General features: G+C 43.8%; 53 protein-coding genes and 1 pseudogene (2 of these 54 only partly in view). 24 read left to right on the top strand and 30 right to left on the bottom strand.

Annotated features, from left to right (window positions below):
- The 7 genes from PBAL39_RS06280 to PBAL39_RS06250 form a co-directional block, all read right to left on the bottom strand.
- Positions 1-790, bottom strand: the start of a protein-coding gene (locus tag PBAL39_RS06280) for a SusD/RagB family nutrient-binding outer membrane lipoprotein (protein ID WP_008239482.1). 845 nt of this gene lie to the left of the window's left edge; 790 of the gene's 1,635 nt are visible here — the first part of the coding sequence; the start codon lies at positions 788-790; its stop codon lies off the left edge, out of view.
- A gap of 15 nt (positions 791-805) precedes the next feature.
- Positions 806-4,279 (bottom strand): SusC/RagA family TonB-linked outer membrane protein, encoded by a 3,474-nt coding sequence (locus PBAL39_RS06275; RefSeq protein WP_083801713.1) that lies wholly within the window; start codon positions 4,277-4,279, stop codon positions 806-808.
- A 223-nt stretch (positions 4,280-4,502) separates the two neighbouring features.
- Entirely contained in the window at positions 4,503-5,693 is a 1,191-nt protein-coding gene (locus PBAL39_RS06270) for a FecR family protein (protein WP_157273917.1), read from the bottom strand.
- Positions 5,694-5,760: 67 nt separating this feature from the next.
- Positions 5,761-6,366, bottom strand: coding sequence for an RNA polymerase sigma factor (locus tag PBAL39_RS06265; protein ID WP_008239476.1), 606 nt, complete (start codon positions 6,364-6,366; stop codon positions 5,761-5,763).
- Positions 6,367-6,525: 159 nt separating this feature from the next.
- A complete protein-coding gene (locus tag PBAL39_RS06260) occupies positions 6,526-7,365 on the bottom strand; it encodes a DUF6266 family protein (protein WP_008239474.1) in 840 nt (279 codons plus the stop codon).
- A gap of 379 nt (positions 7,366-7,744) precedes the next feature.
- On the bottom strand, positions 7,745-8,491 hold the full coding sequence (locus tag PBAL39_RS06255; protein WP_008239472.1) for an SDR family NAD(P)-dependent oxidoreductase: 747 nt from the start codon (positions 8,489-8,491) through the stop codon (positions 7,745-7,747).
- Between the two features lie 18 nt (positions 8,492-8,509).
- Positions 8,510-9,262 (bottom strand): SDR family NAD(P)-dependent oxidoreductase, encoded by a 753-nt coding sequence (locus PBAL39_RS06250; protein WP_008239470.1) that lies wholly within the window; start codon positions 9,260-9,262, stop codon positions 8,510-8,512.
- A gap of 133 nt (positions 9,263-9,395) precedes the next feature.
- Here PBAL39_RS06250 and PBAL39_RS06245 point away from each other — a divergent pair, with 133 nt between their 5' ends.
- Entirely contained in the window at positions 9,396-9,758 is a 363-nt protein-coding gene (locus tag PBAL39_RS06245; protein ID WP_039866197.1) for a helix-turn-helix domain-containing protein, read from the top strand.
- Positions 9,759-9,863: 105 nt separating this feature from the next.
- Here PBAL39_RS06245 and PBAL39_RS06240 read toward each other — a convergent pair whose 3' ends face one another.
- The 4 genes from PBAL39_RS06240 to PBAL39_RS06225 form a co-directional block, all read right to left on the bottom strand.
- Positions 9,864-10,349: a MarR family winged helix-turn-helix transcriptional regulator gene (locus PBAL39_RS06240; protein WP_008239466.1), complete on the bottom strand. Its 486-nt coding sequence runs from the start codon at positions 10,347-10,349 to the stop codon at positions 9,864-9,866.
- Between the two features lie 10 nt (positions 10,350-10,359).
- Positions 10,360-10,860: a GNAT family N-acetyltransferase gene (locus PBAL39_RS06235; protein ID WP_008239464.1), complete on the bottom strand. Its 501-nt coding sequence runs from the start codon at positions 10,858-10,860 to the stop codon at positions 10,360-10,362.
- Positions 10,861-10,963: 103 nt separating this feature from the next.
- Positions 10,964-11,872: an AraC family transcriptional regulator gene (locus PBAL39_RS06230; protein WP_039866122.1), complete on the bottom strand. Its 909-nt coding sequence runs from the start codon at positions 11,870-11,872 to the stop codon at positions 10,964-10,966.
- A gap of 31 nt (positions 11,873-11,903) precedes the next feature.
- Entirely contained in the window at positions 11,904-12,719 is an 816-nt protein-coding gene (locus PBAL39_RS06225; RefSeq protein WP_008239461.1) for an SDR family oxidoreductase, read from the bottom strand.
- 214 nt (positions 12,720-12,933) lie between these two features.
- Between PBAL39_RS06225 and PBAL39_RS06220 the strand changes: the two genes are divergently transcribed.
- Entirely contained in the window at positions 12,934-13,866 is a 933-nt protein-coding gene (locus tag PBAL39_RS06220) for an AraC family transcriptional regulator (protein WP_008239459.1), read from the top strand.
- Positions 13,867-13,954: 88 nt separating this feature from the next.
- Entirely contained in the window at positions 13,955-14,797 is an 843-nt protein-coding gene (locus PBAL39_RS06215) for an oxidoreductase (protein WP_008239456.1), read from the top strand.
- A gap of 141 nt (positions 14,798-14,938) precedes the next feature.
- Here the strand turns inward: PBAL39_RS06215 and PBAL39_RS25270 are convergent.
- Positions 14,939-15,081, bottom strand: a pseudogene (locus PBAL39_RS25270) (helix-turn-helix domain-containing protein); the annotation flags it as partial.
- A 78-nt stretch (positions 15,082-15,159) separates the two neighbouring features.
- Here PBAL39_RS25270 and PBAL39_RS06210 point away from each other — a divergent pair.
- Together PBAL39_RS06210 and PBAL39_RS06205 are read left to right on the top strand one after the other, a co-directional pair.
- A complete protein-coding gene (locus tag PBAL39_RS06210; protein WP_008239454.1) occupies positions 15,160-15,717 on the top strand; it encodes an NADPH-dependent FMN reductase in 558 nt (185 codons plus the stop codon).
- 149 nt (positions 15,718-15,866) lie between these two features.
- Complete coding sequence (locus PBAL39_RS06205) at positions 15,867-16,505, top strand: PAS domain-containing protein (protein ID WP_157273916.1); 639 nt, start codon at positions 15,867-15,869, stop codon at positions 16,503-16,505.
- A 35-nt stretch (positions 16,506-16,540) separates the two neighbouring features.
- Here PBAL39_RS06205 and PBAL39_RS06200 read toward each other — a convergent pair whose 3' ends face one another.
- From PBAL39_RS06200 to PBAL39_RS06185, 5 genes are all read right to left on the bottom strand, one after another.
- A complete protein-coding gene (locus tag PBAL39_RS06200; RefSeq protein ID WP_008239450.1) occupies positions 16,541-17,275 on the bottom strand; it encodes an SRPBCC family protein in 735 nt (244 codons plus the stop codon).
- 495 nt (positions 17,276-17,770) lie between these two features.
- Complete coding sequence (locus tag PBAL39_RS06195) at positions 17,771-18,703, bottom strand: AraC family transcriptional regulator (RefSeq protein ID WP_008239446.1); 933 nt, start codon at positions 18,701-18,703, stop codon at positions 17,771-17,773.
- 74 nt (positions 18,704-18,777) lie between these two features.
- On the bottom strand, positions 18,778-19,584 hold the full coding sequence (locus PBAL39_RS06190) for an SDR family oxidoreductase (RefSeq protein WP_008239444.1): 807 nt from the start codon (positions 19,582-19,584) through the stop codon (positions 18,778-18,780).
- 37 nt (positions 19,585-19,621) lie between these two features.
- Positions 19,622-19,870, bottom strand: a complete 249-nt coding sequence (locus PBAL39_RS25905) for a hypothetical protein (protein WP_369750717.1) — start codon at positions 19,868-19,870, stop codon at positions 19,622-19,624.
- A 140-nt stretch (positions 19,871-20,010) separates the two neighbouring features.
- A complete protein-coding gene (locus PBAL39_RS06185) occupies positions 20,011-21,624 on the bottom strand; it encodes an ATP-binding protein (RefSeq protein ID WP_008239439.1) in 1,614 nt (537 codons plus the stop codon).
- A gap of 315 nt (positions 21,625-21,939) precedes the next feature.
- Between PBAL39_RS06185 and nhaA the strand changes: the two genes are divergently transcribed.
- The gene (gene nhaA / locus PBAL39_RS06180) at positions 21,940-23,244 is read left to right on the top strand and encodes a Na+/H+ antiporter NhaA (RefSeq protein WP_008239437.1); all 1,305 of its coding nucleotides are present in this window, start codon (positions 21,940-21,942) and stop codon (positions 23,242-23,244) included.
- A gap of 16 nt (positions 23,245-23,260) precedes the next feature.
- On the opposite strand, the gene PBAL39_RS06175 is transcribed toward nhaA, so the two are convergent.
- Positions 23,261-24,109 (bottom strand): hypothetical protein, encoded by an 849-nt coding sequence (locus PBAL39_RS06175; protein ID WP_008239435.1) that lies wholly within the window; start codon positions 24,107-24,109, stop codon positions 23,261-23,263.
- Between the two features lie 120 nt (positions 24,110-24,229).
- Between PBAL39_RS06175 and PBAL39_RS06170 the strand changes: the two genes are divergently transcribed.
- Together PBAL39_RS06170 and PBAL39_RS06165 are read left to right on the top strand one after the other, a co-directional pair.
- Entirely contained in the window at positions 24,230-26,710 is a 2,481-nt protein-coding gene (locus PBAL39_RS06170; protein ID WP_083801712.1) for a mechanosensitive ion channel family protein, read from the top strand.
- A gap of 181 nt (positions 26,711-26,891) precedes the next feature.
- Complete coding sequence (locus tag PBAL39_RS06165; RefSeq protein ID WP_008239431.1) at positions 26,892-28,685, top strand: mechanosensitive ion channel family protein; 1,794 nt, start codon at positions 26,892-26,894, stop codon at positions 28,683-28,685.
- Here the strand turns inward: PBAL39_RS06165 and PBAL39_RS06160 are convergent.
- Positions 28,682-31,123, bottom strand: a complete 2,442-nt coding sequence (locus PBAL39_RS06160) for a PAS domain S-box protein (RefSeq protein ID WP_008239429.1) — start codon at positions 31,121-31,123, stop codon at positions 28,682-28,684. The genes PBAL39_RS06165 and PBAL39_RS06160 overlap by 4 nt on opposite strands.
- 193 nt (positions 31,124-31,316) lie before the next feature.
- Here PBAL39_RS06160 and PBAL39_RS24555 point away from each other — a divergent pair, with 193 nt between their 5' ends.
- The 8 genes from PBAL39_RS24555 (at position 31,317) to PBAL39_RS06120 (ending at position 42,425) form a co-directional block, all read left to right on the top strand.
- Positions 31,317-31,865 carry a hypothetical protein gene (locus tag PBAL39_RS24555; RefSeq protein ID WP_008239427.1) on the top strand — a complete coding sequence of 183 codons (549 nt, stop codon included), beginning with the start codon at positions 31,317-31,319 and terminating at the stop codon, positions 31,863-31,865.
- A gap of 107 nt (positions 31,866-31,972) precedes the next feature.
- A complete protein-coding gene (locus PBAL39_RS06150; RefSeq protein WP_008239424.1) occupies positions 31,973-32,581 on the top strand; it encodes an RNA polymerase sigma factor in 609 nt (202 codons plus the stop codon).
- Between the two features lie 95 nt (positions 32,582-32,676).
- The gene (locus tag PBAL39_RS06145) at positions 32,677-33,858 is read left to right on the top strand and encodes a FecR family protein (RefSeq protein WP_008239423.1); all 1,182 of its coding nucleotides are present in this window, start codon (positions 32,677-32,679) and stop codon (positions 33,856-33,858) included.
- A 379-nt stretch (positions 33,859-34,237) separates the two neighbouring features.
- Positions 34,238-37,774 carry a SusC/RagA family TonB-linked outer membrane protein gene (locus PBAL39_RS06140; RefSeq protein ID WP_232282904.1) on the top strand — a complete coding sequence of 1,179 codons (3,537 nt, stop codon included), beginning with the start codon at positions 34,238-34,240 and terminating at the stop codon, positions 37,772-37,774.
- Between the two features lie 11 nt (positions 37,775-37,785).
- The gene (locus tag PBAL39_RS06135) at positions 37,786-39,156 is read left to right on the top strand and encodes a RagB/SusD family nutrient uptake outer membrane protein (RefSeq protein WP_008239419.1); all 1,371 of its coding nucleotides are present in this window, start codon (positions 37,786-37,788) and stop codon (positions 39,154-39,156) included.
- A gap of 53 nt (positions 39,157-39,209) precedes the next feature.
- Positions 39,210-40,112 (top strand): discoidin domain-containing protein, encoded by a 903-nt coding sequence (locus PBAL39_RS06130; RefSeq protein WP_008239416.1) that lies wholly within the window; start codon positions 39,210-39,212, stop codon positions 40,110-40,112.
- A 31-nt stretch (positions 40,113-40,143) separates the two neighbouring features.
- The gene (locus tag PBAL39_RS06125; protein ID WP_008239415.1) at positions 40,144-41,280 is read left to right on the top strand and encodes a TlpA disulfide reductase family protein; all 1,137 of its coding nucleotides are present in this window, start codon (positions 40,144-40,146) and stop codon (positions 41,278-41,280) included.
- Between the two features lie 35 nt (positions 41,281-41,315).
- Positions 41,316-42,425 carry a TlpA disulfide reductase family protein gene (locus tag PBAL39_RS06120; protein WP_008239413.1) on the top strand — a complete coding sequence of 370 codons (1,110 nt, stop codon included), beginning with the start codon at positions 41,316-41,318 and terminating at the stop codon, positions 42,423-42,425.
- A gap of 37 nt (positions 42,426-42,462) precedes the next feature.
- Here PBAL39_RS06120 and PBAL39_RS06115 read toward each other — a convergent pair whose 3' ends face one another.
- The 3 genes from PBAL39_RS06115 to PBAL39_RS06105 form a co-directional block, all read right to left on the bottom strand.
- Positions 42,463-42,864, bottom strand: a complete 402-nt coding sequence (locus tag PBAL39_RS06115) for a cupin domain-containing protein (protein WP_008239410.1) — start codon at positions 42,862-42,864, stop codon at positions 42,463-42,465.
- Between the two features lie 79 nt (positions 42,865-42,943).
- A complete protein-coding gene (locus PBAL39_RS25880; RefSeq protein ID WP_008239407.1) occupies positions 42,944-43,516 on the bottom strand; it encodes a DapH/DapD/GlmU-related protein in 573 nt (190 codons plus the stop codon).
- 63 nt (positions 43,517-43,579) lie between these two features.
- Entirely contained in the window at positions 43,580-44,458 is an 879-nt protein-coding gene (locus PBAL39_RS06105; RefSeq protein ID WP_008239406.1) for an AraC family transcriptional regulator, read from the bottom strand.
- Between the two features lie 254 nt (positions 44,459-44,712).
- Between PBAL39_RS06105 and PBAL39_RS06100 the strand changes: the two genes are divergently transcribed.
- The 3 genes from PBAL39_RS06100 (at position 44,713) to PBAL39_RS06090 (ending at position 47,309) form a co-directional block, all read left to right on the top strand.
- On the top strand, positions 44,713-45,324 hold the full coding sequence (locus PBAL39_RS06100) for a cupin domain-containing protein (protein WP_008239404.1): 612 nt from the start codon (positions 44,713-44,715) through the stop codon (positions 45,322-45,324).
- A gap of 278 nt (positions 45,325-45,602) precedes the next feature.
- Positions 45,603-46,304: a peroxiredoxin family protein gene (locus tag PBAL39_RS06095; RefSeq protein WP_008239402.1), complete on the top strand. Its 702-nt coding sequence runs from the start codon at positions 45,603-45,605 to the stop codon at positions 46,302-46,304.
- A 153-nt stretch (positions 46,305-46,457) separates the two neighbouring features.
- Positions 46,458-47,309 (top strand): helix-turn-helix domain-containing protein, encoded by an 852-nt coding sequence (locus PBAL39_RS06090; protein WP_039866193.1) that lies wholly within the window; start codon positions 46,458-46,460, stop codon positions 47,307-47,309.
- Positions 47,310-47,379: 70 nt separating this feature from the next.
- On the opposite strand, the gene PBAL39_RS06085 is transcribed toward PBAL39_RS06090, so the two are convergent.
- Both PBAL39_RS06085 and PBAL39_RS25790 read right to left on the bottom strand, forming a co-directional pair.
- Entirely contained in the window at positions 47,380-48,126 is a 747-nt protein-coding gene (locus PBAL39_RS06085; protein ID WP_008239399.1) for an SDR family oxidoreductase, read from the bottom strand.
- Between the two features lie 23 nt (positions 48,127-48,149).
- A complete protein-coding gene (locus PBAL39_RS25790; RefSeq protein WP_255348732.1) occupies positions 48,150-48,284 on the bottom strand; it encodes a hypothetical protein in 135 nt (44 codons plus the stop codon).
- A 64-nt stretch (positions 48,285-48,348) separates the two neighbouring features.
- Here PBAL39_RS25790 and PBAL39_RS06080 point away from each other — a divergent pair, with 64 nt between their 5' ends.
- Both PBAL39_RS06080 and PBAL39_RS06075 read left to right on the top strand, forming a co-directional pair.
- Positions 48,349-49,830, top strand: coding sequence for a PLP-dependent aminotransferase family protein (locus PBAL39_RS06080; protein WP_008239395.1), 1,482 nt, complete (start codon positions 48,349-48,351; stop codon positions 49,828-49,830).
- 34 nt (positions 49,831-49,864) lie between these two features.
- Positions 49,865-50,290 (top strand): hypothetical protein, encoded by a 426-nt coding sequence (locus PBAL39_RS06075; protein WP_008239393.1) that lies wholly within the window; start codon positions 49,865-49,867, stop codon positions 50,288-50,290.
- Between the two features lie 10 nt (positions 50,291-50,300).
- On the opposite strand, the gene PBAL39_RS25265 is transcribed toward PBAL39_RS06075, so the two are convergent.
- The 3 genes from PBAL39_RS25265 to PBAL39_RS25260 form a co-directional block, all read right to left on the bottom strand.
- A complete protein-coding gene (locus tag PBAL39_RS25265) occupies positions 50,301-50,792 on the bottom strand; it encodes a hypothetical protein (RefSeq protein ID WP_008239391.1) in 492 nt (163 codons plus the stop codon).
- A gap of 111 nt (positions 50,793-50,903) precedes the next feature.
- Complete coding sequence (locus tag PBAL39_RS06065) at positions 50,904-51,650, bottom strand: GAF domain-containing protein (RefSeq protein ID WP_008239389.1); 747 nt, start codon at positions 51,648-51,650, stop codon at positions 50,904-50,906.
- Positions 51,651-51,685: 35 nt separating this feature from the next.
- Positions 51,686-51,847, bottom strand: a complete 162-nt coding sequence (locus PBAL39_RS25260) for a hypothetical protein (protein ID WP_008239387.1) — start codon at positions 51,845-51,847, stop codon at positions 51,686-51,688.
- A 26-nt stretch (positions 51,848-51,873) separates the two neighbouring features.
- On the opposite strand from PBAL39_RS25260, the gene PBAL39_RS06060 reads away from it, so the two are divergent.
- Together PBAL39_RS06060 and PBAL39_RS06055 are read left to right on the top strand one after the other, a co-directional pair.
- A complete protein-coding gene (locus PBAL39_RS06060; protein WP_008239385.1) occupies positions 51,874-52,623 on the top strand; it encodes an MBL fold metallo-hydrolase in 750 nt (249 codons plus the stop codon).
- Positions 52,624-52,810: 187 nt separating this feature from the next.
- Positions 52,811-54,040, top strand: coding sequence for a glycoside hydrolase family 76 protein (locus PBAL39_RS06055; protein WP_008239383.1), 1,230 nt, complete (start codon positions 52,811-52,813; stop codon positions 54,038-54,040).
- Between the two features lie 39 nt (positions 54,041-54,079).
- On the opposite strand, the gene PBAL39_RS06050 is transcribed toward PBAL39_RS06055, so the two are convergent.
- Both PBAL39_RS06050 and PBAL39_RS06045 read right to left on the bottom strand, forming a co-directional pair.
- Positions 54,080-55,534 carry a hypothetical protein gene (locus PBAL39_RS06050; protein WP_008239380.1) on the bottom strand — a complete coding sequence of 485 codons (1,455 nt, stop codon included), beginning with the start codon at positions 55,532-55,534 and terminating at the stop codon, positions 54,080-54,082.
- A 327-nt stretch (positions 55,535-55,861) separates the two neighbouring features.
- Positions 55,862-56,287: a DUF2846 domain-containing protein gene (locus PBAL39_RS06045; protein WP_008239379.1), complete on the bottom strand. Its 426-nt coding sequence runs from the start codon at positions 56,285-56,287 to the stop codon at positions 55,862-55,864.
- 330 nt (positions 56,288-56,617) lie between these two features.
- Between PBAL39_RS06045 and PBAL39_RS06040 the strand changes: the two genes are divergently transcribed.
- Complete coding sequence (locus PBAL39_RS06040; protein WP_008239375.1) at positions 56,618-57,106, top strand: DUF4385 domain-containing protein; 489 nt, start codon at positions 56,618-56,620, stop codon at positions 57,104-57,106.
- A gap of 35 nt (positions 57,107-57,141) precedes the next feature.
- Here PBAL39_RS06040 and PBAL39_RS06035 read toward each other — a convergent pair whose 3' ends face one another.
- On the bottom strand, positions 57,142-57,671 hold the 3' portion of the coding sequence (locus PBAL39_RS06035; RefSeq protein WP_008239374.1) for an MFS transporter. 649 nt of this gene lie beyond the right edge of the window; the window shows 530 of its 1,179 coding nt (coding positions 650-1,179); its start codon lies beyond the right edge, outside the window — the gene reads right to left on this strand; its stop codon occupies positions 57,142-57,144.

Below are 57,671 nucleotides of genomic sequence, written 5' to 3'. Positions count from 1 at the left end.
AGTACTTACTCAGGCTCTTACCCAATACATATCCAGGGTTGACTGATGCATTTTCTCCGCTTTCCAGGAAGCCGGAACCTTCGGCAATGATCTTACTCATCTGAGTACTGATGTATGCGGAGCGGTCAGTTCTGTTGGCCTGGTGTACCAGTAACCTCAGTTTTAGGGTATTGATAAATTTCAGCCATTTCAGCTTATTTCCATGAAACATAATGTCTGAAAGGCTGAGTTTCGTATTTTTACCAACATCTGCATTTTTGATCAATCCGGAAGCAAGGTCCAGTTGTACCATCAGGTCTTCATAGATTAACATGCCGCTATCGTATTTGGGCTGCCGAATGTTGATATCGTAAGCCTCAGAATAGGGCATATTATTGATGAGGTCTACAGCTCTACTCCACTGGATGGCCCGGATCACTTTAGCTATACCTTCGTAAAAATCCTGGCCCATATCATGTGCTCTTTGTTCAAGGTAGAAAATTTCCTGACGCGGCTCTGAATACGTCCCATTGCCAGTTGCCTGGATTCGAAAATAGGTGACTTCATAAAAGCCGGGAGGGTTTTGATAGTAAGACCAGTAGCCCATCCATTGCTGTAAGTACTTATTGGTATTGTTGTTGGCAATGCAGCTTTCCAGTAAGGAAGGAAGCACCAGATCTGGAGTTGCTTTCAGGTCGGTCAGCTCAAGCGGGTTGTAATTGACATCCAGCCAATCTTTCTTACAGCTGTTCATCGTTAGCGACAACATGGCTAGTAAAAGGAGGATTTGTTTATTGATATGTTTTTTCATGATTGAACGCGTTGATTAAAACTTAAAGGAAAGTGTGAAACCATACAATACGGTTCCGGGCAACTGCCCGTCAGAACTGCCACCATCCAGGTTGCTGTTTATAGGCGTAAATTCCCTGGTACCGACACCCTTAGTAAGTCCGGGATCGCCGATGATGTTAGACTTTGGATAGAAGTTAAAAAGATCTCTCGCATAGATGCTTGCCATAATGTCTTTTACCGGCCCGGCGTTGTAGGGCAGTCTGTATTGCAAGCTCACTTCCCTAACCTTTAAAAAAGAGGCATCAACAAGTCCATGAGCACTTACTCCTGCAAAATAAGAATACAAACCCTGTCCGGCATTGGCCACTACTACGTCTGTATTGGCTACATAGTTCCCTGTTCCATCATCATAGGAGGAATTTGGAAATACAAAGCGTTCCCTGTTGTTGAGATTGGTAAGGGGGTGCGCGCCACTATTAAAATCCGAGCCTGTCACAAACATGTGGTCGTTTCCGGTAGATGCATCCATCAGTAACGTTGCTGTAAACCCCTTCCATGATAAATTAAAACCTAATGACGCTGTATATTTAGGCAGAGTTTTCCCGTAAATCTGGTAGTCACCATATTCTGCATTGGTCGGCATTCCAGTGGTTTTATCTACAATCACCCTTCCTTCAGGATCCCTTTTCCAGTCGGTCACCGCAAACTCGTAGGCACTTCTTCCTGTTCTGGCATAATATGCCGCGAAGTTACCGTCATCACCCCTGAATACACCTTTATAAACTTCCGACAGTTTGAGTACCTTATTGTTGTTGATCGAAAAGCGGCCGTCAACCACCAGGGCCATACCGTTTGGCAAACTAAAAAGCGGATTTAATTTCAGGTCCAGTTCAAAACCACTATTCTGAAAAGCACCAGCATTGTCTGTAGTTGGAGCTCCGCTGAGAGCGGCATTTTTTACATTCAGGATGACCGAATTGTTCTTCTGATAGTAGTATGTCATGTCTACGGTAAACCTGTTATCCAGGAACCCGAGGTTTAATCCATACTCCTGGGAGAATACATTTTCAGGTTTGAGCAGAGGATTAGGGTTCTCCTGGCCAAATCCATAACTGATCAGTTCTCCGTAAGGATAATCTCCCTGCAGATATAAACGGCGCTCAAATTGAAACGGTGCAATGTTCATATTCGCAGACAGCGCAAAAGATGCACGCATGCGGGCGGTAGAAAGCCATTTAAGTTGCCCCAAATATGGAGAAATGTCTTTTAGTACCAGCGAGGTATTGGCACCGAAATAAAGATCTTTGCCCCTCGCTACTTTAGCGCGTTTGGAATCCCATTCATTACGGGCCGTAAACTCCAGAAAGGCACGGTCCTTATAACCAATCAGCGTATTGCCGAATACGGATATGGTTCTGGACAGCAACTCCAGATCTGAAACAGCTGCAGGGAACCTGGCAAAAGCCACATTATATACCGGAATGCTGAGCACTGCGCCGGATCTGAGGTCTTTTGAAAAATTCTGCCGTATAGAGTTACCAATATTGGTTTTAAGCTGGAAATCACTAACCTGATGAATGGTAGAAATAATCAGGTCATTGTTCAAGGAGGTATTTGAACTGGTAAAGTCGCCTACTGCAGGCTGAAGATCGTAAGTTTTTTCTGGCAGGGTGTGCGCGTAATCGGAAAAGTAAACTGGTTTGGTCGTTGTTTTACCGTACTCGCCACTATAGGTGATGCCCGGACGGTCCAACAGGTTCAGCCAGGGTACCGGCTTATATTCCAGGCTCAGGTTTCCCGATAGCGAGGTGTTGGTAGTTTTGGTACGCTTGTTATCCAGCATCTGGTATGGGCTAATGCCACGGTAGTAGCGGTCAGGCACCGACCAGTAGCCGTTTACATAATCCTTGTAGCTGAGGATGGGGATGAAGGTAGGCAGGTTTCTGATCTCGCGTATCAGATCGGGACCTCTGTCGTCATTTCTGCGGGCAAAATTAAAATTCACCTGAGTGGTGAGTTTACCCATCTTCCGGGAACTGTTCAGTAACACCGTGATCTGGTTCTGCTTATCGCCAGGCAATAAACCTGTTTGATCGGTATGCCCCAATCCTAAATAAGAGGACGACCGATCATCACCCTGGGAAATCGACAAGTTGGTCCGGTTAATCCTGGCAGTATTGAAAAACTCCCGCGCCTGTTTGTTGTCCTCATATTTTACCATTTGATAATTCCCGTTTTCATCCGGACTACCAATAGGCACCATACTTCCATCATAGACGGGTCCCCAGGAGTAAGCAGCGGTAGGATCAAAAAGTCCGCTACCGAACTCGTTAAGATTTCCCGCGCCCAGACCAAATTTCCGCTGACGGTAATCGTTCCGGTAATCTACAACCTGAAAAGACATGTTGTGCCTGAAATTTATCGCGGGGTCACCTTTCACACCTTTCTTGGTCGTAATGATGATAACGCCATTCACTCCTTCCGGCCCATACATTGCTGTACCATTCGCCCCTTTCAGGATGGTTACATCTTCAACATCTGCAGGGTTGATGTTATTTATAAAACTGAGTACCTGCTGCTGTGCATCCTGGTCTGAACCAAAAGATAGCGGCGAGCCGTTAAGAATGAACAGTGGCTGGTTATTACTGCTTTGGCCGAAAGAGCGGATCCCGCGCAACAGGATGCGCATCTGGGGGTTCATATCAGAGCTTTGCGCAGTAATGTTCATTCCTGATACTTTTCCGATCAGGCCTTGAAGAATATTGCCTGTATTGGCCCTGCTGATTTCTTCGCCGGTGATTTTCGCGACAGAATAACCCAGTTCTTTGGTTCGTTTTTCAATTCCGTAAGCCGTGGTTACGCTTACCTCCTGTAACTTGCCAACGGACAGCTCCATTTTTATTGCAGCATTGTTAATTGAAGTAGCGTTTATTTCTTTGACCTCATAACCAAGGAAAGAGATGAGGAGTACGGCCTCCTCGTTGACATTACGTAGCATAAAGTATCCGTCATTATTTGATATCACAGCCTGACTGGTGCCTTTAACCTTGATCGTGGCCCCAACTAAAGGCTTGCCTTTCTCATCCATCACCCTCCCCTTGACATCAATCGCACGAAACTGATCGATCAGTTTCTCAAAAAAACCCGTTTCCCTACGTTTAACGACGATTGTGTAACCTTCTAACTGGTAAGTTATGGGTTGTTCGCTGAAGATTTCTTTCAGCACTTCGTCCAGGTCTGCGTGGCTGACTTTAATGGTTACCGGTTTAGTGTTTTTGAGCAGGTTGTCGGTGTACAGGAAGTTGTAGCCTGTCTGGTTTTTGATTTCCCTGAAAATGGTTTTCAGGGCTGTATTTTTGCGTTCCATACTGATCTTTTGTGCAAGAGTGCCTGCACTAACCTGCATGAGGGACGCTATGAGTATGACGGTAGTTAGGCGCATGGTCAGCAGTATTTTGTGGTGTAGCCGCGGAGGGATACCAAGTTTCCTTGTATATTTTTTATACATTCGTGTAAGGTTTGGTTTAGCAGTTGGCCTTAGTTTCGACGCGAGGGCTTTCTGCGGTTAGTTGACGTTTAGTTGATTTGTTCCAAACTGTGCCAGGTCCCGATTGCTGTCGGGACTTGGTTGTTTTTCTTTCTGGTCTTAGCTTTTCTGTCGTAGATCTTTCTTCATATTTGATTTTGGGTTTATGCTTTTGTTGATTGTATATGTTGGTTGTATAGCTATTCTATTTGTTGATATTGTTCATGACATATATCTTCCGTTTTTCGATTTTGAATTTGACTGCTCCCGTTTTTTCCAGTAACTCAAGGACTTCAGAAACCTTGTCGAATCTGGATACCCCACCACCGAACTTCTCTGTAGTTATTTCTCCCTGATAGATTATTTCGACGTTATACCAGCGTTCGACCATTTTCATGACGTTTTGGATAGATTCGCTTTCAAACATAAATTCGTTGTTTTTCCAGGCGAGGTCCAGAACCTGGTCCGCTTGCCCGATTTCAAATCTCCCGGCCTGCGTCAGGACTGCCTGCTGTCCGGGTTTTAAGGTTTCAGTGCTATGGTTATTTTTCACCTGTACACTTCCTTCTACAAGTGTGGTTTTTATCGTTGGTTCATCGCTGTAAGCCTTGACGTTAAAATGGGTCCCCAGCACCTGGATTTCTTGCCTTTGAGTTTCTACGATGAAGGGACGGGTTTTGTCTTTGGTAATTTGAAAGTAGGCTTCTCCCTGTAATTTTACCCTCCTCTCCTTCCCGCTGGTCAGGTTTGCTGCGTAGGTAAGTGTGGATGCGGCGTTCAACCATACTTGTGATTTATCGGGCAGGGTTAGGATGTACGTCTCCCCTTTGGCGGTACTCAGGGTATTGGTCTGGTTGTTTCCTGTTGTGCGCTCTTTGATCTCATAGATCAGCTGTCCATCAGTCGTCTTGATGACTTTAATACCTGCTTCTTTGGCAATCTCTCCATTTGCGGCGGATGAGATTCTGATCTGCCGGCCACTGGCGAGCGTCAGCGTCGCGCCTTGTGTACCTGGAGCAATGTCTTGTGCGAAATGGGTAGCATTGCTGTTTTGACCGGACTTGTTATAATTAAAAAAATAGACTCCCAATACCATGATGACGATTGCTGCAGCGACCGCGGCCATCCTTGGCCATAGTTTGGTGATCTGTTGTTTTTGGTTTTCCCGGTTGATGGTCTGGATCAGTCTAGCTTCTACCTCATCTACCGCAGCCTGATGCGCTTTCTTGGTCGTGATGAATTGATCGTTATCAAAGTAGTCGCCAATGGTGGTTTTTAGCTGCGTTTCATTATTGCTGATCTGAAACAGATCAAGCAACTCTCTTATTTCTGCAACAGTACACTCGTTGTTCAGATACTTGCGGAAGAGTTGTTCTTTATGTTGAGGTGTGTCCAAGCCGGTTCTTTTCTACTGTTACGCTGTAGAAAGAATTTAGGTCTGCTCACTTTTGATAAAAAATGAATTATCTTAAAAAAGTGGTTGCAATGAAAGAATATACAATGAGGTCTGGGTTTTTCAGGAGGTAATCCCTGACGATCTTATTGCCTTTGACAATGTGATCCCTTACCGTGGATGGGGAGATGGACAGTTGATTGGCAACCTGTTCATAACTTTTGCCGTCGATCTTGCACATCAGGAAGATTTGCCGGCGTTGCGGTGGCAGCTGGTCTATGGCCTGCCGGATGAGCTGGAGGCTTTCCTTGCTATGCATCTCTTCTTCTGTATGGCTATAGTAATCCACTGCGGTTTGCAGGATGCTTCGTGCGTACTTCTTGTCCTTGGCTAGTTTCCTGAAATGGTCATAAACTAAATTGACGGCTATGGTAAACAAAAAAGACTTGATGGATTTCGTTGGGTCAAGTTTTTCTCTTTGTGACCAAAGTTTCATGAACACGTCCTGCAGGAGTTCTTTGGCGATTTCGTCATCATTGACCAGGTGGTTGATTTTAGCGAAGAGTCTGCTGCTATAGTTGCGGTAGAGGGTGGTGAAGGCATGCTGATCTCCTGATGCCAGATGTCCCAGCAGCTTGCTCTCTTTGGCGAGGCCATGTTCATCAAGCTGGTGCATGATTTCTTTTCTGATACCGTAAATGAAAGGGATAGTCCAATTTATGGATTATTTCGCAATGATACAGAAAATCCAGTTGTTTGGAAGAACATGACATCTAAATTAATAAGATAAAAGATAACTATGATGTATCCCTTTGACGCCCAATGAATCGCTGTCTTAAGAGGGTGACTTTCCTGGTGTATTTTTCAGTTGCTCCTTCAGCACCTGATACTCTCTGGTTAAATGCTTAAAAGGCTTATTGTTGATGATCATGCCGTTGCTGAGAACCAGCTTTTTCTTCAGGATTGCCTCTACTACCTCAAAACGAGCTTTTGTTTCCATGTAACGTTTATTGTTTTCTATATCTTTATCCGTTTCATAATCAGCGTTTAATGATCCTGCGTATACCGAATCAGACACCGCCTTTCCGTCACTCTGTCTAAAACTGATGTAAGCTTCAATGTGCCTGTTTTGATAAGATTTGGGCAGCTCATAGAAACAGGATCCGTCTTTCCGTTTTCCGGCATGGAATGTCATCATAGAATGGTTCGCTTCAGGAAAATGAAGCAGCACCATCACGCCGTCTTCCAGTCTGCGGACCGGTCCAGGCAAGGCTTCACCCCATTTGATCAATACCCCTTGATCCGCTTTGCTAATACTTACCCCCTCTGGTGCAGGCACGGTGCCACTGCTCAGTATTACCCTGCTGTAATCAATACTTAAATTGGGATATTCGCCCTTTATTGCTTGTTTTTTAACCGCAGCGGTAGCGAGGTTAAAGGCATTTTTATCCGTTCCCATTGCCTCCAGCCCGAAGCCAGCATCAACGAAAGGTTTCAGGGAGCACAGGAATTTCATGGTTACCTTCATGGACATCAGGTTGGCCAGTTGTTTATCACTGCGCTTTTTTTTAGATTTGCCAATAGTACGCATGACGTACTTCCCATTAAGCAGATAAGAAACAGTGTTGCCAACTTTCCCGATAAACAGGCCGTTGTTGTGATTTGCGATTGCCATAATTAAATTAATTTATTTTGTAATTGACCTTCATTTAATTAGGCACCAAATTAATCCTCATTTGTTTAAAATAAAATGACACTCCTCATTTATTTCTTCTATAACCCGCATTTTCTGCTTTGTTGCCCTGTTTTCGTTCGGTATTCATGCTGTTTTAACTGCTGGATAAGGGCAGTTTGCCAGTAGCTTCATGGGACTATTGGTACATGGAAGGTACTATCAACCCGGAAACAAGGTTAGCTGAACATACCGCCAATAGGAAACGAGGTGCAAATGAGTATACAGTAGCGTTATGCCATCGCAGACAAGCAAACCATAACACACGGGGCATCATTTCGCAGATGCCCCGTGTGTTGAATCCTTTGTAAAAACAAACGCTTTATAATAAGCCGCCTGCAACAGTGATTCTCTCACCGGTAACCCAGCTGGCATCATCAGAAGCCAGGAAGACTGCAACTTTTGCAATGTCTAAAGGCAGGCCAATTCTTCCCAGCGGTGTGCGATCCAGAAAAAGTTTTTCCATAGCACTTCCGGGACGCCCATCAGCGGTCGATCCTTCCGATTCCGTCATTCCGGGAGCAATGGTGTTCACCCTGATCTTTCTTGGCCCAAGCTCTTTAGCCAGCGTTTTCGCCAGGCTATCTACTCCCGACTTAACAGCAGTGTAAATCAACGTACCGGGAATGGGGTTCAGGCTAACGGTAGAACTTAAGTTGATGATGCTTCCACCTTCTTCACCGAACATTGCTGCGGCCTGTTGTGCGCAGAAAATATGCGCCATCAGTCCTGTAGTGACCTGTAACTGGAAAGTTTCTTCACTAACCTCTTCCAACATTTCATACCGCCATACACTGGCATTGTTCACCAAAATATCCAGCTTTCCAAATGCACTTTTCACCTCTTGAAAAAGCCTTTTGATGTCCGCAATCTTCGAAATATTTGCCTGCACCGCGATGGCTGTTCCTCCATTTCTGGTGATCTCATTGACTACACGATCTGCATAATCTTTACTTGATGAATAGTTTACCACTACTTTAGCGCCTTCCCGAGCATATTCTTTAGCGATTCCTGCTCCGATACCTTTTGACGATCCGGTAATGAGCGCCACTTTGTCTTTTAATTTCATCTCTGTGATTTTGATTGTTTATAATTGTCCACCTGCAACCTGAATTCTTTCACCAGTCACCCATCCGGCATCATCTGACGCTAAAAAAACTGCAACTTTAGCGATGTCAGCAGGCTGCCCTATCCGGCCCATGGGAATTTGTGCCAACAGCTGCGATTCCCATTCGCCACCCATTAAACCCTGCGCATGAGCCCCTTCCGTTTCGGTTATACCTGGTGAGATCGTATTGACCCTTATCTTTTTTTGTCCCAGCTCCTTCGCCAGCACCTTAGTCACATTGTCAATCGCTGCTTTTGTCGCAGCATAGATGAGCGTACCTGGCATAGGGTTGGTACTTACAGTAGAGCTGATGTTAATGATACTTCCCCCGTCTGCTCCCATCAGCTCCGCAGCTTTCTGAGCACAAAGAATAGCGCCAATTAAATTGGTGTTTAGGTTAGCTTGTAAAACCTCCAGGGTGATTGCCTCCAGCATCACCAAATCATAGATACCAGCGTTGTTGACCAGGACATCAACCTTTCCGAATGTTTTTATTGCTGTATGAAATAACCGTCCAACATCTGCGGGTTTTGATACATCTGCCTGAACGACAATAGCTTTACCGCCAAGCGCGACAATATCATCGACGATCTTTGTTGCGCTTGTCTCATCTTTTGCGTAGTTTACAATTACGCTCGCTCCGGCCAAACCGTATGCCCTGGCGATGCCCGCACCGATTCCTTTTGATGCCCCCGTTACGATGGCCACCTTATCTTTTAATTTCAATGTCATTTGATTAAACTTTAGTTGCCTACAAAAGTATCTTGTACATATATTTGGGGAAAGTACCTACTTTTTGGTAGCCTAGTTACCAAAAAGTAAGTAAATTGATTATCAACACCTTAATATTTAATAAATGGCAAAAATGACAAGAAAATGTTCCGACTCACCGTCATGTTCGGTGGATTACGCATTCAGAAGAATTGGCGGAAAATATAAAGGAAGGATTTTATGGTCTTTAAATGAGTATAAGGTGATACGCTTCGGAGAGTTGGGCAGAGTTTTGGCAGATGTCACTACCAAGATGCTCACGCAAACCCTTAGGGAGTTGGAGAAAGACGACTTGATTGTCAGAAAGGTGTATCATCAGGTGCCACCCATGGTGGAATATTCGTTATCAGAAACCGGCATGGAACTAATCCCTTTTATCACCCATTTAAAAGAGTGGGGTGATCAGAAGATGGCGAAAGCCAAAAGTAAAAAAAAGGAAAGTACTTTACTTTCCTGATTGTAAGAGCAAATTTATCTTTGCTTAACTTGTCAGACAGGAAATTCTGAAGGGCGATAAAAACTGTGCCTTACGCAGACAAATGTAAAAGCGAAACTAGAAAGCCTATTCATTTTTCATCTGCATGATCGCCTTCGCCCTTTCAAAAAAGCTCTTTTGCTGTAACTGCTGTTCCACTTCAACAATAGCTTTCATGAGGTTATTTTGAGTGTCAGTCAGTTCAGTAATTGCCGCTATAATGATGCCCCAGACCGGCTGCATTTCCTCCACCAGTTTTTTGCCTTTCTCTGATAGTTGCAGCAGACGTTTGCGCTCATCATGTTTATCCTTCTTTGACCGGATGAGTTTTTTCTTCTCGAGTTCTTTTAACAACGTAATGGTGGAAGGATGAGTGTAGCCTATTTCAGTTGCCAGTTCAACCACACTTAATACAGGTTTGAGGTGTAAGGTATAGATTACCGGGAACCACTTCGGCTCAAAGTTAATCCCATTGGCCTTATAAACCATGAAGCCGTCTTTCCTGATTTGTTCACTCAGGCGTTGCAGTCTGGTCGAAATTGCAAGTATCCCCGATTCATCAATTACATTCATTGCTTTTCGTCTAAAGATCTAAATGTAAGTGATAAAATTTATTGTCGGCCATCATTCTTGGAAAGTACGAAGGGAGATCCGTAACCTCTATGAGATTAAAATCATTTTTCTCATAAAAACGGTGGGCGGCTTTTAGCATATCCACAGTGCCAAGGTAAATCTCAGTTATATTATTTTCACGACAGTAAGCCACCAGGGTTTCCAGTAATTTCTGCGCAATACTGTATTCCTTACCCCTGAATTCCTTTTTCACAAACATCTTACGAAGGGCGCATGCGTTGTGCCCGGTATTCAACAGCGCAATGGTGCCCACCAGTTCGCCGTCGACCTTTGCAGCCCAGAAATTTCCGCCAGTCTGGTGATAATTGGACTCGATGTCCAGCAGGTCGGGCTGCCCTTCAATCGTGATGGGTACGTTAAATTCAATCTGCTGAATAGGTAATATCAGGTCGATCACCTCTTTACAGTCGTCGTTAAATATTTGGGTAATGGTTAAGTTGATGGTACTCATAAATGCTCGTTTTCTATTTATGTTCAAAAGTACGTAGTTAAATACATAAATAAAAATTTATGGTAAGATTTGGCCCCGGATTGCTCAGGTAATTTGCACCAACTTAATTTATACTTCTGAATTCTATAGGAGTTTTACCAGTTTTTTGCTTAAAAAGCTTACTGAAATACTGCGGATACTCAAACCCCAGCTTATAGGCGATTTCGGTAACTGATTTACTTGTACTTAAGAGCATGTTTTTACCTTCCTGAATCAGATAAAAGTGGATGTGGTCCTGTGCATTTTTGCCAGTTTCCTTTTTTAGTAAATCGCTGAGGTAGCTGGGAGACAGATTCACTTTTTCTGCCAGGTATTTTACCGTTAGCAGTCCTTTATCCTCATGATTTTCATGATAATAGCGGGTCATGATCTTTTCGATCTGACCCACCACCGCATGGTTTAAACTTTTTCTGGTGATAAACTGACGCCCGTAATACCTGCTGCAGTAATTCAGCAATAATTCAATGGAAGACACCATAATAGTCTGACTATAGACATCGATATTTTCCTGCAGTTCAGTTTCAATCTTCAGTACGCATTCATATAAAACCTGCCGTTCCTTTTCAGAGAGGTGCAATGCTTCCGACGTCTCGTAGTTGAAAAAAGTATATTCTTTCATTCTATCATTCAATGAAAAAGCACTGATCAGATCAGGGTGAAAAAAAAGGCCCCATCCAGTGATGTTATCAGAGGCTTCCGTATCCACATCCATTCCAAGAACCTGATTGGGTGCCATACAAATCAAACTGCCGCCCTGAAAATCGATAGTCTTTCGACCATATTTTACGTTATTATTTCTGGTGTTTTTGAACATAATGGAATAGTAGTCCGCGGAAATTTTGATATCCTCACTGACACTTCCCTTCACCTGGCTAAAGTCTACCACTGAGATCAAAGGGTTTTGAACAGGATGGTCCAGCTCAAATAACTCGTAGAGGTTGGCCATCGTATGTAAATGCACAAATGTACTCATGGTGTGATTTTATAGTGTAAATATCATAAAATTAGATTCCAAACTGACTTTTTATTCCACTAATAAACGATTCATCAGCCAATTGCTGACGAAGACCGATCATCATCTCTGCGTCCTGCCCTGCCGTGTACCTCAATTGGTCCTTCCCATCAGTTGCCGCTTCATAAATAACTTCTGCAATCACGCGGGGTTCCGAAGCATTTTGAAATAAGTCCTGCATCGCCCCCATCACTTTTCCAATTAATGGTTGGTATGCGGTAAGCGTTTCATCATTGCTAAAATCTAGCGAACGTCCGGTAAAGTCGGTATCAATTGCGCCGGGTTCTACGATTTTTATTTTCCCGCCAAACTGCTCAACCTCATATGTAAGAGATTCGGAAATCCCCTCCACTGCAAACTTTGTCCCATGATACAATGCACCCAAAGGAAAAGCCATTTTGCCACCAATAGAGGATATGTTGATGATGGTGCCTCCTTCATTTATCCTGAAGTGTGGAAGTACAGCCCTGGTGACATCCAAGAGTCCAATCACGTTGGTATTGAACTGGCGAATGATGTGATCTCGGGAAAAAGATTCCAACGGACCATACGCTCCATATCCGGCATTGTTCAGGAGCGCATCAATCTTTCCAAATCTGTCTAAGCCTTCGGCAACTGCCGTATTGATCGTTTTGAGGTCCAGCACATCAAGTTTTGTGACCAGGACATTTTCCAATGCCTTCAACTCTGTGTCCTGTTCTGGTTTCCGCATAGTGGCAATGACGTTCCATCCCCTGGAATGAAATAATTTTGCAGTCTCTTTTCCTAATCCACTGCTTGCTCCTGTAATTAATATGGTCTTTTTCATATGTTCTTTAAATATGACCCAAATGTCGTTACTGAAGTTTGGCCAGAGATAAGACGAATTCCGGAGACCTGTATACTTATTACGGTATTTATTCCGAAGCCCGGTTCATCAAAATTTGGTAGTCGCTATTATTATAAGAGTTTCCTTATTTTTGTATACACCACTCATGGCCATACTGGTAAGGTCTGCGGCGCATGAATCAGTGATTTGAGGGATGAATAAATCGGAAATACCACGTTTTGAATTAGAAAGATTTGCAGAGGAGCACTTTAAGGTTCCATTTCTAAATGTTGAACACTATCCTATAGGTGGAAGTTATTTCATTGTAAAAAACCGTGATCAACATCCGGTAAATGATTATATCTCTGCCAACCGCCGGCAGTTTTTTAAGATTTTTCACATTACTGCCGGCACTGGAATTTTGACGGTTGGCCTCCATCAGTACCCGCTCAGTCCGGGAGATATTGCATTTCTGCATCCCGATGAAATTATGTCCTGGCAAACTACTTCCGACGAAACCGGAGGCCATTTCTGTTTGATTCATCCTGCTTATTTTGATCACGCAGAACATCTGCTGCAATTGTTCAGGCAATATCCGTATTTCAATCCTGCCAAAGCAGTAATACAACTACCCCCGGAAAAATCATTGATCATCGACCAATATTTTAAATCAATCATGGATGAAGCGGGCAGTCTCCATGATGATAAAAAGCAAGCGATCTTATTACATCTGCAGATGATTCTCCTCGAAAGCCAGCGGGCCGGGAAAACCCTCGCTGATGTTGCTGTTCCTGACAGTTATCGTTACATCTATGGTTTTTTAAATCTACTGGAATCCACATTTCAGATCAATGATCCGCAAAGCATCGTGAAGATTAAAACCGCAGCGGAATTTGCTGCACATCTCAATGTACACCCCAATTACCTGAATTCGCTGGTAAAAAATCAAACTGGCAAAACGTTAAGGGCGCATATTCAGGAAAGATTACTTTATGAGGCAAAGACCCTGCTCATCCAAACAGATTGGGACATCAGGACCATCAGTTACGTTCTCGGATTTGCTGAGCATGGCTCCTTCAGCTCTTTCTTCAATAAAAAAGAAAACATCCCCCCTTCTCAGTTCCGCGAAAATGCAGGTATGGCTTAAATATTTGAAACTCCTAAGTATCCCTGCGGTTTAAATAAGCAGCAAACGCCATCCACTGCGTTCCTTTGTTCCATATAATTTTGAACATATGGAAAATCAACAAAAGACATGGTTTATTACTGGCGCCTCACAAGGAATGGGACTGATCCTGACCCAACAGTTACTTGCTCAGGGTTACAATGTAGCAGCAACAGCAAGAAATCTGGTCACGTTGCAAAATGCAGTTGGAAGTTCATCCTCACAATTCCTCCCACTGCAAGTGGACATCTCAAATGAGGAAAGTGTTAAATCTGCAGTAGACGCTGCAATAGCAAAATTTAACCGCATTGATGTTTTAGTTAACAATGCGGGTTTCGGACTGATTGGTGGCATTGAAGAGTCATCCGCGACAGAAGTACAGTATAGTTTTGATGTTAATGTATTTGGTCTTCTCCATGTGACCAGACAAGTGCTACCATATATGCGTGAAGCTCAGTCGGGCCAGATTTTCAACCTTTCTTCTGTATTCGGACTGATTGCCGGTGCCGGATGGGGAATTTATTGTGCCACTAAATTCGCCGTAGAAGGTTTATCTGAAGCCCTGGCTCAAGAGGTAAACCCATTCGGTATAAATGTCACGATCATTGAACCTGGTTACGTGCGTACCAATTTCTTAAAAAGCAGCTCCATTGCGGTGCCAGCAAATCCAATTTCAGCATACACCGCTATTGCGGAAGAAAAACGCAAACACCTGGAAGATGTACCTGGCAATCAAATTGGTGATCCTGCAAAGATAGCAGCAGTGATGATCGAATTGTCAAAGTCACAAGATCCGCCGTTGCGTTTATTATTAGGTTCCGATGCACTTCAGTTTGCGGATTACAAAATACAAATGCTGCAAACAGGTATTGAAGCCAACAGAGCGCTTTCGCTGTCGACTGATTTCAAATAATTTATTCATTTAATAGAAACCACCGTTATTCATCATGCCTCTGATCTATTTGAACTGTTGAAGGAAGGTTTATTACTTAGAGGAACGAGTAGAGCTGGTACTGGTTCCTCTAATTTTTCAATGTTTTATATTGGATTAGGCTCAATTGAAAGATTGCCTAAATTCAAGAGGAGAAAGATTGGCCTTTGTTTGAACATTTTACTGAACGACTGACTGTGCTCGAACCCCAGTTCGTACGCGACTTCGCTTACGGAAAGGTTTGTTGTAGACAGTTTTTCTTTTGCGCACCCTTGGAACAACTTTTTCCGTAACCACTTGTTATAACAATAATTAATACGAGTTGAATACTAAGCTGCCCAATCATGAGTAAAGTCATCGGTATCATTGCAGGAAGCCTGCGCAAAGAATCATTTTCAAAAAAATTAGCTATAGCAGTTCGGGGCATGGCTCCAGAAGGTTTTGACTTCAGGATCATTTCCATTGCAGACCTGCCAATTTACAATCAGGACTTCGATGATAATAATGAAGTACCTGAGGCCTACACCGTTTTCAGAAATGAGGCAAATGCGTTAAACGGAATAGTTTTTATTACTCCTGAATATAATCGATCCGTTCCTGGCGTATTAAAAAACGTCATTGATGTAGGTTCCCGTCCGTATGGAAAAAGTGTCTGGGATGGTAAACCAGCGGCAATATTCAGCAACTCACCGGGAAATATTGCCGCTTTCGGTGCAAACCATCATTTAAGACAAAGTCTTGTTTTCCTGAATATGCCCATCATGCAGCAGCCGGAAGTCTATCTTCCAAACGTGTCGGACTTGTTTGACGACAGCGGTGACATAAAAGATGGAAGCACTAAGGATTTTCTGAAAAAGGCGATTGATGCATACATCGCGTTTTTCCAAAAAAACTCGAAGTAATGAACATACACAGGCCTTAAGAAACATTTGTCACAATGTTGAGGTATTATCCTTTAATCATAAACAAGACTTGCAATATTTGAGGGAAGTTCACATTTTAGCGTCCTTAACTGTGTCATATGCCTAAAACTAGTGTCTCTCACTATCATTTGTTCGAAAACGCTCCTTTACCTGCTGCAATACTCAATACGGAAAAGCTTAAACTCGAAATGGTCAATGAACACATGTTGGCAATGTGGGACAGATCTCCCGGTATCATTAACTCGCCACTATTGGAATTTCTTCCAGAATTGGTGGGACAACGGTATCCTTTGTATTTGGAAGACGTGATCCGTACAGGAAAGCCAATTCAGGAACAGGCAGCAAAGGTATTGCTGACCCGTTCAGGAAGGCAAGAAAGTGTTTTCATGGACTATAGTTACACGCCTCTATTTGGTGCAAATGGTAAACCAAATGCACTTTTAATTATGGCGACCGATGTATGTGAGCGTGAGATCAACAGGCTAATGGTTCAACAGTCCAGACGTGACTTACGAACGCTCGTAATGTCTGCTCCAATTCCCATGTGCATTTATACAGGTAAAGAATTTAAGGTTGAAGCTGTAAATGAACACATGCTGAACATTTGGCAGGGAAACTACAGCAAACCTACTCAAATCCTAAACCACGTTATGACGCACGGCAGACCTTACAAAACCACTATCGGGCATATCCAATATGCGTTTACTCCTCTAGGAGGCGATGGTGATAAGATAAATGGAGTATGTGTGATTGCCAGTCACACATAGACCGGTAAGTCAAGAAGGTAAAATTTATCCTCTGTTTAAAATGTAAGACCAGCATAGTCCTTAAAATCTTCGGTTTCCGCGTAGTCTTTGAAACTTTGGAGATCAGCTCGGATCATTCGTTCAAAAGCACCATTGAATAAAGAAGTGATCCCCCTGCCTACGCTTCCAGCAGGTGGAAAATAATCAATTTCGATGTGCAACTCTGTACTTGTCCCGTTCAGGGATTCCCGGAATTCAACCTTTCCGGCATTATCAATCATAGAATCCGCCAAAGATTGCCAGCCGATATATTCGTCTGTTTCTTCGCGGGTAATCTGAGCTGTCCAGGTCAAGTCAATTAAGCCGCCAGGCGTGTTTGCTGTCCACGTGGAAATTTCTGTATCCAGCTGTTCTACACTTTTCAAATGGGTCATAAATTTTGGGAGGTTAGAAAGATCACGCCAGAATGCATAGACTTTATCTTTTGGAGCATTTACAGTAATTTCTTCTGTGATGTTAATGGCCTGTGGATCTGTAGTATCGATATCCAGCTTTTTATAAACCGGGCATACGCCTGTAGCGCCACGATACAATAATAGTCCTGCGGCGGCGGCACCTTGCAAGCCCATAACAGGGTGTTTACCGATGTTTTTCAAGCTTTTATATAAAAGCCATCCGCCCGCGAGAGCAGATACAATCCGTTCGCCCTGGTCAATATTTTCTTTTCCTGTCGGGCTGAAATTCAGTTCCTTCAGGCTGTCGATGATTTGGTTGCTCAATTCGTTTTTCATGGAGATAGATTGATATGTTGTGTAGTACAGAACAAAAGCCCGGCGGCTAAGTTTTCAAAATATGTAAACTGATATCAGTTAGGTTGTTTAACAACCATCTATTTATTGATAAACAAAATAAACTATGAAAAATCCGGAAATGAATCAAAAGAAGATTAAGCGGCCATCATGGCGGGGTTTGCCAGTTCAATCAGGATTTCCTCACCCGTATAAATAGCAACGGGATTTTCCGATCGGTATAATATCTCTAACAGTTGTTTGTCATTCAGTCGTTTAACACAAGCCATGCAAAATCTTACTATGCGGTTTTAGAATGGCGATTTTTGTTGACGTCGCCGGGATGGACCAGCGCTAAAGTTAACAAACCAAGAATATAGGCTTTTGTTTTCAACAACTAAAAAGAATCTACGATTAGCCTAAGCGGGATCAACACTGGGATCACAATAGCAGCTTAAGTTTCAAATCGGAAAAGTGCATCTCAAAAGGTTCAATCATTTACTTTTCATGCTGTTGAAATGAGTTTAGATGACTCTTTTTATAATCTGATGGCGAAAATGAGGTTTTACTTTTAAACAACTTATTAAATGACTGCGGGTGTTCAAAGCCTAGGTGATAAGCAATTTCAGCTACAGTCATTTCATCTTTTGCCAGGTAGGTTTTTGCTTTTTCGATCAATTTTTCGTGAATCAATTGCTGGGTATTCAAACCGACAAGATTTCGTAACAAGTCGCTCAGGTAACGTGGGGTTACATTCAATTGTGCCGCAACAGCATTAACCGAAGGTAATCCTCTGATCAATGACCTGTCGTTGTTGAAATCATCTTCCAATTGTTGTTCCAGCCGGGCAAGCAGGTCATTGTTTACGGCTTTTCGTGTAATGAATTGACGCTCATAAAAGCGATTGGCATAATTGAGCAGCAACTCAATTTGCGAAATGATCACATCCTGACTAAACTTATCAATCCGCTCATTCAGCTCATCCTGAATAAAGCGATATATACTAAGAATGGTCGATTTCTCCTTTTCAGAAAGATATAAGGCTTCTGCAGCAGAGTAGCTAAAGAAACCGTATTGTTTGATGGCATAGTTCAACGGATAAGACCTGAGCAAATCGGGATGAACATGGAGTGTCATCCCACTATAGTCAGCTTCTTCATCCTGCATTCTCAACAGCTGTCCTGGTGCAATGAACGACATCCCTCCTTCTTCAAAATCGTAAAATCCCTGGCCATATTTCAATTTCCCTGAAAAACTAGTTTTGAAAGAGATCTTGTAGAAGTTCAGGATAATGCCCTGTTCAAAATCTTTAGGGTCAAAATGTGCATCTCCATAATTTATAATGCTGATGAGCGGATGTAATGGGGCTTGCTGCCCCATTGCTTTATGCAGCTGAGATAAGGAATTGAATACGACCGGCTGTTTTTTCATGGTATACAAATCTAATTTATTAGAAGCAATTCCTGTTGGCACCACTAACAGTTAAACAGGAATTACCTGAAAAGCTAAAAAATGAACTGGGAGCGGATTTTTGTAAACTGTCGTTCTGGTGTTAACTCCAGTCGTTCTTTGTATAAGGCAATGGCATCATTACCTGCGATGTACCTCAGCTGATCTTTACCATCTGTCGCTGCGTCATAGATGACCCTGGCTACCTCTTCCGCTTTTGTGTAATTAGCGATCTGATCTGCACTGTACCCCTCACTGACCTTAGTTGCCAATTGCCCATAAGCTTCATGCATGCTTCCCTGCATAGACCTCCCGGCGAAATCAGTCTGCATACCACCAGGCGCTACGACTTTCACGCGGATACCAAACTGGGCCAATTCATAAGCAAGGCCTTCGGAAAAGCCATCGACAGCAAACTTGGTCGCGTTGTAAACCGAGCAGGTCGGATATCCTAACAGCCCAAAGGTGGAAGTGATGTTGATGAAGGTACCTTTGTTCATTTTCCGAAAGTAAGGGATAAATGCCCTTGTAGTGTCAACCATACCAAAGAGGTTGGTTTGAACCTGTGTTTGAATCTGCTCATCGCTAAACGCTTCCAGCGGACCAATAAGACCATAGCCGGCATTATTCAGGACTACGTCTACGGAATAGTCTTCCAAAATATTAGCCACAGTTTTTTTGATTTGAGCGCGATCAGTGACATCCAGAGGCAATACCGTTACAAGAGGAAGACTTTTCAATTCATCTTCTTCTTGTGGTCTGCGCATCGTAGCAATTACATGCCAACCATTTGCCTGAAATAACTTAGCTGTTGCTTTCCCTAAGCCAGATGAGGCTCCAGTTATAAAAATTGTCTTTTGCATATTTTCTTGTTTTAATCGTACCATGCAAAAGTCAGTACTACACCATTGGCCGGATTAATCGAAAAGGTAAAATCCCTAGCCTAAATGACGATTTTAATCCATCAAAGTATGTTTTAAAATGATGGCAAAACTCATTAGCGAAGCGGGCGGTACTCATTTGGAGTGTTGCCAACACGTTTTTTAAATGCCTGATGAAGTGCTGGGTATATTTGAAGCCGAGTTCATAAGCGATCTGATTAATGGTTTTCTCCCCATCATATATCTTATTCTTGGCAACTTCTATCAACTTATCCTGGATGTGATCCTGAGCAGTTTTTCCGGTTTCCTTTTTAATTAAATCCGTAGCATGAATAGGGCATTGAAGTTCGAATCTGATGATTCAAACGGGACGCAGGAAGCGATAAATATCGGGGTTAAGGTGACGACCTATTCAACTGGTAATGTAAACCAGAAGGTGCTGCCTTGTCCTAAAACACTCTCCACGCCTATTTCGCCTCCGTGTTTAGTGATGATCTCTTTACAGATGTAAAGTCCCAGCCCAAGTCCGTTGTACGACTTTTCAGAATGACTGGCCCTGTAGTACCGGTCGAACAGGTTCGGCAAGACTTCCCCATCGATCCCTGGACCTGAATCGCTTACCAAAACCTTTGCAACATTATCTTTTGATGAGATTTTCAACCGAATTTGGTAGGATTCGGGCGCATATTTAACGGCATTGTTGACAAAGTTAACGATCACCTGATCGATGCGGTGTTCATCTGCATGGACAAGCAGCTCCTTTTCGCCTTCGAGCATCAGCTCATATTTCCCTTCCAATCTGACATGGTTGCAACACATACTCATCAAATCATGAAGATTGAAAGTGCTTTTCTCTAAATTCAGCTGGTCACGATTGAGTTTGCTCATGTTCAATAGCTCATCAACCATATATCCCAGCTTATTCATGCTTTTTGCCGACTGTTCGATCAACCTGATGTGCATCTCGGAATATGGCTTGTTTTTCATTCTTTCCAGTAATTGCAAGGAGGCCTTTAGCGAAGTGATCGGTGTCTTAAGTTCGTGACTGGCAATGCTGAGAAAATCATCCTTGCGCTGTTCAAAAAGTTTAGCCTCGGTAATGTCCATGGTCATGCCAACCATACGGTCAGCTTTGCCATTTTCATCATATCTTGGACGTCCATGCGCCTGGATCCAATGCACTGAACCATCGCGCCAGCGAATAGGATATTCCGTTTTATAAACGCCATTGGTCATCATCGCCTCCCTGACCAATCCTCTTACCCTTTCATGATGCTCAGGGAACATAGATGCAAACAAGTCAGCATAAGTGAATTCTTCATCGGGCTCATATCCGTAGTTGCGTTTAAATTGTGCCGTGCTGTCCATCTTTCCGGTGGAAATAGTCACCTCGGTAGAGCCCAGCTTACTTGCATCGAGTGCGATTTCCAACCTGGTGTTGACCTCAGAAAGATCATAAATGAGCTTCTCCAACTGATCCTTTGTACTAAGCAGTTCCTCATTTGTCGTCTGATATTCCTCATTTAATACAGCAAGACTTTCGTTGGACGCCTGGTATTCCTCGTTAATTGTCATGAGCTCCTCAGTAAGCCTCTGCTCAGCCATAGACTTTTCTTCCGCGATTTTCCAGGCCTTCATGCGCTGCGAAACCTCGAAAGCCGTATGAAGGATATATTTGGTACAACCATCATCTCCAAGTATTGCTTTATACTCAAAGTCAAAGTAAAAAGACTGCAGCTGACCATCCACCTCCAGCTTCGCTTCTTTATCCCTGGCAAAGTAGGTCTCGCCTGATCGCCAAACCTGTTGGAGTATACCGAAGAAAGGCTGGTCGATAAGCGCAGGAATGGCTTCGCGAAAGGATTTGCCGATCACACTTCTATCCTTACCCCACAACGATAACATTGCAGCGTTGGCAGTAAGTATAACGACATCCTCACCAGCATACACAGCGGTTGCATTTGGTGATTGGAAAAGTACCTGGAGCAATTCTTCTGCCTGGATAAAGTTTGGTGAATTCATAACTAAAATGGAGAATAACCTCAAATATAAGCTATAATCTATTAGAATCCATGCTCATAGTATGGATGGCAGGTCAAAAGTTAAGAGCAAAAAAGAATGTGCTGTTATCTAATTTATCAAACCTGTTCAGACAACTGGTGATATTATCAATTGATTAACATGCACTTAATTTATGCGTCTCGTTGTGCTATACCCTTACGGGTAAACTTTCTCATTAACTGTGTTTAATGATACCCTACCGGATACAATCATCAGGTGCCTGTCCTTCATTACCACCTTTTATTTTAGCTTTGCATAGCAGACAAGAAAATTACGATGATCAGAAAATCTCCCATAGAAAAAATAATTGCCCCGGTTAGCAGATTCATCCATTTAGAATATACCAGTGGCATTGTACTTCTTATCAGTGTGATCATTGCCATCATCTGGGCAAACTCTGCCTGGCATGAATTTTACCATCACATCTGGGAGATTGACTTTACTGTAGGCTTTGACACGTATGTGCTCAAACATCCGCTGCACGTCTGGATCAATGACGGGCTTATGGCCATTTTCTTTTTCGTCATTGGGCTGGAGCTCAAAAGAGAATTCATGGATGGCGAGTTGTCTTCTTTTAGAAAAGCGCTGTTACCAATGAGCGCAGCACTTGGAGGTATGCTTGTACCTGCACTTCTATATTTTGCCATCAATAGAGGTACTGATGCGGGCCACGGATGGGGAATCCCTATGGCTACCGATATTGCTTTTGCACTGGCCTTATTGTCTATGGCCGGAAAACATGTACCCACTTCTGTAAAGGTATTTTTATCGGCACTTGCTGTAACAGACGATTTAGGAGCTGTACTGGTCATTGCTTTTTTCTATACTTCAGGAGTAGATTTTAACGCCCTGGGGATCGCAGGCATATTTTTGCTGATCCTGATTGGTGGCAATTTGCTTGGCATCCGAAGCAGCCTTTTTTATCTCATTATCGGTATTGGCGTTTGGATTGGCTTTTTACTGTCTGGTGTACATGCAACTATTGCAGGTGTCCTGGTCGCATTCACCATCCCTGCAGTGACAAAAATAGACGAGGTTATTTATTCAACTAACCTCAGGAAACTGACGGATGAGTTTGAACAGGAAATCCCCAGCAACAGCACACTCACCACCCCTCAACAACACCAGACCATCCAACATGTAAAAAATCTGAGTCAGGCAGCGGAAACGCCATTGCAGAAGATCGAGCATGCCTTACACCCATGGGTGGCCTTTGGCATCATGCCTTTGTTCGCGCTGGCAAATTCCGGAATAGTAATCGGGGCAGATTTTCTTACCTCAGTAATCAACCCTGTTTCCATTGGAGTAACCATAGGCCTTGTGGTTGGGAAATTCATAGGCATCCTGTTTTTCACCTGGCTCATGGTCAGAACCGGCCTTGGCGCTTTACCCGAAGGCGCCAACTGGAGGCACATTACAGGGGTTGCACTGTTGGGAGGAATAGGCTTCACCATGTCGCTGTTCATCAGCGGACTGGCCTTCAAGAACCCCGAATTTGTAGATCAGGCAAAGTATGGAATCCTGATTGCCTCAGTATTGGCAGGAATCGTGGGAAGCCTTGTGCTCAGGAAAAAAGCGTAGCCTGTCGGTAAACGCGCTACTTCCTATATAAAGGGCACCGCTTCAGCAGATATTCCAGTGGGCTGCTATAAGAACCATCTGTATTAGACAGGAAGGCCTTATGACTCTGATTGTAAATGCTCGCATTGTTGTCCATATAGATATGCAAACTTACCGACACGTCGTAGCGTTGCACCGCATTGCTGGAACTGTTTCCATAAGTAGAGATTCCTTTTACGTCTTTATCGCCGTCACGTTTTACCTTTGCGTTGGAAGTCTCAGTTGTCGAGCTGGTTTGATAACCTTTGTTTTGCGTGACCGCCCCATCTATGACGTACTCAACACCAAGAACATCACAGATCTCCTTCATGGTGAAGTTCATCATTTTATCCTTAGTGACCCCGGCTTTGCCCAACAGCGCATTGGTGGTACGCGGATCCAATATGGTGTATCCTGCTGAATTTTTAGACAGGAAACCATAGGTATCTTCCTGCGCCTTAAAGCCGACTGCATCAGCCCCGGGCTGGTTGTCCATAAGATAGGTAAAGGGCAAAACGGCAATCTTGTTGTGATGGTCTGCCGGCGATGCAGACATAGTCACCGCATCATTCTGGCGTTGCTGAGCGGGCGCTCCCGCCGGACTGATCAGTTCAATTCTTCCACTGGCATGAACAATCCTTAGGATCTCAGACTTTTTAAATACATATTCGGCAGTTTCACCAGTGTAAACAAAAGTAACATCGGTGTCGGTGACCTTTACCACTTTACCCTTCATTTCTTCGCCGTTTGTCTTCTGGAGGATGTCTTCTTTAACAGCATTTCCAGATTGCGCATAGAGGCCGACAGAGAGGAAGACCAGGAACAGAAGTGTACAGATTTTTTTCATAGGAGATGATTTTAAACCTAAGATAAAGATTTACAAGAGAATACAAAAGGTAAACATTTCTTTAATAACTATAAATATATCAATACTTTTATAGTATCTGCTCCCCCAAAAGCAACTCTTATGATTGAAAGACTACTACGTCAATGCTTATGTCTCGTACTTTGTTGTTTAACGTCCCTTTCCATTCAGGCACAGCAAGCTCCTGTCAGAAAGGATAGCACGACGACAGACAGCATCGCACAAAGCTTTGTTGCAAAAATGCAGGCTAAAGCTAAAATATTTGCAAAGGAAAGTGCGGCTGATTTTGCGGCAGATAAAGCAGCAATGGCACAAAACAGAACGTTTGAAGAGCTTAAAAAAGCCATGCAGAAAGCGAAGAGCTACCTGCGCACAAGCATAGATACCAACCGCATAGAAAGTGGAATCAAGTTGATTGAAAAGGATTTTGTCATTGCCGGTGATGGTGTACTGACCAACAGGGGTTCCGCCCAGACCTTCAGGAACCTGACTGCGACATCAAAGATCACTGCAGAGCTGCTCAGCAAAGCGCTCGAAAGAAAGGTAATGCTCGACCAGCGTCAGCAGCAACTTCACACCTTCCGTTATCAACTGGACTCCCTCCTGAGCGTCCCTGCGTTATTCCAGTTCCCTGCAGATTCAGTCTCGCTGATCAAATACATACAGCAGATCGGTGTGATGAATTACGACGTTCATCCAGTAGATAGTATGCTGAAGCAGACCAGTATAAAGACGCAGACCCTGCTCAACCAGACAAACATGCTGGTCTTTAAACTGCAGACAGCCCTTGAAGAAATTGCAGTCTATCAAAAAGACCTTGCCAGCAACAGCTTTAAAAGAGAGTTTGAATACCTATGGAATCCGGCCGTCAGCTATCGCCCCTTTGGCGAGATCCTCGGACAAGCCTGGGCGAAAGCCTGGCTCACATTGGCCTTTTACCTGGAAAACAATGTGGGTAAGCTACTGATCCTCGCATTAATTGTCTTTTCCTCATTTCTTTACCTACGCTCGCTGAAAAACATCTACAAGGAAAATGAGCTCCTTGTTAAAGATTTTGAGGGGCAGCTGGTACTGCGCTACCCTATATTCTCCAGCATACTGCTGAGCGTTAACATTTTTCAATTCATCTTCCTATCACCGCCGTTTATCCTCAATGTACTTTTCTGGACGATCTCCTGTATCTGCCTGAGCATGTTGTTCCGAAAGTTCATCAGCAAATACTGGATGCGGGTATGGCTGCTGATGGTATGCCTTTTCCTGGTCACCGCTTTCGACAACCTCATACTTCAGGCCTCCAGAACAGAACGATGGATGATGCTCCCCCTTGCATTGGCGGGAATGCTGAGTGGGATCATGATTTTATGGAGAGGCAATAGAGCGGAGTTGAGAGAAAAGATGATCCTTATCTCCATAGCTTTCATGACAGTACTCGAATTTGGCTCCATAATCGCAAATGGTCTCGGCAGGTACAACATGGCCAAGACACTCCTGATCAGCGGTTACCTGAATGTTGTCGTTGCCATACTTTTCCTCTGGACCATCCGCCTCATCAATGAAGGTCTGCTGCTGGCATTCAGTGTTTATACGAGGCAGGACAAAAAACTTTTCTACCTGAATTTTGATAAAGTAGGAAAAAAAGTACCCGCTCCATTTTACATATTGCTCGTCGTTGGATGGGTCATTCTATTTGGACGTAACTTTGCCGGTTTTGAGTACCTCTCCGGGCCCTTTCGCAACTTCTTTGAATCGGAGCGTACATTGGGCAGTTATACCTTTAGCATCAACAGCCTGGTGTTGTTCTTTGTCATTATGGGGGTTGCGGTCATCGTCTCCAAAGTAGTTTCATTTTTTGCTTCTGATGGCCATCTGGTGCACAATAAAGATGAGAAAAATACCAGACAAGGCATTGGCAGCTGGCTACTACTTGTAAGGATTACCATTCTGAGCATTGGCTTATTCCTGGCCATTGCGGCGGCAGGCATACCGATCGACAAAATCACCATTGTATTGGGTGCCTTAGGAGTGGGTATCGGCTTTGGTCTGCAAACCATGGTGAACCACCTGGTAAGCGGACTGATCATCGCCTTTGAAAAACCGGTGAATGTAGGTGACATTGTAGATGTAGACGGGCAGGCAGGAACGATGAAGTCTATCGGTTTTCGCAGCAGTGTGATCACCACCTGGGATGGCGCAGATGTAGTGATGCCAAATGGCGATCTGTTAAATTCACATCTGGTCAACTGGTCGCTGGGCGGCAATAGGAAACGTGTATCGATCTCCATTGGAATCGATTATGATGCAGATCTGGAAATGGTCAAAAAACTACTGCTGGATATCCTAAATGAAGAACCGAGAATTCTAAAAAAGTCTCCTCCATTTGTACAGTATGAACAGTTTGGTACGAGCACGATAGACATCAGGCTTTTCTTCTGGGCGAAAGATTTCAGAGAAGCGAATGCCGTTAAGAGCGACCTTATCATCTCCATTACCGCGACGTTCCGCAAAGAAGGCATCAAAATTCCTTTTCCACAGCACGATATACACATTCAAGGCCCGGGCTTAACCGATGAAAAAAAGCCTTAAAAAGCAAAGAGCTCAGGTAACCAGCCCGAGCTCTTCTTTTTTCAACTAAACCTAAACGTATAAATACTAACCAAATATTTATGCAGCAAAAGTAAGACACCATCATTATTTCAATGTTAAGTGATCATAAAATGTAAAATTTACATTTTGTATCTTTAAAAGATTAGTCCGCGATACTTCTATGATTTATACCCGAATACTTCCCCTCAGTCTGTTTATATTTTTCTTTAGTTTCAGCTGTATTGCACAGCAGACGCAAGGCACATCCAGCTCGGACAGCTCCGCCATAAATGAGGCTTTACTGTTGAAGGATGAACAGCAAAAAAGAATAGACTCGCTGGTTAAAGTGCAGCTGAAAAGAGAGTTGACCACTGTTTCCGGAAACGCCAAACGTACGGAAGAACTGGAGGCACAGTTACGCGGAATTGCAGCGGCAGACTCCCTCAGAAATATTGCGCAGTTAAAAAAACTGAATGCCCTGAAAAAGACGACTATTGGATATCCTGCAAAGCTCAACCTGGACACCCTGTTTTTCATCTTTACCAGAACAGGGTCTTTCAATGCTCAGGAACGCGCCAATGCCATCTCGGCCAAGGTGGAAAAATTATACAAAGATCCCTTTTTTAAACCTGACTCCCTGGTAATTGCCGAGAATGAAGGTAATTTTGACATCATCTACAACAATGCTGATGTGATCATCAGCGTAGGCAGTCTTGACGGGCTCTGGTTTGGAAAGAGCAATGCCCAGCTGGCCAAAGAATACCTGGGCATCATCAACAAAAGCATTGCAAAAGAACGTGAATCGCATAGCCTGACCAGTCTGCTGAAACGCCTGGGACTCGTTGCCTTGATTTTCATATTGCTCATTATTGTCGTATCTGTCGTCAATAAGCTCTTCCGGCGGATTGCTCAATTCATCTCTGCCAACAAAGAAAGTTACCTGAGGGGCATGAAATTGAAAAAGGTCAAAATCATTACCGCAGATCACCTGGAATCTGCGCTACTCCGATTAACTACCATCGTAAAAATACTGTTCATCATCCTGATCATCTACCTCTCCCTTCCGTTGCTTTTCAGTCTTTTTCCTGAAACCGAAGCCTGGACGGGTACGCTATTGAGCTGGATTTTAGGCCCGCTAAGATCAGCGGCCAAGGCCGTGGTCGACTACCTTCCGGATTTCTTTAAGGTCGTGGTGATTTACTTTATATTCAGATATCTCCTAAAAGGCGTCAGGTACCTGTTCTATGAAATCAAAAGAGGCAACATCCAGCTGAGGGGCTTCCATGCGGACTGGGCGATCCCCACCTTCAACATCCTGAGGTTCATCCTCTATGCCTTCATGCTGGTACTGATCTTCCCTTTTTTACCAGGTTCCAGTTCCCCAGCGTTTCAGGGAGTGTCGGTGTTTCTGGGAATCCTGATCTCGCTGGGCTCTTCCAGTGCGATTACCAACATCGTAGCGGGATTGGTGATTACCTATATGAGGCCTTTCCGCGTTGGCGACAGGGTCAAGATCGGTGATGTGGTAGGCGACGTTATTGAAAAAACCATGCTGGTCACCCGCATAAAGACCATCAAAAATGAAGACATCACCGTACCTAATTCGATGATCCTGTCCAGCTCTACGATCAACTACTCCAGTCATACCAAAAATGAGCGTCAGGGTCTGATTGTGCATTATACCGTTACTGTTGGGTACGATGTTGCCTGGCAGCAAGTGTATCAGCTCCTCATCGAAGCCGCCTTAAAAACAACCCATGTGTTATCTGAACCTCAACCTTTCGTATTACAGATTAGTCTGGATGATTACTATATTTCTTATCAAATCAACGCCTATACTAACGAAGCCAATAAACAGGCGCTGATCTACAGCAACCTGCTGGAAAACATCCAGGACGTGTTTAAACAAGCCAACATTGAAATCATGTCGCCAAGTTACCATGTAGTCAGGGATGGAGGAAAAGAGCAGCGTTAAAGTGGAATTGTAAAATAAAAAGTGGAGCCTTTCCCCAGCTCACTTTCCGCCCAAATTTTACCCCCATGGCGCTGAATGATCTCTGCGCTCAGGTACAGGCCAATGCCAAAGCCACTGATGTTTCCTTCTGTCACATAGCGGGAGCGAAAATAACGGTCAAACAACTTATTGATCTCCTCCTGCGCAATACCCATTCCTTCATCTTTGACACTCACCTGCACATACCCGCCAATGTATTCACATTTCACCCATATTGAACTCCCTGCCACAGCATATTTTACTGCATTACTCATCAGGTTGTTGATCACCTGGCCAATCTTATTTCTGTCCGCAACAATCACCATTGGAAGTACCGGCGCATAAATAATGTGGTGGCTGCTGAACATGGTCTTAGATTCCTCTTCAGATTCTTTCAACAGTCCGGCCATGTCAAAGGGTTTACGTTCAATGAATATTTTACCAGATTCAAGTCTGGAAACGTTAAGAAAGCCATCGATCATCGTCGTCATTTTTTTAATCTGGCTGACGGACTTTTCAAGGATTCCGGTTACAAAGGCGTTATCCTGCGCCCTGGCGTTTCTTTCCAGAATCTGCAGATAGGCCTGTACAGAGGTAATTGGTGTCTTGAGCTCATGGCTCACCATGGCAATAAAATCATTTTTGCGATGCTCATCCTGCTTCTGCACAGTCACATCCATAACCACTGCATAAATATCGGAAAAATTACCTTCATCGTCTGGACGAACCTTTCCCACAACCCTCATCCACCGCCGCTCTCCCGTCTCCAGATGGCGAATGGCATAGGTGCTTTCTATTGGATGACCGAAGTTACGCGCATTTTCCATCACGAGGATAACGTCGTCGACAAACTCGGGTTCTACGGCGCTGATCACCATCTCCCAGCTAAGCTCCCCGGACAGCGGAAGCCCGAAAAGACTACGGTAACGAGCTGACAGTTCCGCTTTTCCAGTTTTCAGGTTCAGGCTGCAACTACCAAGTTCTCCGGCATTAAAGGCCGACTGCAGGTTTTCCTCACTATCGCGCAACCTGGTATTGACCTCCTCCATGTGCTGATTGGCCGTCATCAGTGCTTTATTGATATATTCAATTTCCAGCAGTCGTTGTTTCTCCTCTGTAAAATCCACACTGGAGCAAATGTATCCTTCAAAGGACTCATCTGCATTAAACCGGGGAGATCCCCGGTGTCTTAACCAGCGATACTGGCCTTCAGCATCCAACAACCTCAATTCAGTAGCAAAGGGCTTACGTTTCTCGAGCGAGTGGATGTATATGCCATTTGCCTTTTCGTAGTCTTCCGGATGAATCAGCTCCTCCCAACCTGATTCCTGCATGTTTGCCAGTGATTTCCCCGTGAACTGCAGCCAATCGCCATTCATATAGTCCAAATTCCCCTTCAGGTCAATCGTGGAAATCATTATCCCACAGCCTTCGGCCATGGTGCGGAACCTGGTCTCGCTTTCCTGAATGGCCAGGTTGAACTTAATCTGTGGTGTCACATCAATAGCAATTCCAAGGACTCCGGTAACTACCGTTCCATCATAAAGAGGACGGTAGAGCACGTCGTAATAACCAGCCTCCAGCTGCCCGTCTTTTTCCAGAAACACCTCCTCTGCCCTAAGCTCCAAAGGCACCCCCGTCCGGTAAACGCCGTAAAGTACATCTACAATAGGCTGCCCCTTGATTTCGGGCACCCCTACCACTAAGGGCTTTCCGATGATATCAGCAGTTTTCCCCAGAAACTTCAGCATCGATTCATTGACAATCTCAAAAGTCATCTCCTCACTCCTAAATACCTGCATTGCAACGGGACTTTGTTCAATCAGATCGCGATACTTACGTTCACTGATCTCCAGCTCCTGCGTTCTGATTTTAACATTATTTTCCAAACTGATATTCAGTTCTTTCAAATCGTGATGAACCTGGTCAAGTTCCAGGTTCAGGGAGTTTACTTCAAATTTGTATTCACGCTCAGCACTTCTGCTTTCATCCAGTGCTCTTCTGGTCAGCACCTGATCAGTTACATTTGTGGCAAGCTGAATGATGTACTGTATATCACCATCTTCATCGAGTATCGGAGTATGACTGGGATCCCAGTAGCGCTGAATAAACTTACCTGGACAACTGAGGTCGGGAACATCATAGCGCTGGATCTTCATTACATGTTTTTTCTTTGTCCTGATGACTTCCTGAAGCGAAGCATTAATATTCCTGACACCATCCGCATCGGGTAATTCCGGATTATTCGGAAAGGCATCAAAAATATGCCGGCCCACAATCAGCTCCCTGGTGTTTTCTGTCGCTTCGAGATAGAGATCGCTCGCAGTGAGGATATAGAGATCCGGTGTGAGCACGAGAAACATACTTGGTGCCGATTCCAGTGCTTTTAGTGTATCCACAGAGGGCCCTTTTTTCATCATTTGGTTTAAATTTACTGGATAACATCTGCCACTGGTAGCCTTACAAGACTTGCTAGCCAGAATCAGCTCACTAACATGCTAAAATACGTCTTGGTTTTAAAATTACCAGATTAAATACAGGTCTCAATCAATTTCATAACGTACTTTCCTAAAACAACTTTTTCCAGGGCATAGTTGTTGTTTACAATATGACATGAAAGGCGCAGCAGTACAGTTAGCAAAATGGGTAGCTTTGAAACATCAGCATCAGCTCATCAAAAAGACAAACGAACCCTACTTTAACCACCTTCTTGCGGTGGCCCGGATGTCTGCTCCTTTCGAAGAATATGGTTACGAGATCGGCCTTTGCCATGACCTGCTTGAGGATACCAATACCGGTAGTGCGGAGCTGTTAGATCAGTTGCTCAGCTTTGGCTATTCTGGTCAGGAAGCGAGGCTGATTACAACAAGCGTAGTGGAGCTCACTGACGTATATACTCCCTCAAATTATCCTGAGCTGCGTAAAAAAGAGCGAAAGGCAAGAGAGTCGGCGCGTCTTGCAGCAATCAGCGCTTCCGCCCAGACCGTAAAATATGCAGACCTCATTTACAATCTCCATTGGATGTTAAAGCACGATCGTAAACATGTAAAAAAATACCTTAAAAAAAAGCGATTGTTATTGAATAGCCTGAATAAAGGGAATGAGCAACTCAGAAAGAAAGCTTATGATGATATTGAACTCGGATTTGACACCATTAAATAAGCAAAAGATCTTTCCAGCGTCATCATTTAATTCCCAATCCAAAGAAATCTTGTACATTCGATACAAATGCGCCATATATTTGGGCCAGCTAGCGGTAATTAATCAACATGGGGAGAACAATTCATAAACTGATCAACGAGACTGAGCTCTTTGCAAGTCTTGCCGGTGGTGATGAAAAAGCGTTTGACGTCATTTATCGCCATTTTAGCAAGCGGCTATTTCCTTACGTTCAAAAACTGGTCAAAACGCCCGAACTTACAGAAGAGCTCATTCAGGATATTTTCGTGCAGTTATGGATCAACAGGAGCACCTTTGTTAATGTACAGCACCCTACCTCCTATCTCTTCAGCATCGCAAACAGGCAAGCTTTAAAGTACCTCAAGAAAGTAGCCAACGACGCCAGGATACTCAAAAGCATCACCGACCATGCCGAAACATCCAGCAACGACACGGAGGAACAAATCATCCTGCGCGAAAGCAAGGAAGCGATCGACCTGGCTGTTGCGCAATTACCCGATCAACGCAGGCTCATCTGGGAGCTGAGAAGAAACGAAGGTCTAAGCCATCAGCAGATTGCAGAGCGGTTGAACATATCTAAGAATACCGTTAAAAACCAGATGGTACATGCACTGAAACACGTGCGTAATTTTCTCGACAAACGCTCCGGACTACTGACCGGATTAATAATTATACTACTGGACAGCAGACGTTTATAACTTTTTTAATTTTATGAATAGTCCTATTCATGTTCTTATAGTACTTATCTATTAAATACCAGGATTAATCTCCTGCCGTCATCAACGATAAGAAAATGCAACCAGACTCACCTTCTATTCAAATATTATTTACAAAGTACATCAATGGCGAAGCTTCTGCTGAGGAAACAGCACATCTGTTTCAGCTCATTGAAGAAGATCAACATGATACCCAGATCAGTCTGCTCTTAGCTACTGAACTCGACGATACAGAGCCAGAAGAACAGTACAACCCTGCCTGGGAGCTTACCTTGGCAAAAATCAAACAGCAGACATTGGAGTTGCCCATGACGTCACTTCCACATGGTAAAACCAAACTATGGCCTCGCATTGCGGGTATCGCTGCAATGGTAGCGCTGATGGCTATGGGTATTTACTTCTTCAGCTACAATCAGAAAACACCAACTCCAGATTACCGCCACCTCCTTGCTAATGACATCGCACCAGGAAAACTTGGTGCTACACTGACATTAGCGAATGGCGAGAAGATCAGGCTAAGCGACGCCGCCAATGGAGAGATTGCCAAAGAATCAGGTATTTCCATTTCTAAAACTGCAGATGGCCAGATTGTCTATCAGCTGCAGTCGGCCACCGGAGACCAGGACAAAGTCAACACCTTAACTACCGCAAAAGGTGAAACTTTCATTTTAACCCTTCCCGACCAGACTAAAGTGTGGCTAAACGCTGCGTCAAGTCTGACCTATACGGCTAACCTCAGGGATAAAGGAGTACGGAGGATCAGACTTTCTGGAGAAGCTTATTTTGAAGTTTCCAAGGATAAAGAACATCCCTTCATTGTAGAAAGCGGCGATCAGCAGGTAGAGGTTCTGGGCACACATTTTAATGTGAATGCCTATCCCGACGAGAAAGTTTTCAGGACGACCTTGCTGGAAGGTAGTGTGAAAGTATCCGAATACGGGCAGACAAAACTGCTGACACCGGGTAACCAGGCCTCGAATGCAGGCGGCAGCATTCAGCTGGGTGCTGTTGACACCGACCTTGCCATAGCCTGGAAAAGCAACAACTTCATTTTTGACCGACTAGACATCAAAGAAATTATGCGCACGATAGCGCGCTGGTACAATGTGGAGGTGATTTATCAGGGGGACATCCCTACCGATACCTTCTGGGGATCGGTATCGCGTTTCGACAACATTTCCAAGGTGCTGATCCCACTAGAGGCAACGGGAAATGTGCACTTCAAAATTGAAGGAAGAAAGATTTATGTATTCAACTAACGGCTTTGCGCTGTGCAACATCAGCCAGGGTCAATTTATAAACTATAATTAAAACCATATGGGGAGAAATATACGACAGCAGAGCTAAGGCTACCTAACCAGAGGTTTTAGGTAACCATATCCCGATTGGAGTCGGAATATGGTCGATCTGGCCTCGACAATAAATCATCAACTGAACCGCAGCTGCCCAGAGTTTGGACACCAAAGGCAACATGCAATAAACCAGACAAACAAACTTAGACAATACTGCTCATTAAAGCAATATTGAAGGTCTCTCATTTGGCCGCTAAGTTCTTGTCACAAACGACATGAAGTGTTAAAAAACCTAAACCTACAACGGGGTATGCCGAAAGGCTATATCCATAAAATCTGGCTGATAATGCGATTAACCACCGTTATTTTAATAGCTGCCATCATGCAGGTCAGTGCTTCCGGCTTTGCACAGAAAATCAGTTTAAACAAATCCAACGCTTCACTGGAAGACATCATCAGGGACCTCAAAAGGCAATGCAACTGCAATTTTGTGGTGCCCGGAGCGCTCCTCGATAAAGCAAAGTCTGTAAACATCAAGGTCAGGGATGTGGCTTTCGAAAAGGTATTGGATCAGATTTTCGAGAATCAGCCCATCACCTACGAAATCAACAACAATACCGTCACCTTAAAAGCAAAACAGCGGACCTTATTCGAGAATATCGTTACCCGTCTCCTTGCCATTGACGTGTCTGGTAAAGTGGTAGACTCACTGACCGGTAGTCCCCTGGCGGGCGCTACTGTAATTGTCAAAGGACAACAACAAGGTGTCAGAACTGCTAAAGACGGATCCTTCACGTTAGGTAATGTGGAAGAAAGGGCAACCATCCTGATCAGATACACGGGTTACAAAACCAAAGAACTCGCTCCCTCAAGGGATCTGGGCACCATCCGTATGGATTATGCTGTAGGCAACCTGCAGGAAGTTGGCGTTACCGTAAACACCGGTTATCAGCGCATCAAACCCGAGCAGAGCACCGGTGCTGTTTCTCAGCTCAGCACCAAAGAATACGAGGCACGGATCAGCACCAATTTCCTGGATGGATTGGTAAACAGGTTGCCAGGACTGATGATCAACAACAATGTGATGTTTAACAGCACCATTCCTGGTGGTGCAGCCTCCTCGAGGGCACTGTTCAACATCCGTGGAATTTCCACCATGTCGGCCAACCAAAGTCCCTTGATCGTTATTGATGGTTATCCCACGGAGCTGACAATGGACATGATTGATCCCAATGAGATCAAGTCCGTCACCATCCTGAAAGATGCCGCCGCGGCCACCGTTTATGGCGTACGGGCATCTAATGGAGTCATCGTTATTGAAAGAAAGCAAGCTTCAATTGGCAGACCTATTTTTAATTTCAGGGCTACTACGGGCATCACACCAAAAGAAAATTTCAACAGGTACAGGTGGGCCGATAATGCCTCTGCTATTGTAACCGACTATCAAAGAACCACACAGGCTGCAAATGTAAATTCCGGAACATGGGGGTTATTATCTACAGATGGAACTCAGGGCGGAGTACGACGCTCACCGGTGTATTACATCCTCGCAAAACAAGCTGCCAACATCATCAGTGCCGATCAGGCAGCGGCGGCATTTGCAGAGTATTCCAGCTATGACAACATCGATGACTACAGCAGGTTGTTTTTACGGAACTCTGTCACGAACACCTATAACTTTAACGTTTCCGGAGGTAACGACAATGCCCTGTATTACGTTACTGCAAACTACACCGGCAACCGCAACCCGCAAGTTAAATCAAATGACAACAGGTTCTCTCTTTCTGCGCGCAGCACCATCAGGTTCACAAAACGCCTTGGCCTGGAGCTGACCACAGATTACCAGGAACAACGTTTCAATGGTGCATCAGTACCGGGAATTACCGACGTCTATCCATATGAACGTTTTGAAGATGTCAATGGCAATCCAGTTTCTATCATAGGTTCCAGCATCGCCCCCGGCTACAACAGCTACATCATGTCGCAAGGGCTGGAAGATCATGCGTACCACCCGCTGATTGATATGGATGAAATCAGCGACAAAACACATGCCGTCAACAACCGCATCACCGCCAATTTTAAGTATGATATTGGTAGTGGCTTTGACATGACCTTCGGTGGGATTTATGAAACTTCACGTAGCGACTACAAGCACAATGCTTCTGAGAGATCTTCTGAAACCAAACAGTACATCAATAGTTATGTGGTGAGGAATGCCGACGGAACTTTTAAATATTACATTCCTAAAGGTGGATTCCTCCGCCAGACGGCCTCCTCCACATCAAGTTATACTGCCCGTGCACAATTGAATTACAACAAACAGATTGCCGGAGACCATTCCATCAACGGGATTATAGGTGCCGAGGTAAGGAATCTGATTGAGAAAAGCAATACTGCTTCTTACTTTGGGTATAACGATGAGACCTTATTGCAGCAACCAGTAGACTATGCTGCCATCAACACCGCAGCCATCAGAGGTGCGTTTTTACTGGGTGCTCCTTTTCAGGGACAGAATGCATACGAATCGCTTTTTAATCAGCAGTATGTAGAAGATCGCTTTTTGTCTGGCTATGGTAACGTTGTTTACTCTTATAAGAACACCTATTCGCTTACGGGCAGTATCCGCATAGACCAGTCTAATCTTTTCGGTACCAATCCAAAATACAAATACAAACCGCTATGGTCTGCAGGCGCTGCATGGAACATTCATAAGGAGGACTTTATGGAGAATGCCGACTGGATCAAACAGCTTAAGCTTCGTATGGCTTATGGATTTAATGGAAATGTGGCCAAGTTATCCCTTCCAGAGGTCATTGCACGTGCAGTACTCAATAACAACACCGCCCCTACCAGTCAAGCACTTAGGTTGGTGTCTTATGCCAACAGCAGTCTACGTTGGGAACAAACGAAAAATTTCAACACCGGTCTTGATTATCAGATCTTCAAAAACATCAGCGGAAGTATAGATTATTATCAGAAGAAGAGTGACGACCTGCTGGGCAATTCCATGATTGATCCTACAATTGGCGTCAGCCCTACCCTGATCAACAAAGCCACCATCAAAAACAATGGGATTGAATTTGCCTTGCGTGCCGATTGGATTGCGACCAGTAAAGTGAACTGGAATACAGGTATCGTTGTTGCACGTAACACCAGTAAAGTACTGGACGTTCTTCAGAGAGGAAGTTTTGCACCTGAGGTGCTGAATGCACTGGGATATGTGAAGAATTACCCGGTAGGTGCAATGTTCTCTTATCGTTATGCAGGATTGGATTCCGCGGGATATTCCCTGATCAAAGATGCTGCAGGCAACCTATATCACACCAATGACAACAGATCAGGAAATCCTACCCAAAAACTGATGGCCAGCGATACCTCTGGTGTTAGTCATTATTCCGGTTCATCCATCCCTACCATCAACGCAGGCTTGAGTAACCGGGTAGATATCGGCAACTTCTACATCTTCTGCATGATCAATTATTATGGTGGATTTAAAGTCAGGGTTCCGCGCGCTAATCCTGCATCTCCCAGACCATTGGAGGGATCAGGTAATTATTGGAAAACAAGAGGAGACGAGAACATTACCGATGTCATGTCGCTACCAGCGTACTTCAGTGCAAACTCTAACAACGCCTATAACTATGCGGATAGCTACGTGGTAAACGGGGATTACATCACTCTTGCTGACCTGACCGTTTCATACAGCTTCGACAAAAGCAACTTCATCAAAAAGGCTGGCTTTAGTCATTTTGAACTCAAGGCCCAGGCCTCGAACCTGCTTACCGTAGGCATGAACAAATACAACTTTAGCATGGCTACCGGAGGTTATCAGAAATCGTATCTGACCCCCACATACACCATAGGTCTTTTTACCACCTTTTAAACTGTACGCAAATGAATCACTATAAATACAAACTTATTCAGTTGATGTTCTGTTGCCTGATATTTACCGGATGTGATAAATACCTGGACATCAAACCAAAGGGAACACAATTACTTTCTACAGTTACTGATTACGACCAATGGTTAAATGACGAGACCCTTTTTTACGGTGTCGCCCAGCCATACGCCATCATCAACTATCTTGGCGATAACGTCGATTTGATCAGTGTCGCCAATCCTCCAGCCTTGGAGCCCGAACTTATTTACACCTGGGCACCGCAATTTGCATTCGATTTAAATGTCAGCCCCGCATTCTGGGGAGATCATTACGGGAAGATCAATCTCTTCAACACGGTGCTCGTAGGTATCGATGACGCTACAGGGGGCACCAACGGCCAGAAAAGAAGTTTAAAGGCAGAAGCATTGCTGGGACGTGCGCTGGAATATTTCTACCTGGTTAATGAATACGGCAAACCTTATGATGCATCAACTGCTGCCCAGGATCTGGCAGTGCCTTTTTTAACCTCAAACGACGTCACTCAAGAGGTTCCACCAAGAAGTACGGTGGCAGAAGTTTATCAACACATCATTAATGACATCAATACGGCCATTCCGGACCTTCCCGTCGACAACAGTGCAAACAGGTTTCGCGGCTCCAAAGCCTCGGCTTATAGCCTGCTGGCAAGGGTCTACTTTTATGCAGCAAATTATCCCGAAGCTCAGAAAAATGCAGAGATGGCTTTAACAAATAGCAGGGCCGTGATGATTGATTATAATGGTGCGCTTCCTTCCACCAACATTCTGGGAACCCATCCCGATGTAATTTATGGAAGAATGGTCATTGGTCAAGCTCCAGCTACACTTGATTTTATGCGTTCTTTCGCGAGCAACGATCTTCGCGTCAGACAGCTATACAGAAGCACAGACGGTTATCGGTTTACCACAAGGGGGGCTACCACGTATTTCCCAGCTGCGATCAATCCAATATTGACTTATACCAACACAGGAACGTCCTTTCAGGAAATGAAGTTAATCGTAGCGGAATCTGCGGCACGTGCCAACAACCTTTCGCTGGCGCTTCAGTACCTGGATGATGTACGCAAAAACAGATTTGCCAAAGCCAGCTATGTACGCTTCAGCTCAGCAGATCAGGAGGAAGTTCTTCAGGAAGTACTATTGGAGAGAAGTCATGAGCTGCCCTATAATGGCCTGCGCTGGTTTGACATGCGCCGTTTAGATAAGGAAAACAAAATGGGAACCGTCAACAGGTACAACGTTCAGGGTGATGTCATCGCTACCCTGGAGCCTCATAGCAATCGTTATACCTTACAGATACCACTCCAGGTAATGAGCTTTAACCCAGGCATGCCACAGAATCCATAACCTTAAAAAAAGAAAAGATGTTTAAAACCAAAATAATCCTATTCTGCTCGTTAATGGTATTTTTAACGGCATGTAGTAAGGAGGATGCTCCTGAAACTTTACCAGAAAGCAGTGTTACCTTTCAGCTGGCGGCTGGTAAGGACACACTGGAAATGCCAGTCTCCATATTGAAGGATTCCCTGATCTTACTGGAATTGAAAGCAAACCTGACCGCTGCGACATCTTCGGATGACCACTGGGTGGAATTTGCTGTGGACACTACCAAGATTACCGAATACCGCAACCGTTTTGGAAATGCACTGGTATTACCTACCAGTGCCTATCTTTTTCACAAACAGATGACCCGCATTCCTGCAGGATCAACAGTTTCCGAATCGGCAGAGCTCAACATCGGGCAACAGACAAAACTCACGGAATACAGCACTTATGTATTACCTGTTGTAATCAAATCTGTGGATGGCAAACCCGAAGGCGCCGCCTCGAGTCGGGTCATCTACTATGTGTTCAAAACCGGCAAGCCTTTGTTTGTGAGCAAAACAGGCTGGACCATCGAGGACTTTTCCTCACAAACTGGCACGTTTGCGCCTACCACCCTACTGGACGCCAACAACCTGACTACCTACTGGGCTTCCAACATCCAGCAGCAAATGCCGCAATGGGTGACCATAAACTTCAATAGAGAAGTGACCTTTCTGTCCCTCAATTACTATATACCGACAGCATTGCGATACCCTACGCTGGGCGGTTATCCGACCTCTATAAAAATAGAGACCAGTACGGATGGTATAACCTGGACAGACAAAGGCACGTATGCCGGCAACATTGCCGATAATATGCAATCTATCGCTGTTGGACCTACAACCGCCAGCTACCTGCGTTTTACAGCTCTTGCCGCAGTAAAATACGCCGCCGCGTACGATGCGATATTTATCAGCGGCATAGCCCTGGTACCATAACCATTAACAATAAAACGAAAATCGAAATAAGATGATTAAAAAATGTATTCTGGCAGCAATCTGCTGCCTCCCCCTGAGTCTGATGGCCCAAAAGGGTTTTACCATCAAAGGAAAGATTGGTACACTTAGCGCACCTGCAAAAGCGTATTTAAGCTATAACAAAGATGGCGTCAAAGTCACAGATTCTACGGCTATTGACAACGGTAATTTCAGCTTCAAGGGCCTGCTGAGCAATCCGGTATTAGCAGATCTGATGGTTAAACATTCAGCAGCTACTGGATCAAACGACGACAATAAGGAGTATCTCCAATTTTACCTGGAAAACTCAGCCATCACCATCAGCTCCCAGGATTCCCTATGGCGCTCAGTGGTGAAGGGTTCTGTGACCAACGACGATGACAACGCGCTCAGGATGGTACAAAAACCTTATCGGAAAATTGCAGACTCGATAATGAAAGTTTACAATGCCTGGACTCCACAGCAGCGTAAAGATACCTTGCTTACCAAACCTCTGGGTAAAATCATGAGTGCTTCGCAGGTGGGATACGACAGTGTGAACAGGTTTTTTATGAACAGCCATCTGAATTCCTATATTTCCCTGCGCATCTTCCAGGAAGTTGAACTTGCTTATAATTTCAATCCCGATACCGCTGCGGCCAGGTTTGCCCGCTTTCCGTTAACACTCAGAAACTCCTATACAGGAAAAAAACTGGCCGGGATGATTGAAACGGGCAAAAAGACCAATACTGGCATGATGGCCATGGACTTCACCGAAACGGACACGACTGGAAAATCGGTGAAGTTATCTGATTTCCGTGGAAAGTATGTACTGGTAGATTTCTGGGCTTCCTGGTGCAAGCCTTGTCGCGCCGAAAACCCCAACATGCTCGCCGCCTACAATAAGTATAAAAGCAAAAACTTCACCATCCTTGGTGTTTCCCTGGATGATACTAAAGGCAGACGAGCATGGCTTGGCGCAGTAAAACAAGACGGCTTACCATGGACACAAGTATCCGAGTTAAACGGTTTCCAGGCTAAGTCGGCAGTGCTGTATGGCGTGACTGCCATCCCGACCAACTTCCTGGTAGACCCCAGCGGAAAAATCATTGCCAGAAACCTTCGCGGTGAAGATCTGGACAAAAAGCTGGCAACGCTACTTGCTATGTAATATTGATACCAATATCCTAATCAACACCAGAAAAAATGAAGAAAACAATATTTTCAATTTTGATACTGCTGCCGTTTCTGGCAGCAGCACAAAAAAGCTATACCCTTTCCGGTAAGCTTCCTGGTCTAAAAGAACCAGCAAAAGCATACCTCGTCACCCTTAAGAATGGTCAGTTTGAAGAAACTGACTCCGTTGCCGTTAAAGGAGGCAAATTCCAATTTACCGGAAGTGTGGATGCACCACAACAGGCAATCATTGCCATCAAAAGACAAAGCCATCCTGCTTCCGGACGACAACGAGATGATCTCGGATTCTTCCTTGAAAACTCAAAAATTGTATTCGTTGGCACCGATTCTATCAAAAATGCAACAGTAAGTGGATCTGTATCCGACAAGGAAGAACGTGAACTGGATGCCCTAACTAAACCTTTAACCAATGCGATCATTCAGCTGAATGATGATTTCAGGGGAAAGCCAAAGGATGAAGCCTGGAAAAAGGCGTCTGACAGCGTGGTTAAGCTGGTGGCAACAATAAAGGACATCAAATGGAAGTTCGCAGAATCCCATCTGCATTCCTTTATGGGGTTGTATACCTACAACATCCACATCCTTGACAGCAAGTTCGAGCCGGCAAAAGTGGAACCACTTTACCACCGGTTTTCTCCAGAGCTGAAAGCCTCGGACCTTGGTAAGCGGACACTTGAAAAAATCGAAATTGCCAAAAGACGCCAGACTGGTATTAAAGCAACAGATTTCACACAAAACGACCTCAACGATAAAGCCTTTACACTTTCATCACTAAGAGGAAAATACGTACTGGTAGACTTCTGGGCGAGCTGGTGTGTACCCTGCAGGGCCGAAAATCCGAACCTGGTTAAAGCGTACCAGGCGCTGAAAAGCAAAAATTTCGAAGTTGTAGGCGTTTCTTTAGACCAGGGTAAGGAAGCCTGGGCAGCTGCAGTAGAAAAAGACGGCCTTCCATGGATTCATGTCTGTGATATGAAAGGATGGAAAAATGAAGTGGCGGTGATGTACGGCATTAGCTCCGTTCCTCAGAACCTGCTGATCAACCCTGAAGGAGTGATCATTGCAAAGAACCTGAGAGGTGAAGACCTGACCGAAAAACTTTCTGCTTTAATCAAATAAAAATCAAAGCCCGGCAAAAATGCCGGGCTTTATTAATCTATAGCGTCCCTTGATATTGCCGATCGGCAACCTGCTCCATCCAATCGACAACTTTGCCATCCAGGTTTTCCTGAATCGCAATATGGGTCATGCCTGTGGTTGCTGTTGCACCATGCCAGTGCTTTTCATTTGGCTCAAACCAAACTACATCCCCTGGGCTAATGGTTTCCACGGGTCCACCCTCTCTTTGCACCCAGCCAAATCCAGCCGTTACAATCAAGGTCTGTCCCAGCGGATGGGTATGCCAGGCCGTTCTGGCACCAGCATCGAAAGTCACACTTGCCGCGGCACCGCTCCTTGCGTCATTGGCTTCAAATAGCGGGTCAATCCTCACTGATCCGGTAAACCAATCCTCAGGTCCTTTCACAGAAGACCTGGAACCTATCCTTGTAATTTCCATCTTTTCATCTTAAAATTAGCATTATCAAATTTAACAAAAGGAAGTTAAGCACTATATCGTTGCTGCATCAATCACATACTTATAACTCGCTGTTCATATCAATAGTTTTGATCAACCTTGCAGGAATGCCTCCAACCACAGCGTGATCAGGAACATCCTTACTGACCACCGCACCTGCAGCAACCACAGCATTTTTCCCTATAGTCACCCCTGGCAATATAGTAGCGCCAGCACCAATCCAGGCATTACGTTTAATCAGGATGGGTTTGCATAACATACCCCTTCTCTCCATAGGATCCAGAGGATGATTCTCTGTTATAAGGTTCACCCTTGGACCAATAAGTACATGGTCTTCCAGGGTAATCCCGCCCATATCTAAAAAGCTGCAGGCATGATTGATGAAGACATGTTTACCGATACGGATGGATCGTCCGAAATTGGTATAAAAAGGAACAAAAACAGTCGTGCTTTGATCTATCGGGTAGCCGACAATACTGCTCAGGGCATTGCGCATCTCAGCAACGCTCGTTGCAGCATTCAGTGCAGGGTTTAGCGCCAGCGTGCGGTTGACAACTTCGTCGACCTTAAAAAATTCCGGATCATCAAGACGAACAAGTTCAGCTTTCTGTAGTCTTTCGAAAATATCTTTCATGTCACAAAGTTCGCATATCAGCGACTTTGGAGCTTACGACCATCAAACTAATCCTTATAAATTTCAAACCATCGCTTCTCTGAACCCGGTAGGATTTGTTCCGGTAGTCTTTTTAAAGAAGTTGTTGAAATAAGTGGGATACTCAAAACCAAGTGCATAGGCAATTTCAGAAATGTTCCAATCGGTATGCTGTAATAAGGCTTTCGCTTCGCTGATCAACCGATCGCGGATGTGGCTCGTGGTAGATTTGCCGGTGATCTCTTTTACAGCGCGGTTGAGGTAGTTTACATGAATAGACAGCGCGCTGGCATAATCCTGAGCGGTCTTTAAAGATAGAGACCGATCTACATTCTCTACCGGAAACTGTCTTTCCAGCAATTCCAGAAATACTGACGTTATGCGCGAAGAAGCATTTTTATGCTGATTAAAATTTTCAGAAGGCTGCAATTTCAATGCCTCATGAATGATCAGGTTGATGTAATTACGGATCAGCTCATCCCGAAAGATATAATCTGTATGATGTTCCTCAATCATCTTCTGAAACATGGTATTCAGGAACATACGTTGTGTTTCATCGATCCGCAGAATCGGTGTCCCGCCCAACTTGAAAAATGGAGATTGCTGCAGGCTTTCAGATCGTTCTGAGGCCTTCAGGAACTCTTCAGAAAATAAACAGGTATAGCCGACGTAGGTTGTCGACAGCGTTTCCCAGGAGTAGGGAACATGTGGATTACCAAAGAAAAGAACGGTACCTTCCGCTTCAAAGCTGCGATCAGCATAGTGAATGATGCTCTTGCCTGTGGTGAGACAGATTTTGTAAAAGTCCTTTCTGCTGTAAACTTTGGTAGAATTGCTATCGCTTTCCAGCTGCCAGACGTTAAAGCCTTTCAACTTCAGCTCATTGTTAAATTCAGAAACCGAACGTTCCATCTTCGTTGCCATGCTGCAAAGTTAAGAATTTCAAAACATTTCGACATACAACTCTCGAAGGCCGCTTTATCCCCTGCTGATGCTTCATCAACTTTACTGATGACATTCGTTGTTGTAAACATTTCAAATTATGAAGCAGCTATTGCGGTTTAAAAAGGTAATTCAGGAGCTTCGCATTCAGGTCGGTACTCTAATTAAAAAACTGAACATAAAAAAATGTTAACTTTATCGGAATCAGTTAACTTTATCCTCATCAATCACTTAATATGCAAAACTGGCAGGAACTAATATCATCCGGATTACTGGATATGTACGTCCTTGGACAAGTAGATTCGGAGGAAGCTATTTTCATTGAGTCAATGGCTTCAGTTCATAATGAGGTCAGAATGGAGCTGGACGAAATCAGCATAGCGCTTGAGAGATACGCACAATTTCATGCTATCGAGCCTGACCCTATCATCAAACCATTTTTAATGGCTACCGTCGATTATTCGGACAGAATAGGATCAGGGGAACAGCCTGAGTTAACTCCAGTTCTTAATGAGCGCTCCGCGGCGAAAGATTTCAGCCGCTGGCTGGATCGCCCTGATATGGTCTTACCAGACACCTTCCAGGATGTATTTGCAAAGATATTGAGTTATACGCCAGAGCTGATTACTGCAATAGTATGGATTGAACATATGGCGCCTCAGGAAACACATGACCACGAATTTGAACGTTTCCTCATTCTCGAAGGAACATGTGAAATTCATGTTGAAGATCAAATCAATAAATTAGGGCCAGGAGATTATTTTCAGATCCCCTTACATAAGCGCCACCATGTGATGGTTACTTCTGATCACCCTTGCAAGGTGATCCTTCAACGCATTGCTGCTTAAGTGAATTATAACTTATTCCAGTATTCCCGAACGTTCATATTTAATCCTTCCAATTTTGATTGGTTCAGATCAAAGATTCACCGATTTTTTTAGCAAAAACAACTTCGGGAAACATTGTCAACAGCGCGGGAAATACAGATACCGATATTAGAGCGTTCATCCAATATCTTTACATCTTAATTTCAAACAATAGTTGACGATAAAAACGGCATTTCACATGAATCTTCGTGGCAAAGACCTGCCGTAATTCTAAATGAACATAAAATCTGGATAAAACGATGAAACAAACAACTAAACAGCTGGTGAGGATCAGCCTATCAGCAGCGATATTTTCCCTCTGTATATTCTCTTCGACAACACTAAGTGCACAGCAAGGCAACCTGATTAACGCGAAAAAGATGGCGGACGAGGGGATAAAAAGTATGTCGCTTACATTTCCTCAAAAACCAGAAGACATCAGTCCGTTACTGATTGGAGAAACAATTCCCTCAGCCACCTTGAAGGGCGCAAATGGGGAAAGTTTCGACCTTAACAAGGAAGTTGCTGCAAAGCCGACCATCCTTATTTTCTACCGCGGAGGCTGGTGTCCATTTTGCTCGAAACAGCTCTCCGGACTTCAAAACGCAATTCCAGAACTGGAAAAACAGGGTTACCAGCTCATTGCTATCAGTACAGACAAGCCAGAGGGCCTTATGCAATCAACTACAAAGGAAAAGTTGAGCTATACCTTACTATCTGATTCGGACCTAAACCTGGCGAAGCAATTTGGTATCGCTTTCAAAGCACCTGAAGGCTACTGGGAAATGCTTCCTAAAACTACAGGCGGCATGAACAAAGAGCTGCTGCTACCAGTACCTTCCATCTTTATCCTTGATCAAAAAGGGGCTATCCGTTTTGAATACATCAATCCAGACTTTAAACAACGCATTAGCACCGCGCTATTGACGGCGGTAGCACAGCGTATTAAAGAAGAACTGTAACAATTTTTGTCGGAATTTACCAGCTAGATCACCTACTTGGAAAGGAGATACAACATCAGATTGGGCCGCCACTTTTGTTATCTTTGGAGTTTATAAATGAGGAGGGAAAGGCCTTCCTTACCGTTAAAAAACCATCAGCACTTAAAAAAGAATATGGTTAAAGAATACGAAGATAAAATAACGCTGGGCCGTTTTCTCATGCACATCAACAATGAGCAATTGAAGGGTACTGGTTTGAGGGATACCGATTCACCAGTGCCCATCAATACCTTTGTATATAACAAGGCTGAAGCACAAAAGGTGGTGATAGATGAGATCTCCTATACAATGCCTTCCGGGTCTATCCTACCCCTTGTTTCTAACCAGCATTTCTCTTTTGAATACCCGGAGCGTCTCATCGCATGGCAATTCAACAGGGAGTTTTACTGTATTGTTGACCACGATACTGAAGTGGGATGTGTAGGTTTCTTATTCTACGGCTTGCAGCATCCGATGTTTATTGCACTAGGTGAATCTGAAAAGGAAGCCATGCTTCAGTTGGAAAAAGTGTTCTCTGATGAATGGCTGTCACGGGATAACTTTCAGGGAGAGATGCTACGGACCTTATTGAAGCACCTCATCATAAAGACTACCCGTATTGCCAAACAACAAAGCGAGAGCTACCAGCAATTTCCAGATGAGAAAATGGACATTGTCCGGAAATTCTCATTACTGTTGGAAAGTTCTTTTAGAAAACAACATGGTGTCAGTTTTTATGCCGATGCACTACACAAATCGCCCAAAACACTCAGTAATATTTTTGCATTATTAAAGCAACCGGCCCCCTCAAAGCTGATACAGAACCGGATTGTATTGGAGGCCAAACGCTACCTGCATTATACAGATAGATCATCAAAAGAAATTGCCTTTGAACTGGGCTTCGAAAGCCCTGCACATTTTAGCCGTTTCTTCAAAATGTATTCTGGCGCAAATGTTTCTGAATTCCGCCTATCCCAGCGTCATTGAATAAAGGGAGCAATTTATTACAGGTTCGATTGCCCCCTCAATAGCAATCTAAATCGAGAAGAACTTTACTTTATAGGTTATCAGAAACCCATGTTGCAAAATCAATTTCTCCTAACGTTGCCTGACCTTGCGGAACCAATCCATCCTGAGGTACCAGACCGCCAAAGTACTCATTTTTTTGGTTTGGAATAACCTTTTGGTGATTGCCTTTTTCCTGAATATATGCTGCAATAAAGTCACTCTGCGCGCGACGCTCAGGTCCTGCAATTTCAGGTGTCAGGTTTTCAGCATCAGCAAGCGCAAAATCCGCAACTAACTTAGCGACATCCTCAGCAGCAATAGGCTGAAAATCAACATCCGAAACATGCACTTCATCACCCTGTGTAGCAGCAGCTGCGAGTGCAGGAATGAATTCCAGGAACTGTGTACTGCGTATGATCGTAAAAGGAATACCGGAATTCCTGATCAGATCTTCCTGCACCTTTTTAGCGCGCATATACCCCAAATCAAGCATGCGATCGACACCAACTATAGACAGCGCCAGGTGATGTTTCACACCGGCCTCCACCTCTGCTGCCATCAGATTACGGCCGGAGGTCTCAAAGAATTCCAATACCTGCTCAGTTTCAAACGATGGTGAATTGGATAAGTCTATCACAATGTCCGTTCCCTGCATTGCCTCGCTGATGCCCTCACCTGTGATCGAATTGATTCCAGTAGATGGTGAGCCCGTGATAACAGTGTGTCTTAGCTGACTTAAATGACTTGCTACTTTAGTACCGATAAGGCCGGTACCGCCTATAATTACAATTTTCATATGTTTGATTTTTAAATATTTATTTAATTGATCGCTTTAGTGAAGTGATGACATGGAAGCACATACCCTCCTTCGCAGCAATCCATCGGCTCCATATAATCATTGTTGAAAACAGACCATTCACCGCGGACACTGCTATCAATATGTAATACTTTCATGTGCTATTTTTTTTATAAAATTACGCTATGTTTGGATTGCCTTAACCATCCAACTTTTCGAATCATGCCAGTCCAGACTCTCCCATTTCAATCGCTGATCATCACTGACAAGACATCCACCACACCTATTTACCAGCAGGTGGCAAATGGCCTCATCAAATTGATTATCGAGGGCAAGATCAGACCGGGTTACGGACTACCACCGAGCAGAACACTTGCAGAGCTGATGAATCTAAACCGGACAACTGTAGTTGCTGCATATGAAGAGCTAAGGATTCAGGATTGGATACAAGTTATACCACGTAAGGGCATTTTCGTCTCAGGTCAGTTGCCGGTGATTAAACCCCGTACATTCAGAAATGAACTACAGGTACCGCAAGCAAAGACTCCGATTCCAGATTTTTATCTCAAATTAACCAATGCGCGTCCCCAGGAGGCAGATCAACGGTCGTATGACATCGTGATTAACGATGGCTATCCTGATTCAAGGGTTGCACCATTAACAGCCCTGTTAAGCAAATACAAGTCACTATCCTCAAAGAGTTACATGGACAGGATTTTATTAGAAGGTTCAGTAGCAGGATCAGCAAATTTGCGAACCGAGTTGGCGGTTTTTCTATCTAAAACGAGAGGGATCAATGCCGATAGCGAACAAGTTATGGTCACCAGGGGAGCACAAGTCGCGATCTTTATGGCAGCAAGGATGATGATCAAGCCTGGCAGCACCGTAATTGTCGGGGACCTCAATTACAATCTTGCCAACGAAGTATTTACACAAGCCGGTGCTACCCTCATCAAAGTAAAAGTTGATGAAAATGGGATGGATATAGATGAGGTGGAGCGCATCTGCAAAACAAAGAAACCTGATCTGTTATACATCATCCCGCATCACCATCACCCTACAACCGTGACACTGAGTGCCGAAAGGCGTATGAAGTTGTTACACCTCATCCAGATCTACCAGTTCCCTGTGATTGAGGATGACTACGACTATGATTTTCATTACGACAATTGCCCGATCCTGCCACTTGCCAGTGCTGATCATAAAGGATACGTGGTCTATATCGGTTCTATCACCAAGACACTTGCACCATCCATAAAAATGGGATATATCGTAGCCGATAAGGAGTTCATCTGGCAACTGGTGCAGTTCAAGAAAATGATGGAAATACGAGGGGATATCTTGATGGAAGAAGCAGTCGCAAGCTTATATAGTTCCGGAGAAATGCAAAGACACATCACCAGATCCGTTAAACTGTATAAATCCAGGCGAGACCTCTTCTGCAATTTAATGGATACCGAACTTGGGGACATGGTAAAGTTCATCAAACCCATTGGTGGCATGGCCATCTGGACCAGTTTCAATGATCGGTATCAACTAAGGGAATTATCCCGAAAACTTGGCATCCAAGGCATCTACATGAATGACGGGAGCAGATATGATACAACCGGGATTGCTCCAAATTCATTGAGGATAGGATTTGCTTCGATGAATGAGAAAGAAATGAAAACCTTTATCAAAGAACTCAAAAGCCTGAAATTGTAAATTGGACGAGTTCCGTTAACCTTTAAATATTAGCATGCATTTCATCAAGATCATGACATTCAGCATCATACTTTTCATACTGACTTTTGTAACAACTTACCTGTCCATGCAGATTTTTGCAGACCAGCCATCCGCATCCTGTATGGGGTGTTCCTATTTGAAAGACACATTTTTCTACTCCGTATTTTCACTAATGACGATTCCCTTCGTCTTGTTACTAATGAACAGAGTGATCATCAATAAAACCCGATTTGCAGTGGTCATCACTGTAGTCTTCATATTTATTGTACTTATGAATAATGTCAGTCTATTTCAAGACAGGGTATCGTCCTGGAGCTCATACAGCACTAAAGATGAAATTGTGGCAACCGTATTCCATGCCTATCCCTGGATGATCACAGGTAGTTTTATCGTGTTTCTAGTTTTTTATAGCACATATAAAGTCCCAGACAAACGTTGAAATCTATCGCTTAACTTGATGTACGCTGTCCTATAGGATTTATATTCCCAGATGCCCCTCCTGAATTCTTAATCAGATTGTCGCCAAATTTGACAAACGATTTCTCGGCACTGATGGGGAGCTGGCCTAAAACATTTTTATTCTGCTCATCCAGAATTTTATCGACCTTATCAGATTTGGTATAAAAAAATGAATAGTCTTCGTCGTAGGTATCGGACGAAACCTGGTCAATGTACATCTCAACGTTGAACCGTACTTTAAAATAAGGACCATATTTCTCTATTTTCGTAGCCGTGTAGGTCATTGCACACCCACCACCACAGCTAACGACAAACGACTTTTCCTTAAGCTTTTTTAAATAATCGACTCCACTACTTATGGTCCGATGTTTTACAGTTTTAGTGCTACTTGAAACCTTAGAAGTTCGTTGTGCATTGGCTTCGTTTTTAAAAACTGGCCACAGATAAAGAAATAGGCAGATGAGTAAGATTTTATTTCGCATTTTGTATACCTGACATAACTTTTTAATTCTACCATTACTATGCCAATTCTATGCGAAGCCATTCCTCACGACCCGGAAATCTGCAACAGCTCAACCAATCCTGGAATTGACTTAGCTATGGTGATTAGCAGTCAAAGCTTCCTCTAACAGCTGATTGATCATCGCAGCGAGTTCTTTGCCAGAGCTCACATTCATTTCCGCAAGACGCAATGTCCGTTCTTCCACCTTATCTCTCAACCTGTAAGTCAAGGCTTGCGAATTGAGGATAATACTGGTCAGGGGATTTTTAAGGTCGTGTACCGCACGCTTTGCAAACTCCTGTAAAGCGGCATTGGTTCGTGCCAGTTCTAAATTCTGCTGCTCCAGCAAACGTGTTTTCAAACGCATCTCCATTAACATCAGCGCTTGCCTTCCTAAGGTACGCAAGGCAATGATCTGACTGCTGTTTAACTCACACTGCCCATGACCAAGGACACAAAGGGTACCGAGCGCATAGCCCTCAGGATTAACCAAAGGAACGCCTGCATAAAAAACGATTTTGTGATCACCAGTCACCAATGGGTTATTCCGGAACCTTTCGTCTTGCCTGGCATCAGTCACCACCATGATCCCATTTTGGTCCTGAATTGCATGGTTGCAAAAAGCAATATCTCTGTCTGTTTCCTGCAGCGCCGTCCCATGATGGGATTTAAACCACTGTTTTTCTTTACCCAACAAAGTGACCAGCGCAATTGGCATCCCGCAGATCTGAGCGGCCAAAGCCGTTATCTCATCAAAATCCCGCTCAGCAGCTGTTCCCATCAGCTGATATTGATCAACTGCAGCTAACCGTTCATTTTCATTCTCGACAATCATCATCCCCCTACTTATTTAACGGTGGCAAAGATAGCAACTTAACGCAGGTCTTTATCAAATTCGATGATCTTTTCAACCAGAGCAGCGGACTGATCCTCAAGAATATAATGTCCGGAATTCTCCACTAGTCCGCCCTCTGACTGATGTGCCAATGGTTTCATCCGCATTACCAACCAATCATTTTCCTGCAGGTAAACCATTTGGCAGATGGGATTGTTTGAAAGGTATGTTTTCAGAATCGACCAATAACGCATTGCAGATCATCGGTTGCGGCGATGCATTCGCCAGCGGCGGAAATTTTCATACCTGTTTTCACCTTAGGTCTGGAGAAACCAACATCCTGATAGATTGTGGTGCCACTACCCTGCATGGGCTGAGACGTCTTCAAATAGATCCGGATCAGATTGACATCATTTTGATCAGTCACCTTCATGGAGACCATTACGCAGGAATCCCCTTCTTGTTGATGGATGCTGCAGTCAGGAAACGCCAGCGGAAACTGAAGATCATCACACCTAATACTGGTAAAGCCAGGATCAAGGCGCTACTGCAGCTGCTCTATCCAGGATCGGACAAAACGGAGCAATTGCCAGTCGAGTACATTGAATACAAGTCTTATGAAATCCTGCAGCTGGACGGCATCCAGGTGCAGGCATATCCGGTGGTACATTCCAAGGCCGCACTTTCCCATGGCTTACGCATCACAATTGGCCATCAGGTACTGAGTTATTCCGGAGATACCAGCTGGACTGATAACCTTATTCCGTTGAGTGATGGTGCGGACCTGTTCATTTGTGAATGCAACTTTTATAACACCAGCACGCCTACTCACATGAATTATCTTGATCTGGTATCCAAAATTTCGCAATTGAACTTCAACAAAATCCTACTCACGCACCTGTCTGAAGAAATGCTCGCCAACCTTGATCGTGTGGATATTCCAGTAGCAAAAGATGGGATGACGGTCAGCTTTTAGACGGTAAGGATCAATTCTCCATCTTCATTTACCCTTAGGTTGACATCCCACTCAAATTAATTCCAAAGATTAATAAATATATTTTTTAACTTAATAAATCATTATATGATATATTTATTATTAAAAAATATAGCCAAGATATACGAACGAGCACATCACCAAATATAAATCACTAATCATTCCTATTATGAACCCGAAAAACAAAAGCAATCCTAAATTGACCAGGTTTAGTCGCAGGATCAGCTACAAGCATTTATCAATGCTCTTAATTGCCATGCTGGGCATCGGCACTTTAACTGGTTGCAAGAAAAATCAAATGCCGACTGAAACTGAAGCGGTAAAAACAGGCTTAAACAGATCAAACCTATCAGTCGCAACGGCTGCGGTCTTACCGACTAAAAGCGAAGCGCTGGTCGCCATGCAGGTCTACAACAACCATTTCTATAACCAATACGGAACCTACGGCCCCTCCTACAAAGCCTATTACTGGAAAGACGACAACCATACCGGAAGGATGGATTTCTGGACACAGCAAGAAGCCATCGAGATGCTCATCGACGCCTATAATATCAATCCAAGTGATGACCTCAAGAATAAAATCTCTTATTTGTATAATGGCGTTAGGGACGGCTATGGGCTGCTGTGGACGAACAATAAATTTAACGACGACATTGTCTGGGGCGCTTTGATGTGCATCAGGGCATTTAAAATCACCAATGATGGTGGAATGCTGGATATGGCAAAGAATAATTTCAACATGATGTGGAACCGGGCATGGGATACCCAGTCCCTCGGTGGCGGACTTTGGTGGACTACTGATAATCAAACCAAAAACACATGTGTAAACGCCCCAGCAGTGATTTGTGCGATGCTGTTATACCAGGCCACAGGCGACGTGAGTTACAAAAATAAGGCAAAACAGGTTATGGACTGGATGGTCAGCAAACTTTACGAGCCCTCCACAGGCGAAGTTAAGGGAGCCATTAACAAAGCCGGAACCATTACTGAAGGTGCACTTTCGTATACACAAGGCACTTTTATAGGAGCCTGTGATCTACTGCGCAACGACTACCCATCAGCGAATTACCTGTCGATGGGTACGAAAGCAATGGATTACGCCCGCAATAGTTTGTGCGATGCTCCCGGAGGAATTTTAAAAGATGAGAACGGCATACCTGATACTCAGGGGATGAAAAGCATTTTTGCCCGCTGGGCCTGCCTGTTCGTGAAAAATACAGGAACATCAGGCAACTATGGAGCATGGCTTGATGCAAATGCCAGCCAGGCATGGTCCATCAGGAATGCACAGGGACTCATGTGGAACATATGGGGAACGCGCACACCGGAAACTAGACGCAATGCGTTTGAAACCACCTGCGGCGTCGCAATGGTTAATTGCATTTACTACTACCGATAAAAAAGATGTGCTCGTTATTCAAATCTACACTTGAAGTATTCACGATTCACGAAGCTTCATTTCCACTTCTCTCAGCTTCTGATCCATTTCTTTGACCTGTTGATCCAAAAGTTCATAGTAGATTGTATTTTCTTCAACACTATTCTCATTCTCAATGAGCAGCCTGCAAATCCCCAATATATTGGCGAGTGGCTTTCTCACTTGATGAGAGTTGATAAATGCAAGTTCTTTCGATCTCGTCTCGTGGAGCAACCTCTGATACTTACTTTTTTGCTTGGTGTTGCGATAGAAAGAATAAATAATCAAAATTACCAGGACTGTTGCTCCTATTGAAGCAAATAAAATGATCCGCTCCCTATGATATGCAAGATTTGTAATCTTATAGGCGGCGTATAAGCGATCTTGACGAAGTTCTGTGGAGAGCTGATCGACGCTTCTCATTTCAATCATGAACGCTTCGGATTCCGCCAAAGCTAGTTTAAAATAACGTATAGACGTTAGCTGGTCATTTTTTTCTTCCGCTATTCTGGCGATCAGTTGATATGCATTTAACCTAAGTGGCGTAGGCCCATTTGTCTCATCATTAAGTATCTGGTGGGCCTCCAGGGCGGCACTATCCAGATTTTTTAGAGCGTACAAACTATTGGCGAGATTCCAACGGTCAACATCCTTGTAATATTGATTTCCTGTATTTAACAAATCACGCATTAAGGTGATGGCTTGTTGATAATGATGTGACAAAATCAATGCATAATAGTCAAGCCTTTTACGATTTCTCACAATGCCATGACTTTCCGCGCCGTACTTACCGATCAGCTTTCGATAGTAATTCAGGGAATCACGTTTATCCAGCTTAAAAAATATTTCAGCCTTATTGAGGTAAATCAACGTCCGCAATGAATGCCTAAGGTTTTGATCCTCCACCTTTTTCTGAGCGTCATTTAGATAAACTAAAGCTTGCTGGTAAAGTCCAATTGCCGTAAAAATATCTGAAATTCCTACGTCAACAGACAACAGCAGTCCCAGGTCAGATAATTCTTCAGCTATTCTCTTCGCCTGCCGATAATTAAATATAGCAGCAGAGGCATTATGCTGGTCAGTCTTAACGTAAGCCAAATTAATGTAAAACTGATAAAGGAGATAGTGCTCTTCGTGGCGCTGCGCATTTGTTATACCATCCAAAAGCGCCTTCTCAGCTGCCTTCAATTTGTTTGTACGCCTCAATACAAATATCTCAGCAAGTAAGCTCAGTTCTTTACCACCAGAGACCCTATATTTTTTTACCGAGTCAGCCATTTGCTTCAATGTCTGGTCGTACTCAGATGAAAATAGAAAACGGCGATAAACGAGGTTAGTTAGTTGCTTTTGCTTGCTAAATTTATCCAATTTGGCACTTAATATATTGCTAAGCGTATCACTATGGTTTTGAGGATACGCATACCCCTCAAAACTCATCAGGATAAGAAAGAATAATAATATAATTAAGCTTCGCATGTTGGTTTTTTAAGATTCACAAACTATTTCCTGATGAACCTTCTATAAATATAGTCATGCAACAAGCTACATAATGCAGTGAAGAGTGACTTTCTTAATCGTTTAAATGCCGATATCTTTTCGTCTAAAATAGTAGTTTAAAAATAGATAACAATTCTTAATTCATAAATATGTAAGGCGATCTTTAGACGGGATTGAAACTTTCTGCTCAAAAATCATTGGCATAGTGAGTCTATTCACTCCCCTTGAGACGATTTGAACATTATGAATTCAATGCATCCGTCAATTGACAAATACATTGAAACTGGATCGGCTAACCATTTTGAATTATTTTTTTGCTAAACAGTTAGTTTTTTCCTTAGCCTTTGCTAAAAGTGGTTCTGCTGAATTTTGGGTGATTTCCTGACAATTGACCTTGTTTACGTACCCACTTTCTGTACTAATTACATTTATGTAATTCGCTTTCCCTTCAACTACGGTAATTTTCAGCGGAGCTGATTTTTTACCAGTTGATATTCCACCAGTGGAGATATTAACGGTATGATCACCCACACTCAGGTCGTGGACCGAATAGGACTTGTTCTTAAGCTTGCAAATTAATTGGCCATCCACATAAAAATGATAATTCACAGCTGAACCGGTGTAGCCGGTCAATCTGATCAAATACACTTTTCCTGTTTTTGTTTGTGAGTGTGCTGCAAATGAGCCTGCCAATAACACCGTAAATAGTAAGAGTAATCTTAATGCTTTCATAATTTCATGGGATTTAGATAATTGAAAATAATAAATTAAATACTGAAATGGAAATTACAATTACCCCTCGATTTTACGTTTTGTTTAAATGCTTATAGGTTCAAATGTAATTACAACTAACTTTACTTTTAATATGGGGCTCCGTAATGATAATAAAAATGATGACACCGTCTTCCTCTCAGGCGAACGTGACGAATTTGATGATTTGCTTGACAAGATGATAAACGAAAGGTAGCCTGTGAATTGCGGGCTTGGAGCAGAAGGTATGGCCCTCTGCTAAAATTAAAAACAACTTGGCAAATATGAGGTTAAAATCATATAAAGCTGACCATGCCAAGAGAACCTAAGCCATCATACCTCGATTTTGATATAGAATCTTATCCCTGGAAGCCGGATATAGATTACCGTAAGCATCCGAACAACTACAGGGTTGGCAAGGGAGAACAAGGCGTGCTGATCTGTGAGCCTTATAAATCTGAAATCGGACAACATTGGCGCTTTAAAAATATAGAAATTGCCACCCAAAGCAGTGACAAAATCTATTCTATGTTTGAACAATTCCTGATGGATAATGATTTTGTAGGGGCAGATATGGCCAGAAAGTATTTACAGATGGGTTACACCAGGGCAAGGCGGTATGCAAATTACAAAGGTGGTGTTAAGTACCAAAAGAACAACGACTACAAATTAAACGAAAAGGGCTCCGGGGATCCTGAGAAAGCAGCTTCGTCGAAAATATTTTATGATAAATATAAGCTCGCTGAATCCAATCCGGTTTACAAGCACTTGAAATCAGACTGGAAAAAGCGGTACGGGTAAGGCCAATTGTTCTTCCTTTAAAATAAACGAGCAAATTAGACCAACTCCGTATTTTCCTTACCAGCTTTATCAAGCCAGGCCCTCCAGAACATCACAATAAGTGCCATTACACCGAACCCAATACCTACCCATGGCGTAATGGATATCCCATAATAATTGATAAACCAGCCTCCGGTAGCAGCACCTAATGAAACACCAAGATTTCCAAATGACGTTTGCAGACTATTCGCGAATTCTTTTGCATCTGGGGCCGCTGAGACCATATGACCGACACCTATCAGGAAACATGGGCCATACATGATTCCCCAAAATCCGACCACCATGGCTACGCTGAGTATAGAGCCGGTTGTGTATTGAAATGCAAATGGCACCAGAAAAGTACCAGTGATGAAAAACAAAGTTGTCCAGATCATATACTTTCCTAATAAACGGCCCGCCACAAAGTTAGAAATCACACCCATTACGCCGAATAATAGTAACATATAGCTGATTTCCTGTGCACTTAAGCCTTTTGCTTTAGAGAGATAGTCGGCAAAATAACTATAGGAGCAAAACCAGGCTGTGA

The sequence above is a fragment of the Pedobacter sp. BAL39 genome, from assembly GCF_000170795.1.
In the GTDB taxonomy this organism is placed as follows: Bacteria; Bacteroidota; Bacteroidia; order Sphingobacteriales; family Sphingobacteriaceae; genus Pedobacter.
Note: the sequence above shows the minus strand (reverse complement) of the source record. Positions and strands in the feature narration are given on the sequence as shown.

Bases quoted from the DNA above. Each gene is read 5' to 3' on its own strand.
- PBAL39_RS06085 (WP_008239399.1), bottom strand. From the start codon at position 48,126: ATGAAAATTGTAATTATAGGCGGTACCGGCCTTATCGGTACTAAAGTA.
- PBAL39_RS06185 (WP_008239439.1), bottom strand. From the start codon at position 21,624: ATGAATTCACCAAACTTTATCCAGGCAGAAGAATTGCTCCAGGTACTT.
- PBAL39_RS06200 (WP_008239450.1), bottom strand. From the start codon at position 17,275: ATGAAAAACGAATTGAGCAACCAAATCATCGACAGCCTGAAGGAACTG.
- PBAL39_RS06245 (WP_039866197.1), top strand. From the start codon at position 9,396: ATGACAAGAAAATGTTCCGACTCACCGTCATGTTCGGTGGATTACGCA.
- PBAL39_RS06055 (WP_008239383.1), top strand. From the start codon at position 52,811: ATGAACCCGAAAAACAAAAGCAATCCTAAATTGACCAGGTTTAGTCGC.
- PBAL39_RS06050 (WP_008239380.1), bottom strand. From the start codon at position 55,534: ATGCGAAGCTTAATTATATTATTATTCTTTCTTATCCTGATGAGTTTT.
- PBAL39_RS06065 (WP_008239389.1), bottom strand. From the start codon at position 51,650: ATGATGATTGTCGAGAATGAAAATGAACGGTTAGCTGCAGTTGATCAA.
- PBAL39_RS06195 (WP_008239446.1), bottom strand. From the start codon at position 18,703: ATGAAAAAACAGCCGGTCGTATTCAATTCCTTATCTCAGCTGCATAAA.
- PBAL39_RS06145 (WP_008239423.1), top strand. From the start codon at position 32,677: ATGCAACCAGACTCACCTTCTATTCAAATATTATTTACAAAGTACATC.
- PBAL39_RS06115 (WP_008239410.1), bottom strand. From the start codon at position 42,864: ATGGAAATTACAAGGATAGGTTCCAGGTCTTCTGTGAAAGGACCTGAG.
- PBAL39_RS06260 (WP_008239474.1), bottom strand. From the start codon at position 7,365: ATGGCAATCGCAAATCACAACAACGGCCTGTTTATCGGGAAAGTTGGC.
- PBAL39_RS06150 (WP_008239424.1), top strand. From the start codon at position 31,973: ATGGGGAGAACAATTCATAAACTGATCAACGAGACTGAGCTCTTTGCA.
- PBAL39_RS06240 (WP_008239466.1), bottom strand. From the start codon at position 10,349: ATGAATGTAATTGATGAATCGGGGATACTTGCAATTTCGACCAGACTG.
- PBAL39_RS06235 (WP_008239464.1), bottom strand. From the start codon at position 10,860: ATGAGTACCATCAACTTAACCATTACCCAAATATTTAACGACGACTGT.
- PBAL39_RS06175 (WP_008239435.1), bottom strand. From the start codon at position 24,109: ATGAAAAAAATCTGTACACTTCTGTTCCTGGTCTTCCTCTCTGTCGGC.
- PBAL39_RS06135 (WP_008239419.1), top strand. From the start codon at position 37,786: ATGAATCACTATAAATACAAACTTATTCAGTTGATGTTCTGTTGCCTG.
- PBAL39_RS06275 (WP_083801713.1), bottom strand. From the start codon at position 4,279: ATGTATAAAAAATATACAAGGAAACTTGGTATCCCTCCGCGGCTACAC.
- PBAL39_RS06265 (WP_008239476.1), bottom strand. From the start codon at position 6,366: ATGCACCAGCTTGATGAACATGGCCTCGCCAAAGAGAGCAAGCTGCTG.
- PBAL39_RS06250 (WP_008239470.1), bottom strand. From the start codon at position 9,262: ATGACATTGAAATTAAAAGATAAGGTGGCCATCGTAACGGGGGCATCA.
- PBAL39_RS06160 (WP_008239429.1), bottom strand. From the start codon at position 31,123: ATGATGAAAAAAGGGCCCTCTGTGGATACACTAAAAGCACTGGAATCG.
- PBAL39_RS06225 (WP_008239461.1), bottom strand. From the start codon at position 12,719: ATGAAAAAGACCATATTAATTACAGGAGCAAGCAGTGGATTAGGAAAA.
- PBAL39_RS06120 (WP_008239413.1), top strand. From the start codon at position 41,316: ATGAAGAAAACAATATTTTCAATTTTGATACTGCTGCCGTTTCTGGCA.
- PBAL39_RS06230 (WP_039866122.1), bottom strand. From the start codon at position 11,872: ATGAGTACATTTGTGCATTTACATACGATGGCCAACCTCTACGAGTTA.
- PBAL39_RS06220 (WP_008239459.1), top strand. From the start codon at position 12,934: ATGAATAAATCGGAAATACCACGTTTTGAATTAGAAAGATTTGCAGAG.
- nhaA (WP_008239437.1), top strand. From the start codon at position 21,940: ATGATCAGAAAATCTCCCATAGAAAAAATAATTGCCCCGGTTAGCAGA.
- PBAL39_RS06080 (WP_008239395.1), top strand. From the start codon at position 48,349: ATGCCAGTCCAGACTCTCCCATTTCAATCGCTGATCATCACTGACAAG.
- PBAL39_RS25265 (WP_008239391.1), bottom strand. From the start codon at position 50,792: ATGCGAAATAAAATCTTACTCATCTGCCTATTTCTTTATCTGTGGCCA.
- PBAL39_RS25260 (WP_008239387.1), bottom strand. From the start codon at position 51,847: ATGGTTTACCTGCAGGAAAATGATTGGTTGGTAATGCGGATGAAACCA.
- PBAL39_RS06130 (WP_008239416.1), top strand. From the start codon at position 39,210: ATGGTATTTTTAACGGCATGTAGTAAGGAGGATGCTCCTGAAACTTTA.
- PBAL39_RS06100 (WP_008239404.1), top strand. From the start codon at position 44,713: ATGCAAAACTGGCAGGAACTAATATCATCCGGATTACTGGATATGTAC.
- PBAL39_RS06105 (WP_008239406.1), bottom strand. From the start codon at position 44,458: ATGGCAACGAAGATGGAACGTTCGGTTTCTGAATTTAACAATGAGCTG.
- PBAL39_RS06095 (WP_008239402.1), top strand. From the start codon at position 45,603: ATGAAACAAACAACTAAACAGCTGGTGAGGATCAGCCTATCAGCAGCG.
- PBAL39_RS06060 (WP_008239385.1), top strand. From the start codon at position 51,874: ATGTTTTCAGAATCGACCAATAACGCATTGCAGATCATCGGTTGCGGC.
- PBAL39_RS06210 (WP_008239454.1), top strand. From the start codon at position 15,160: ATGAGTAAAGTCATCGGTATCATTGCAGGAAGCCTGCGCAAAGAATCA.
- PBAL39_RS06255 (WP_008239472.1), bottom strand. From the start codon at position 8,491: ATGAAATTAAAAGACAAAGTGGCGCTCATTACCGGATCGTCAAAAGGT.
- PBAL39_RS06040 (WP_008239375.1), top strand. From the start codon at position 56,618: ATGCCAAGAGAACCTAAGCCATCATACCTCGATTTTGATATAGAATCT.
- PBAL39_RS06045 (WP_008239379.1), bottom strand. From the start codon at position 56,287: ATGAAAGCATTAAGATTACTCTTACTATTTACGGTGTTATTGGCAGGC.
- PBAL39_RS06090 (WP_039866193.1), top strand. From the start codon at position 46,458: ATGGTTAAAGAATACGAAGATAAAATAACGCTGGGCCGTTTTCTCATG.
- PBAL39_RS24555 (WP_008239427.1), top strand. From the start codon at position 31,317: ATGAAAGGCGCAGCAGTACAGTTAGCAAAATGGGTAGCTTTGAAACAT.
- PBAL39_RS25880 (WP_008239407.1), bottom strand. From the start codon at position 43,516: ATGAAAGATATTTTCGAAAGACTACAGAAAGCTGAACTTGTTCGTCTT.
- PBAL39_RS06215 (WP_008239456.1), top strand. From the start codon at position 13,955: ATGGAAAATCAACAAAAGACATGGTTTATTACTGGCGCCTCACAAGGA.
- PBAL39_RS06165 (WP_008239431.1), top strand. From the start codon at position 26,892: ATGATTTATACCCGAATACTTCCCCTCAGTCTGTTTATATTTTTCTTT.
- PBAL39_RS25790 (WP_255348732.1), bottom strand. From the start codon at position 48,284: ATGAAAGTATTACATATTGATAGCAGTGTCCGCGGTGAATGGTCTGTT.
- PBAL39_RS06140 (WP_232282904.1), top strand. From the start codon at position 34,238: ATGCGATTAACCACCGTTATTTTAATAGCTGCCATCATGCAGGTCAGT.
- PBAL39_RS06125 (WP_008239415.1), top strand. From the start codon at position 40,144: ATGATTAAAAAATGTATTCTGGCAGCAATCTGCTGCCTCCCCCTGAGT.
- PBAL39_RS06075 (WP_008239393.1), top strand. From the start codon at position 49,865: ATGCATTTCATCAAGATCATGACATTCAGCATCATACTTTTCATACTG.
- PBAL39_RS06170 (WP_083801712.1), top strand. From the start codon at position 24,230: ATGATTGAAAGACTACTACGTCAATGCTTATGTCTCGTACTTTGTTGT.
- PBAL39_RS06190 (WP_008239444.1), bottom strand. From the start codon at position 19,584: ATGCAAAAGACAATTTTTATAACTGGAGCCTCATCTGGCTTAGGGAAA.